This window comes from Pseudomonas cuatrocienegasensis (assembly GCF_900110925.1).
In the GTDB taxonomy this organism is placed as follows: Bacteria; Pseudomonadota; Gammaproteobacteria; order Pseudomonadales; family Pseudomonadaceae; genus Aquipseudomonas; species Aquipseudomonas cuatrocienegasensis.
In genome coordinates this window covers 1-57195 of the sequence record NZ_FOFP01000007.1, presented here as the reverse complement: position 1 = coordinate 57195, position 57195 = coordinate 1, and the positions used below count along the sequence as shown (strand labels likewise).

The 57195-nt window shown below is 63.4% G+C and carries 52 protein-coding genes, 3 tRNA genes and 1 pseudogene (1 of these 56 only partly in view); 23 read left to right on the top strand and 33 right to left on the bottom strand.

The features are described 5' to 3' along the window. The 4 genes in view from BMW49_RS11465 to BMW49_RS11450 are tightly spaced (at most 34 nt apart) and all read left to right on the top strand, a layout consistent with a single transcriptional unit that may run on beyond the window. Window positions 1-488, top strand: partial view of a DUF1365 domain-containing protein gene (locus tag BMW49_RS11465; protein ID WP_069520403.1) — the 3' portion only. 313 nt of this gene lie to the left of the window's left edge; only the last 488 of its 801 coding nucleotides appear in the window; its start codon lies off the left edge, out of view; it ends in the stop codon at window positions 486-488. Continuing rightward, a complete protein-coding gene (locus BMW49_RS11460; RefSeq protein ID WP_069520405.1) occupies window positions 475-1749 on the top strand; it encodes an SAM-dependent methyltransferase in 1275 nt (424 codons plus the stop codon). The genes BMW49_RS11465 and BMW49_RS11460 overlap by 14 nt, the downstream gene beginning before the upstream one ends. Further along, window positions 1742-2269 (top strand): DUF2878 domain-containing protein, encoded by a 528-nt coding sequence (locus BMW49_RS11455; RefSeq protein ID WP_069520407.1) that lies wholly within the window; start codon window positions 1742-1744, stop codon window positions 2267-2269. The genes BMW49_RS11460 and BMW49_RS11455 overlap by 8 nt, the downstream gene beginning before the upstream one ends. 34 nt (window positions 2270-2303) lie before the next feature. Then, the gene (locus BMW49_RS11450) at window positions 2304-2615 is read left to right on the top strand and encodes a YkgJ family cysteine cluster protein (protein ID WP_069520409.1); all 312 of its coding nucleotides are present in this window, start codon (window positions 2304-2306) and stop codon (window positions 2613-2615) included. A 192-nt stretch (window positions 2616-2807) separates the two neighbouring features. On the opposite strand, the gene BMW49_RS11445 is transcribed toward BMW49_RS11450, so the two are convergent. The 6 genes from BMW49_RS11445 to hemA all read right to left on the bottom strand — a co-directional run bounded on the left by BMW49_RS11445 (window position 2808) and on the right by hemA (window position 8271). Beyond that, entirely contained in the window at window positions 2808-3323 is a 516-nt protein-coding gene (locus BMW49_RS11445) for an acyloxyacyl hydrolase (protein ID WP_069520410.1), read from the bottom strand. A 100-nt stretch (window positions 3324-3423) separates the two neighbouring features. Then, window positions 3424-4215: a glutamate racemase gene (murI, locus tag BMW49_RS11440; RefSeq protein ID WP_069520506.1), complete on the bottom strand. Its 792-nt coding sequence runs from the start codon at window positions 4213-4215 to the stop codon at window positions 3424-3426. Continuing rightward, entirely contained in the window at window positions 4205-4957 is a 753-nt protein-coding gene (locus BMW49_RS11435; RefSeq protein ID WP_069520412.1) for a molybdopterin-synthase adenylyltransferase MoeB, read from the bottom strand. The genes murI and BMW49_RS11435 overlap by 11 nt, the downstream gene beginning before the upstream one ends. A gap of 4 nt (window positions 4958-4961) precedes the next feature. Next, a complete protein-coding gene (gene prmC / locus BMW49_RS11430; RefSeq protein ID WP_069520414.1) occupies window positions 4962-5795 on the bottom strand; it encodes a peptide chain release factor N(5)-glutamine methyltransferase in 834 nt (277 codons plus the stop codon). 116 nt (window positions 5796-5911) lie between these two features. Continuing rightward, window positions 5912-6994, bottom strand: a complete 1083-nt coding sequence (gene prfA / locus BMW49_RS11425; RefSeq protein WP_069520416.1) for a peptide chain release factor 1 — start codon at window positions 6992-6994, stop codon at window positions 5912-5914. Next, window positions 6991-8271 (bottom strand): glutamyl-tRNA reductase, encoded by a 1281-nt coding sequence (hemA, locus tag BMW49_RS11420; RefSeq protein WP_069520418.1) that lies wholly within the window; start codon window positions 8269-8271, stop codon window positions 6991-6993. The genes prfA and hemA overlap by 4 nt, the downstream gene beginning before the upstream one ends. Before the next feature lie 172 nt (window positions 8272-8443). Between hemA and BMW49_RS11415 the strand changes: the two genes are divergently transcribed. The 10 genes from BMW49_RS11415 (at window position 8444) to BMW49_RS11370 (ending at window position 15678) form a co-directional block, all read left to right on the top strand. Continuing rightward, complete coding sequence (locus tag BMW49_RS11415) at window positions 8444-10174, top strand: tetratricopeptide repeat protein (protein ID WP_069520420.1); 1731 nt, start codon at window positions 8444-8446, stop codon at window positions 10172-10174. Next, window positions 10174-10788, top strand: a complete 615-nt coding sequence (lolB, locus tag BMW49_RS11410) for a lipoprotein insertase outer membrane protein LolB (protein ID WP_371850888.1) — start codon at window positions 10174-10176, stop codon at window positions 10786-10788. Before BMW49_RS11415 ends, lolB begins: the two co-directional genes overlap by 1 nt. Before the next feature lie 136 nt (window positions 10789-10924). Continuing rightward, a complete protein-coding gene (gene ispE / locus BMW49_RS11405) occupies window positions 10925-11800 on the top strand; it encodes a 4-(cytidine 5'-diphospho)-2-C-methyl-D-erythritol kinase (protein WP_069520424.1) in 876 nt (291 codons plus the stop codon). Between the two features lie 18 nt (window positions 11801-11818). Continuing rightward, window positions 11819-11893 (top strand) — tRNA-Gln (locus BMW49_RS11400). A gap of 56 nt (window positions 11894-11949) precedes the next feature. Beyond that, window positions 11950-12024: transfer RNA gene (locus BMW49_RS11395), tRNA-Gln, on the top strand. A gap of 45 nt (window positions 12025-12069) precedes the next feature. Beyond that, window positions 12070-13011, top strand: a complete 942-nt coding sequence (locus tag BMW49_RS11390) for a ribose-phosphate pyrophosphokinase (protein ID WP_069520426.1) — start codon at window positions 12070-12072, stop codon at window positions 13009-13011. 112 nt (window positions 13012-13123) lie between these two features. Further along, window positions 13124-13738, top strand: coding sequence for a 50S ribosomal protein L25/general stress protein Ctc (locus tag BMW49_RS11385; RefSeq protein ID WP_069520428.1), 615 nt, complete (start codon window positions 13124-13126; stop codon window positions 13736-13738). A 62-nt stretch (window positions 13739-13800) separates the two neighbouring features. Continuing rightward, the gene (gene pth, locus BMW49_RS11380) at window positions 13801-14391 is read left to right on the top strand and encodes an aminoacyl-tRNA hydrolase (protein ID WP_069520430.1); all 591 of its coding nucleotides are present in this window, start codon (window positions 13801-13803) and stop codon (window positions 14389-14391) included. A 32-nt stretch (window positions 14392-14423) separates the two neighbouring features. After that, window positions 14424-15524 (top strand): redox-regulated ATPase YchF, encoded by a 1101-nt coding sequence (gene ychF / locus BMW49_RS11375; RefSeq protein ID WP_069520432.1) that lies wholly within the window; start codon window positions 14424-14426, stop codon window positions 15522-15524. 77 nt (window positions 15525-15601) lie between these two features. Continuing rightward, window positions 15602-15678: transfer RNA gene (locus tag BMW49_RS11370), tRNA-Met, on the top strand. 69 nt (window positions 15679-15747) lie between these two features. On the opposite strand, the gene BMW49_RS11365 is transcribed toward BMW49_RS11370, so the two are convergent. From BMW49_RS11365 to BMW49_RS25340, 4 genes are all read right to left on the bottom strand, one after another. Then, window positions 15748-16167: a type II toxin-antitoxin system VapC family toxin gene (locus BMW49_RS11365; RefSeq protein WP_069520434.1), complete on the bottom strand. Its 420-nt coding sequence runs from the start codon at window positions 16165-16167 to the stop codon at window positions 15748-15750. After that, window positions 16164-16409, bottom strand: a complete 246-nt coding sequence (locus BMW49_RS11360) for a FitA-like ribbon-helix-helix domain-containing protein (RefSeq protein ID WP_069520436.1) — start codon at window positions 16407-16409, stop codon at window positions 16164-16166. The genes BMW49_RS11365 and BMW49_RS11360 overlap by 4 nt, the downstream gene beginning before the upstream one ends. Window positions 16410-16562: 153 nt before the next feature. After that, window positions 16563-16817: a hypothetical protein gene (locus BMW49_RS11355; RefSeq protein WP_069520438.1), complete on the bottom strand. Its 255-nt coding sequence runs from the start codon at window positions 16815-16817 to the stop codon at window positions 16563-16565. Beyond that, window positions 16810-16932 carry a hypothetical protein gene (locus BMW49_RS25340; RefSeq protein ID WP_256541248.1) on the bottom strand — a complete coding sequence of 41 codons (123 nt, stop codon included), beginning with the start codon at window positions 16930-16932 and terminating at the stop codon, window positions 16810-16812. Before BMW49_RS25340 ends, BMW49_RS11355 begins: the two co-directional genes overlap by 8 nt. Window positions 16933-17078: 146 nt before the next feature. On the opposite strand from BMW49_RS25340, the gene BMW49_RS11350 reads away from it, so the two are divergent. The 3 genes from BMW49_RS11350 to BMW49_RS24795 all read left to right on the top strand — a co-directional run bounded on the left by BMW49_RS11350 (window position 17079) and on the right by BMW49_RS24795 (window position 19030). Continuing rightward, the gene (locus BMW49_RS11350; protein ID WP_069520439.1) at window positions 17079-17777 is read left to right on the top strand and encodes a hypothetical protein; all 699 of its coding nucleotides are present in this window, start codon (window positions 17079-17081) and stop codon (window positions 17775-17777) included. Between the two features lie 464 nt (window positions 17778-18241). Next, window positions 18242-18757 carry a DUF3087 family protein gene (locus BMW49_RS11345; RefSeq protein WP_069520508.1) on the top strand — a complete coding sequence of 172 codons (516 nt, stop codon included), beginning with the start codon at window positions 18242-18244 and terminating at the stop codon, window positions 18755-18757. Window positions 18758-18871: 114 nt separating this feature from the next. Next, complete coding sequence (locus tag BMW49_RS24795; protein ID WP_167362800.1) at window positions 18872-19030, top strand: hypothetical protein; 159 nt, start codon at window positions 18872-18874, stop codon at window positions 19028-19030. A 338-nt stretch (window positions 19031-19368) separates the two neighbouring features. Here BMW49_RS24795 and BMW49_RS11340 read toward each other — a convergent pair whose 3' ends face one another. The 18 genes from BMW49_RS11340 to urtA all read right to left on the bottom strand — a co-directional run bounded on the left by BMW49_RS11340 (window position 19369) and on the right by urtA (window position 39932). Next, complete coding sequence (locus tag BMW49_RS11340) at window positions 19369-20274, bottom strand: DMT family transporter (protein ID WP_069520441.1); 906 nt, start codon at window positions 20272-20274, stop codon at window positions 19369-19371. Window positions 20275-20278: 4 nt separating this feature from the next. Further along, window positions 20279-20404 (bottom strand): hypothetical protein, encoded by a 126-nt coding sequence (locus BMW49_RS25335; RefSeq protein WP_256541255.1) that lies wholly within the window; start codon window positions 20402-20404, stop codon window positions 20279-20281. A 188-nt stretch (window positions 20405-20592) separates the two neighbouring features. Next, complete coding sequence (otsA, locus tag BMW49_RS11335; protein ID WP_069520447.1) at window positions 20593-21993, bottom strand: alpha,alpha-trehalose-phosphate synthase (UDP-forming); 1401 nt, start codon at window positions 21991-21993, stop codon at window positions 20593-20595. After that, the gene (gene otsB / locus BMW49_RS11330; RefSeq protein WP_069520450.1) at window positions 21990-22772 is read right to left on the bottom strand and encodes a trehalose-phosphatase; all 783 of its coding nucleotides are present in this window, start codon (window positions 22770-22772) and stop codon (window positions 21990-21992) included. The genes otsA and otsB overlap by 4 nt, the downstream gene beginning before the upstream one ends. A gap of 191 nt (window positions 22773-22963) precedes the next feature. Next, window positions 22964-23416, bottom strand: coding sequence for a ribosomal protein S18-alanine N-acetyltransferase (gene rimI / locus BMW49_RS11325; protein ID WP_069520452.1), 453 nt, complete (start codon window positions 23414-23416; stop codon window positions 22964-22966). Between the two features lie 53 nt (window positions 23417-23469). Further along, window positions 23470-24282 (bottom strand): flagellar biosynthesis protein FlhF, encoded by an 813-nt coding sequence (locus BMW49_RS11320; RefSeq protein ID WP_090390934.1) that lies wholly within the window; start codon window positions 24280-24282, stop codon window positions 23470-23472. A gap of 373 nt (window positions 24283-24655) precedes the next feature. Then, window positions 24656-26398: a fructose-specific PTS transporter subunit EIIC gene (locus BMW49_RS11315; protein ID WP_069520453.1), complete on the bottom strand. Its 1743-nt coding sequence runs from the start codon at window positions 26396-26398 to the stop codon at window positions 24656-24658. 14 nt (window positions 26399-26412) lie between these two features. Next, window positions 26413-27357, bottom strand: coding sequence for a 1-phosphofructokinase (gene pfkB, locus BMW49_RS11310; protein WP_069520454.1), 945 nt, complete (start codon window positions 27355-27357; stop codon window positions 26413-26415). Then, complete coding sequence (gene ptsP, locus BMW49_RS11305; protein WP_069520456.1) at window positions 27357-30221, bottom strand: phosphoenolpyruvate--protein phosphotransferase; 2865 nt, start codon at window positions 30219-30221, stop codon at window positions 27357-27359. The genes pfkB and ptsP overlap by 1 nt, the downstream gene beginning before the upstream one ends. A 226-nt stretch (window positions 30222-30447) precedes the next feature. Then, entirely contained in the window at window positions 30448-31479 is a 1032-nt protein-coding gene (locus BMW49_RS11300) for an AAA family ATPase (RefSeq protein ID WP_069520461.1), read from the bottom strand. A 200-nt stretch (window positions 31480-31679) separates the two neighbouring features. Further along, entirely contained in the window at window positions 31680-32720 is a 1041-nt protein-coding gene (locus tag BMW49_RS11295) for an aliphatic amidase (RefSeq protein WP_069520463.1), read from the bottom strand. Between the two features lie 124 nt (window positions 32721-32844). Continuing rightward, on the bottom strand, window positions 32845-33192 hold the full coding sequence (locus BMW49_RS11290) for an FmdB family zinc ribbon protein (RefSeq protein WP_069520464.1): 348 nt from the start codon (window positions 33190-33192) through the stop codon (window positions 32845-32847). A 63-nt stretch (window positions 33193-33255) separates the two neighbouring features. Beyond that, complete coding sequence (gene fmdA / locus BMW49_RS11285; protein ID WP_069520465.1) at window positions 33256-34485, bottom strand: formamidase; 1230 nt, start codon at window positions 34483-34485, stop codon at window positions 33256-33258. Between the two features lie 220 nt (window positions 34486-34705). Next, complete coding sequence (gene urtE / locus BMW49_RS11280) at window positions 34706-35395, bottom strand: urea ABC transporter ATP-binding subunit UrtE (RefSeq protein ID WP_069520466.1); 690 nt, start codon at window positions 35393-35395, stop codon at window positions 34706-34708. A 129-nt stretch (window positions 35396-35524) separates the two neighbouring features. Further along, window positions 35525-36286 (bottom strand): urea ABC transporter ATP-binding protein UrtD, encoded by a 762-nt coding sequence (gene urtD, locus BMW49_RS11275; protein WP_069520468.1) that lies wholly within the window; start codon window positions 36284-36286, stop codon window positions 35525-35527. Beyond that, window positions 36283-37455, bottom strand: coding sequence for an urea ABC transporter permease subunit UrtC (gene urtC, locus BMW49_RS11270; protein ID WP_069520470.1), 1173 nt, complete (start codon window positions 37453-37455; stop codon window positions 36283-36285). Before urtC ends, urtD begins: the two co-directional genes overlap by 4 nt. Before the next feature lie 142 nt (window positions 37456-37597). Continuing rightward, entirely contained in the window at window positions 37598-38515 is a 918-nt protein-coding gene (gene urtB / locus BMW49_RS11265; RefSeq protein WP_069520472.1) for an urea ABC transporter permease subunit UrtB, read from the bottom strand. A gap of 181 nt (window positions 38516-38696) precedes the next feature. Continuing rightward, window positions 38697-39932 carry an urea ABC transporter substrate-binding protein gene (urtA, locus tag BMW49_RS11260; protein WP_069520474.1) on the bottom strand — a complete coding sequence of 412 codons (1236 nt, stop codon included), beginning with the start codon at window positions 39930-39932 and terminating at the stop codon, window positions 38697-38699. A gap of 304 nt (window positions 39933-40236) precedes the next feature. Between urtA and BMW49_RS11255 the strand changes: the two genes are divergently transcribed. From BMW49_RS11255 to cra, 3 genes are all read left to right on the top strand, one after another. Then, window positions 40237-43632: an ATP-binding protein gene (locus BMW49_RS11255; protein WP_069520483.1), complete on the top strand. Its 3396-nt coding sequence runs from the start codon at window positions 40237-40239 to the stop codon at window positions 43630-43632. Next, window positions 43607-44305, top strand: a complete 699-nt coding sequence (locus tag BMW49_RS11250) for a response regulator (RefSeq protein WP_069520485.1) — start codon at window positions 43607-43609, stop codon at window positions 44303-44305. Before BMW49_RS11255 ends, BMW49_RS11250 begins: the two co-directional genes overlap by 26 nt. A 300-nt stretch (window positions 44306-44605) precedes the next feature. Continuing rightward, window positions 44606-45592 (top strand): catabolite repressor/activator, encoded by a 987-nt coding sequence (cra, locus tag BMW49_RS11245; protein ID WP_069520487.1) that lies wholly within the window; start codon window positions 44606-44608, stop codon window positions 45590-45592. Window positions 45593-45808: 216 nt separating this feature from the next. Here cra and BMW49_RS11240 read toward each other — a convergent pair whose 3' ends face one another. Next, window positions 45809-47863, bottom strand: a complete 2055-nt coding sequence (locus BMW49_RS11240; RefSeq protein ID WP_069520491.1) for an AsmA family protein — start codon at window positions 47861-47863, stop codon at window positions 45809-45811. Window positions 47864-47983: 120 nt separating this feature from the next. Between BMW49_RS11240 and BMW49_RS11235 the strand changes: the two genes are divergently transcribed. After that, the gene (locus BMW49_RS11235) at window positions 47984-48769 is read left to right on the top strand and encodes a TatD family hydrolase (protein WP_069520493.1); all 786 of its coding nucleotides are present in this window, start codon (window positions 47984-47986) and stop codon (window positions 48767-48769) included. Between the two features lie 160 nt (window positions 48770-48929). On the opposite strand, the gene BMW49_RS25780 is transcribed toward BMW49_RS11235, so the two are convergent. The 4 genes from BMW49_RS25780 to BMW49_RS11215 all read right to left on the bottom strand — a co-directional run bounded on the left by BMW49_RS25780 (window position 48930) and on the right by BMW49_RS11215 (window position 55764). Then, complete coding sequence (locus BMW49_RS25780; protein ID WP_069520494.1) at window positions 48930-50960, bottom strand: methyl-accepting chemotaxis protein; 2031 nt, start codon at window positions 50958-50960, stop codon at window positions 48930-48932. Window positions 50961-51288: 328 nt separating this feature from the next. Next, a complete protein-coding gene (gene ampE, locus BMW49_RS11225) occupies window positions 51289-52125 on the bottom strand; it encodes a regulatory signaling modulator protein AmpE (protein ID WP_069520495.1) in 837 nt (278 codons plus the stop codon). Next, window positions 52122-52685, bottom strand: a complete 564-nt coding sequence (gene ampD, locus BMW49_RS11220; protein WP_069520500.1) for a 1,6-anhydro-N-acetylmuramyl-L-alanine amidase AmpD — start codon at window positions 52683-52685, stop codon at window positions 52122-52124. The genes ampE and ampD overlap by 4 nt, the downstream gene beginning before the upstream one ends. A 781-nt stretch (window positions 52686-53466) precedes the next feature. After that, window positions 53467-55764 (bottom strand): DUF1631 domain-containing protein, encoded by a 2298-nt coding sequence (locus BMW49_RS11215; RefSeq protein ID WP_069520502.1) that lies wholly within the window; start codon window positions 55762-55764, stop codon window positions 53467-53469. Window positions 55765-56137: 373 nt separating this feature from the next. On the opposite strand from BMW49_RS11215, the gene nadC reads away from it, so the two are divergent. Both nadC and BMW49_RS24525 read left to right on the top strand, forming a co-directional pair. Further along, on the top strand, window positions 56138-56986 hold the full coding sequence (nadC, locus tag BMW49_RS11210; RefSeq protein WP_069520504.1) for a carboxylating nicotinate-nucleotide diphosphorylase: 849 nt from the start codon (window positions 56138-56140) through the stop codon (window positions 56984-56986). 75 nt (window positions 56987-57061) lie between these two features. Then, window positions 57062-57195, top strand: a pseudogene (locus tag BMW49_RS24525) (IS5/IS1182 family transposase); the annotation flags it as partial.

Here is a 57195-nt window from a genome sequence, read left to right as displayed (position 1 = left end):
TCAACCCGGCAAGTTTCTTTTATTGCTTCGATAAGCAGGACCGCCTGCAGGCGATTCTTTGCGAGGTCAGCAATACGCCGTGGCGCGAACGCTACCACTACGTCCTGCCAGCCACGGGTGAGGGCCACCAGCACATGGGCGTGGCCAAGTCGTTCCATGTATCGCCGTTTCTGCCGCGGGAGCTGGAATACCGCATGGGTTTCAGCCAACCCGGTGAGCGTCTGGGTATCCACATGGCCGACTGGGCCGGCGAGACCAAGGTGTTCGACGCCAGCCTCAGCCTGACCCGCACTGCGCTCGACCGCGCCAGCCTGCACCGCTACCTGCTCAGCTTTCCCTGGATGACCGGCAAGACGGTCGTCGGCATCTACTGGCAGGCCCTGCGCCTGCTGCTCAAGCGTGTACCCGTGTTCAACCATGAGGCCGCGGACGGTGAGTTCCGCGCAGGCCGACCCGAATCAAAGGATGTGCACCATGAAAAGCTCTAGCCTGGCGTCTGCCAAGAATGCCGTACGCGCCGGCAGCGGCGTCGGCGCCAGCCTCCTGCGCCGTGCGGTGATGGCTCAGCTCAAGCAACTGCGCCACGGTCATCTGGTCATCATCGAAGGCGAGGAACGCCTGTCCTTTGGCGATCCGCATTCCAGCCTGTGCGCGGAAATCCAGGTGCATGACCCTGCGGTTTGGGGCCTGGTCGCCGGAAATGGCTCGATCGGCTCGGGCGAAGCCTACATTCATGGTTACTGGAGCACCCCGGAACTGACCGCGGTGATCCGCATTTTCGTCAGCAACCTCGAACTGCTGGATGCCATGGAAGGCGGCCTGGCCCGCGTCGGCCGCCCACTGATCAAGGGCCTGCACTGGCTCAACCGCAACACCCGCCAGGGTTCGCGCAAGAACATCGAGGCGCATTACGACCTGGGCAATGACCTGTTCGAGCAGTTCCTCGACCCGACCATGATGTACTCGGCGGCCATGTTCGTGGACCCCGACGACAGCCTGGAGCAGGCGCAACTGAACAAGCTGCAACGTATCTGCCAGAAACTCGAGCTCAAGCCCAGCGATCACCTGCTGGAGATCGGCACCGGCTGGGGCAGCATGGCGCTCTACGCCGCCCGCCACTATGGCTGCCGCGTGACCACCACCACCCTGTCGCGCGAGCAGTACGCCCACACCGCGCAGCGCATCGTCGCCGAAGGCCTGCAGGACCGCGTGACCCTGCTGCTGGAGGACTACCGCGACCTCAGCGGCCAGTACGACAAGCTGGTGTCCATCGAGATGATCGAAGCCGTTGGCCACCGCTACCTGCCGACCTACTTCGAGCAGTGCGCCAGCCTGCTCAAGCCGGACGGCCTGATGCTGCTGCAGGCCATCACCATTCGCGACCAACGTTACGAGCAGGCCAAGCGCAGCGTCGACTTCATCCAGCGTTACATCTTCCCCGGCGGCGCCCTGCCGTCGATGAGCGCGATGCTCGGTATCATCAGCACCCGCACCGACATGAACCTGCACCACATGGAAGACTTCGGCCTGCACTACGCACGCACCCTGCGCCTGTGGCACGAAAACCTGCACCAGGCCCGGCATACCCTCGAGCAACTGGGCTATGACGATTACTTCTACCGGCTGTGGGAGTTCTACCTGTGCTATTGCGAGGGCGGCTTTCTGGAGCGCACCATCGGCACCGCGCAACTGCTGCTGGCCAAACCGGCGGCCAAACCTGCACCTCTATTGGGAAACTTCAATGCCTAAACTGATCGCCAACGCCCTGCTCTTCCAGCTCGGCTGGTTCGCCTGCGTATTCGGCGGCGACGGCCCCTGGTTGCTGCTGGTGGCCGTGGCCCTCGGTGTGCATCTGTTCTGGGTCAGCAGTTGGCAGGCCGAAGGCAAGCTGCTGCTGACCGTGTTTTTTGCCGGCAGCGCGCTGGACAGCTTTCTGCTCAACCTCGGCGTGTTCGATTTCGGCGAGCCGCGCCTCTTGATCCCGCTGTGGCTGGCCTCGCTGTGGCTGCTGCTGGCCAGCACCCTCAACCACTGCCTGGCCTGGACCGCCCAGCCCTGGTGGCGCGCCAGCCTGCTGGGCGCCGTCAGTGCACCACTGTCCTACTACGGCGGCGCGCAGCTTGCCGGCGTAGGTTTGCCTTACGGCACCTGGCAAACCCTGCTGCTGCTCGCGGCGATCTGGGCCGTGGTCATGCCGCTGCTGCACGGTTTCGCGCGGCTCTATCGCAGCCAGTACGAACAACGTCTGCGCAGCCAACAGTCGCTGTAGCGCGGCAACGCGCGCACTCGCGTAAACTGCCGGTATGACGCAAACCATCGCCCACACCCAGCTCCCCGACGAGCCCGCCGTCAGTTGCAGCAACTGCGCGGCCTGCTGCTGCCAGCTGGAAGTCATGCTGATCACCGACACCGGCGTGCCGCAGCGCTTTATCGACACCGACGCCTGGGGCGGCGAGGTCATGCTGCGCCTCGACGACGGCTGGTGCGCCGCCCTGGACCGCGACAGCATGCGCTGCACCATCTACCCGGTGCGACCACTGATCTGCCGCGAATTCGAGACGGCTTCGCCCGAATGCCTGGACGAACGCCGCGGCATGGCCACCATTTACCGCTAAAAGCGCCTGCTTACACGTGGGCTGCGCCCTGTGCATCGGCGCCGTTTATAGATTCTTGGTGCGCGCGGCGCACCCTACTTGGCTAAGTCGTGCCGCGTGCACATAGGCAACATGCCAGTGGGACGCGGTCATAAAAAAACCGGGCAAAAGCCCGGTTTCTCGGACCAGGCCTACGCCTGGCAAACGCCTGAATCAGAAATTCATGCTGTAGTGCAGCGTGTACGCCTCGACACCATCGTTAGGCTTTTTCAGGCCAGCGTTGGAGTAGTGAATCGCACGAATGCCGATTTCCTGACCGGCGAAACGCAGACCTGCGCCAATACGGTCCTCGAACTGGAATGACGAGCCCAGATCGTTGCTTTCCAGCTCGGTGTTCTCGAATGCGGCAATGCCGATGCCGGCCTCCAGATACGGACGTACGTTTTCGCCGGCGAACTCATACACAAATACCGGCGCCAGCGACAGGCTGTGGTTGCTCGCCGTATCGTCGCCCTGCCAATAGGTGTAACCCGCGTCCCAATAACCGGTCAGGCGACCGATATCCGACTGAAACCAGCTCTTCTCGAAATCCGAGCGCAGGCCCAGGCGATACACCATGGTGGAGTCACCACTCTGACCAATGGCAAAGGTCACATCAGCGGCCTGTGCCGTGCTCAGTTGAGCCATGGAAACGGCCGCGCACGCAGCCAGGGTCATCAGTTTCTTCATCGGAATGTCCTTGTTAGACGAAACAACCGCATCGTTTTTTATTTATGCACCAAGGCGCCGGTAACGAGCTGATTTAGCTCAGCATTACCTAACCAGACTGTCAAAGTGACTCTACTACTGACTGCTGCCCGATTAAAAGTTTCAACACTTTTTCCATGCTCCCCGTCTCACCGCTGGTCCAGAAACGCGGGCACTCGGGCTCGGCCCTTATGGCCAGGGCATCGGCAGCGCGCAGCAGGTCTTGCAGGTGCCGGGCTACCGCCGGGCCGGTGTCGATCAGGCGCACCGAGGCCGGAATCAACGTGCGCAGCAAAGGCGCGACAAAGGGGTAATGGGTGCAACCCAGGATCAGGGTGTCGCAGCCCTGTTCCAGCAGCGGTGCGACATACCCCTGCAGCAGGGCATGGGTAACCGGGCCGTCCAGGTCGCCGGCCTCGATCTGCTCGACCAGCCCCGGGCAGGGTTGGGTGATCACCCGCACGTCGTGGGCGAAACGGTCGAGCAAGGCGGCGAACTTGGCGCTCTTGAGCGTACCGGTGGTGGCCAGCACGCCCACCACACCGCTGCGGGTAGCCGCCGCTGCCGGCTTGACCGCCGGCTCCATGCCGACGATGAGCAGGCTCGGGTAGCGCTCACGCAGCTCAGCGGCCGCCGCGGCTGTGGCGGTGTTGCAGGCCAACACCAGCGCCTTGGCGCCCTGGGTCAGCAGGTGTTCGGTAATCAGCGCGCAGCGCTGGCGAATGTACTCTGGGCTCTTTTCGCCATAGGGCACGTGACCGCTGTCGGCCACATAGAGCAGCGCCTCCTGGGGCAGAATCTGGCGAATCTCGCGCAGCACCGAAAGGCCGCCGACCCCGGAGTCGAACACACCAATGGGCGCGTTACTGGGCATGGCCGCAAACACCGCAGGCCGGGTCACGCTTGACCCGCAACTCCCTGAAGCGGCTGCCCAGCGCGTCGATCAGCAGCAGCCGCCCAACCAGCGGCTCACCGAAACCGGCCAGCAACTTGAGCGCTTCCAGGGCCTGCAGGCTGCCAACCAAACCCACCAGCGGGCCGACCACACCGGCCTCGCTGCAGGTCAGTTCGGCCTCGCTGCCGTGCCCATACAAGCAGTGGTAACACGGGCTGTCGGGGTTGCGCGGGTCGAACACCGAAAGCTGCCCTTCCAGGCGAATCGCCGCACCGGAGACCAGCGGTTTGCGCGCAGCCACACAGGCGGCATTGACCGCCTCGCGGGTGCTGAAGTTGTCCGAGCAATCGAGCACCAGGTCCACTGCCGCCACCGCAGCGGCCAGGCTATCGCTGTCCAGCGCCTGATGATGGGCAACCAGCTGCACCTGCGGGTTGAGCGCGGCGAGTCGGGTGATGGCCGAGTCGACTTTGCTCACACCGATGCTGGCGCTGTCGTGCATCACTTGTCGCTGCAGGTTGCTCAGGTCAACCGTGTCGAAGTCGGCCAGGTGCAGCTCACCCACGCCGGCAGCGGCCAGGTACAGCGCGACCGGCGAACCGAGTCCACCGAGGCCGACGATCAGCACACGGCTGCGGCTCAGGCGCAGTTGCCCTTCGATATCGATCTGTTTCAGCAGGATCTGCCGGCTGTAGCGCAGCAGGGCATCGTCGTCGAGCATGGGCTCACTCATTCGGCAGGCATCCAAGGCTGATCCGTTCGTGGCCGCCCAGGTCGCGCCGGCTATGGACCTCGGCAAAACCCTGGCCGGTCAACAGTTCGCGTACCACCGTGGCCTGGTCGAAACCGTGCTCCAGCAAGAGCCAGCCGCCGGCCAGCAAGTGCTGTGGGGCCTGAGCGATGATCAGGCGAATATCGTCCAGGCCGTCAGTGCCGGCGACCAGCGCACTGCTCGGCTCAAAGCGCACATCGCCTTGATCAAGGTGATGATCATCGGCGCGGATATAGGGCGGGTTACTCAGGATCAGCCCGTAGCGCTGCCCTGCCAGAGCGGAAAACCAGTGGCTATGGAGAAAGGTGGCGTTGCCCAGTTTCAAACGCTGGCGATTGCGTTCGGCCAGGGCCACGGCCTCTTCGACGCGGTCCACACCGGTCACCCGCCAACCGCCGCGCTCACTGGCCAGGGCCAGGGCGATGGCGCCGGTGCCGGTGCCCAGGTCCAGCGCAGTCACTAGCGTGGCGGGCAATAGATCGAGCGCCGTTTCCACCAGCAACTCGGTGTCCGGGCGCGGGATCAAGGTATGCGGGGCGACTTCGAGGTCGAGGCTCCAGAACCCCTGATGGCCGAGAATGTAGGCCACTGGCTCGCCCTGCCGCCGACGCGCCAAGCTGGCCTGGAACACAGCCAACTGATCGGCCTCCAGCTCGCGCTCCGGCCAGGTGCGCATGTAGCTGCGCGGCTTGCCCAGGGCGTGGGCGAGCAGCAACTCGGCGTCCAGCTGTGGGCTGGGCGAGTCGGGCAGATCGGCGGCGTTAAGCAGGGATTCAATGCTGGCCATGTTTCTCTCGTAGACGGGGCAGGGGCCTTTATCGATCCACCGTGCAGGCTTGTGGTGGATGAAAAAAGCGTCATCCACCCTACGCGGCGTAGGGTGCGCCGTGCGCACCGATAAACTCAATCGCCAAGCGCGGCCAACTGGTCGGCCTGGTACTCGGCCAGCAACGGCTCGATGATCGCATCGACACTACCGGCGATCACTTCGTTGAGCGAATACAAGGTCAGGTTGATGCGGTGATCGGTGACCCGGCCCTGGGGAAAGTTGTAGGTGCGGATACGTTCGGAGCGATCACCGGAGCCCACCAGCAGCTTGCGCGTATCGGAGATTTCCTTGTGCGCGGCCGCCTCCTGCTGGTCCTTGAGCTTGGCCGCCAGCCAGGCCATGGCCTTGGCGCGGTTCTTGTGCTGCGAGCGCTCTTCCTGACATTCGACCACGGTGCCAGTGGGAATGTGAGTGATGCGGATCGCCGAATCGGTGGTGTTGACGTGCTGACCACCTGCCCCAGAGCTGCGGTAGGTATCCACACGCAGGTCGGCTGGGTTGATGTCGATGGCCATCTGCTCATCCGGCTCGGGCAGTACGGCAACGGTGCAGGCCGAGGTGTGGATGCGGCCCTGGGATTCGGTTTCCGGCACGCGTTGCACGCGGTGTGCGCCCGACTCGAACTTCAGCTTGCCGTAGACGTTGTCGCCCTCGACCCGGGCGATAACTTCTTTGTAGCCGCCATGCTCGCCCTCACTGGCCGAGAGAATCTCGACCCGCCAGCCGCGCCGCTCGGCGTAGCGCGAGTACATGCGGAACAGGTCGCCGGAGAAGATCGCCGCCTCGTCGCCGCCGGTGCCGGCGCGCACTTCGAGGAACACGTTGCGCCCGTCATTGGGGTCGCGCGGCAGCAGCATGCGCTGCAGGTTGTCTTCCAGCTCGACCAGTTTTTCCTTGGCCTCGGCAGCTTCCTGCTCGGCCATTTCGCGCATGTCCGGGTCGCTGTCTTTGAGCAGCGCCTGGGCGCCCTCGAGGTCATCCTGCACCTTGCGGAAGGCGCGATAGGCCTGGATCACCGGCTCGACCTCGGCGTATTCCTTGGAATAGGCGCGGAACTGACTCTGGTTACTGATCACCTCAGCATCACCGAGCAGGGCCGTCAGTTCTTCAAAACGATCCTGCAGGCCATCGAGTTTATTAAGCAGTGACGCTTTCATTGCGAACCTTTAGTGAACGGTGCGCCCTCGTCGAGGGCAAACAGCTCCTGGGCCACGCCGAGTGCATCGACGCGGCCGTCAGCCGAGAGTTTTTTCAGTTGCACGCTGGGCGCGTGCAGCAGCTTGTTGGTCAGGCCGCGCGCCAAGAGGGCCATCACCTCTTCCGCCGCCGCGCCGTTATTCAGTAGGCGCAGGGCCTTGGCCAGCTCTTCGTCACGCAGGCGCTCGGCCTGCTGCCGGTAGGCCTTGAGCACATCCACCGCAGCCAGCTCGCGCAGGCGCTGCATAAAGTCATCGGCGCCGGCGCTGACCAATTCTTCGGCGGCCTGGGCAGCACCCTGGCGGCTCTTGAGGTTTTCGGCGATCACCTCGTGCAGGTCATCGACGGTGTACAGGTAAACGTCGTCGAGTTCGCCCACCTGCGGCTCTATGTCGCGCGGCACGGCGATGTCGACCATGAAAATCGGCTTGTGCTTGCGCTGTTTCAGCGCACTTTCCACCGCGCCCTTGCCGAGAATCGGCAACTGGCTGGCCGTGGAGCTAATGACGATGTCGCTGTGCACCAGCTCCTGGGGAATGTCGGAGAGCAGCACGGCGTGGGCACCGAATTGCTCGGCCAGGGAGCTGGCGCGCTCCAGGGTGCGGTTGGCCACAACGATGCGCTTGATGCCCTGGTCGTGCAGGTGCCGGGCGACCAGGCTGATGGTCTCGCCAGCGCCGATCAGCAGCGCCTGACTGCGGTGCAGGTCGCTGAAAATCTGCTTGGCCAGGCTGACGGCGGCGAAGGCCACCGACACCGGGTTCTCGCCAATTGCGGTGTCGGTGCGCACGGTCTTGGCAGTGCTGAATGTCGCCTGGAACAGCCGGCCCAGCAGCGGTCCCAGGGTGCCGGCCTCACGCGCCACGGCAAAGGCCGACTTCATCTGGCCGAGGATCTGCGGCTCGCCCAGCACCATCGAGTCCAGCCCGGAAGCCACGCGCATCATGTGCCGCACCGCCGCGTCATCTTCATAGACGTAGGCGCAGGCGCGCAGCTCATCGAGGTCAAGCTTGTGGTACTCGGCCAGCCAGGCCAGCACAGCCTCGGCGGTCAGGCTGTCCTGTTCCAGATAGAGTTCGCTGCGGTTGCAGGTCGACAGAATCGCTGCTTCCCGACTGGGCGTGCGCGTGCACAGCTGCTGCAATGCCTCGACCAGTTGCTCGGGGGTAAACGCCACGCGCTCGCGCACGTCCACCGAGGCGGTCTTGTGGTTAATGCCAAGAGCGAGAAAGGCCATGCGAATCGCTGAGCTGGACGGAAGACGCGAATTGTCCTACTTCAACCCGACGAGAACAACCACTGCTAACTATTGTCCCTATAGTCAGCACCCCAGCCAGCACCCCGGCCCATGGGCTTGCCCCACGGCTTGTGTCATGATGCCCCAACCGCAGGTTATCGCACGCTCCCCTATGACCAGAACCCTCGCATTGCTGACCGCCGCCGCTGTTTTGAGCGGCTGCCAGACCTTCAACAGCGCTGAGCCAGACGGCGTACCGCCGGTGGAAGACGCCTCGGTGGTCACCCAACCGCCTGCGCCGAAAACCTATGCGTCGTTCAGCCAGGAAACCCTGTTTGCCCTGCTCAGCGCGGAACTCGCCGGGCAGCGTAATCGCTTCGATATCGCCCTGGGCAACTACGTGCAACAGGCCGAAGCGACCCAGGACCCGGCCGTGGCCGAGCGCGGCTACCGCATCGCCGAGTACCTCGGTGCCGAACAGGCTGCGCTCGACACCGCGCTGATCTGGGCGCGCAACGCTCCGCAGAACCTCGACAGCCAACGCGCCGCCGCCATCCAGCTGGCCCGCGCCGGACGCTATAACGAGTCCATGGCTTATATGGAGAAGGTCCTGCAACGGCGCGGCAATACCCACTTCGACTTCCTCGCCCTGTCCGCCGCAGAAACCGACCCGGACACCCGCGCCGGCCTGCTGCAGAGTTTCGAGCGCCTGCAGGTCAAGTACCCGGACAACGGCCAACTGCTGTTCGGCAAGGCACTGCTGCTGCAACAGGACGGCCGCCCCCAGGAAGCCCTCGACCTGCTGCAGAAGCAGCCGGCGAAAACCCTTCCGATCTCCGCTACCCTGCTCCAGGCCCGCCTGTTGCAATCCCTGAGCCGTGGCGATGACGCCCTGCCGCTGCTCGAAAGCGCCATCGAACGCACACCCAAGAACAAACGTCTGCGCCTGACCTACGCGCGCGTTCTGGTCGAACAAGGCCGCATGGACGACGCCAAAGGTGAATTCACCACCCTGCTCCAGCAGAACCCCGAAGACGATGACCTGCGCCTGTCCCTGGCCCTGGTATGCCTGGAGGCCGAAGCCTGGCGCGAAGCCATCGTTTACCTGGAAGAACTGGTCGAGCGTGGCAGCCATGTCGACACCGCCCACTACAACCTGGCCCGTGCTTACGAGGCCCTTGAGCAGCCGGATGCCGCGCTCATCGAGTACGCCCTGGTCAGCCCCGGCAACGACTACCTGCCTGCCCAGGCACGGCAGACCACCCTGCTGTTCCAGGCCGGCCGTGGCGCCGAGGCAACGCGCCTGCTCGCCGCCGCCCGCGACGCTCAGCCGGACTACGCCATCCAGCTGTACCTGATCGAGTCCGAAGCGCTGTCCAATGCGCAGCAGACCGAGCAGGCCTGGCAGGTGATCCAGCAGGCCCTGACGCATTACCCCGACGACCTCAACCTGCTTTATACCCGCGCCATGCTCGCGGAAAAACGCAACGACCTCGGCCAGCTGGAACGTGACCTGCGCTTTATCCTTGAGCGCGACCCGGAAAACGCCATGGCCCTCAACGCCCTGGGCTACACCCTGGCCGACCGCACCACGCGCTATGAAGAAGCCCGCGCGCTGATCGAGCAGGCCCACCAGCTCAACCCCGAAGACCCCGCCACCCTCGACAGCCTCGGCTGGGTCAACTTCCGCCTGGGCAACCTGGATGAAGCCGAACGCCTGCTGCGCGAGGCCCTCGCCCGCTTCCCCGACGCCGAAGTCGCTGCCCACCTGGGTGAAGTGCTCTGGGCCCAGGGCAAGCAGCGCGAAGCCCGCGCAGTATGGTCCGATGCCCTGAAAACCGCCCCCGACAGCCCCATCCTGCGCAGCACCCTGCAGCGCCTGACCGGCAGCGAGCGTCCTTGATGATTCGTCACCTTATCGCCTTCGGCCTGATCCTCCTGCTCGCCGGCTGCGCCGGCTTTGGCGAACGTGAATCCCTGGAGGGCGAAGGCAGCCCCGCCCTCTGGCAAGCCCATAAAGCCCAGGTCAGCCAGCTCGACGGCTGGCAGATCAACGGCAAGGTTGGCATTCGTGCGCCCCGCGACTCCGGTAGCGGCACGCTGTTCTGGCTGCAACGCCAGGCCTACTCCGACATTCGCCTGTCCGGCCCCTTGGGCCGCGGCGCAGCACGCCTGACCGGCCGCCCTGGGGACATCACTCTGGAAGTGGCCAACCAAGGGCGCTACCAGGCCGAATCCCCCGAGGAATTGCTGCAACAACAGCTGGGCCTCAACCTGCCAGTCTCGCACCTGCTCTGGTGGATTCGCGGCCTGCCCGCCCCGGATAGCCGCAGCCGCCTATCCCTGGATGGCGACAGCCGCCTGGCGCGCCTGGCTCAGGATGGCTGGGATGTCGAATACCTGCGTTATGTCGAGCAGGACGGCTACTGGCTACCCGAGCGCCTACGCCTCACCGGCCATGACCTGCAAGTGACCCTGGTGATCAAGGACTGGCAACCGCGCCAGCTTGGTCAGTAACCCGCTAAGCGCCCAGGTAGCCTGGGTCGAGCGCAGCGACACCCGGGAAAGATGCCCCGGGTATCGCATGCTCAACCCAGGCTACGCTCCTACACAAGCCCCCGTCACGCCATCGCAATTTTTGCCAAAAATCCCAATGACAACCCACGCCATCCCTACTCACGCCGAACTTGTCCTGCCCGCCCCGGCCAAGCTCAATCTGATGCTGCACATCCTCGGTCGCCGCGCCGACGGTTACCACGAGCTGCAGACCCTGTTTCAGTTTCTTGACCACGGCGATGAACTGGGCTTCGCCCTGCGCGCCGATGGGCAGATTCGTCTGCATACAGAAATGCCAGGCGTGACCCATGACAGCAACCTGATCGTGCGTGCTGCGCGCCAACTGCAACAACTCAGCGGCACCGCACTGGGCGCCGACATCTGGCTGGACAAGCGCCTGCCCATGGGTGGCGGCATCGGCGGCGGCAGCTCGGATGCGGCCACCACCCTGCTCGGGCTCAACCACCTCTGGCAACTGGGCTGGGACGAAGATCGCCTGGCCAGCCTGGGTCTCGGCCTGGGCGCCGACGTGCCGGTGTTCGTACGCGGCCGCGCCGCCTTTGCCGAAGGTGTGGGCGAGCGCCTGACCCCGGTAACGCTCAACGAACCCTGGTTTCTCGTCGCCATTCCGCAAGTCCTTGTCAGCACAGCGGAAGTTTTCAACGACCCTGAGTTGACACGGGATACGCCGCCCATTAAAGTTCGCAGCCTTCTTGAGGGGGGTGGTCGTAATGACTGCCAGCCGGTCGTCGAGAAGCGTTACTCAGCTGTTCGTAACGCCCTGATCTTGTTGAACAATTTTGTTCCTGCAAGACTGACTGGCACTGGAGCTTGTGTGTTTGGGAGCTTCCCAAACCAGGACGATGCTGATAAAGTCGCCCGCCAACTTCCAGCCACTCTGCCGAGCTTTGTTGCTCAAGGTCGCAATGTTTCACTATTGCACCAACAGCTACAGGCACTGGCGAAGAAGTGAATGCATAGCATCGGTTACAGGGGCGTCGCCAAGCGGTAAGGCACCAGGTTTTGATCCTGGCATGCGTTGGTTCGAATCCAGCCGCCCCTGCCATTAACTGCCCTCGGGCAGCGACAGACCGATAAGCGGCATTGGGTTACACACGATACAGGGGCGTCGCCAAGCGGTAAGGCACCAGGTTTTGATCCTGGCATGCGTTGGTTCGAATCCAGCCGCCCCTGCCATTTTTATACTCATCCAGGTATACCCTCAGCCGGCAGGTACTGCGCGTGTCCAAGATGATGGTCTTTACGGGGAACGCTAACCCCGATCTGGCGCGACGTATCGTACGTCAGCTGCACATCCCCCTCGGCGATGCCTCTGTCGGTAAATTTTCCGACGGCGAAATCAGTATTGAAATCAACGAAAACGTTCGTGGTAAAGACGTCTTCCTGATTCAGCCGACGTGCGCGCCAACCAACGACAACCTGATGGAACTGGTAGTGATGGCTGACGCCTTCCGCCGCTCCTCGGCTACTCGTATCACTGCTGTGATCCCCTACTTCGGTTACGCCCGGCAAGACCGTCGCCCGCGCTCAGCGCGTGTTGCGATCAGTGCCAAGGTTGTCGCCGACATGCTGACCGTCGTTGGCATCGACCGTGTACTCACGGTCGATCTGCACGCGGACCAGATTCAGGGCTTCTTCGATATTCCCGTCGACAACATCTACGGCTCGCCCGTACTGGTCGACGACATCGAAGACCAGCGCTTCGAGAACCTGATGATTGTCTCCCCGGACATTGGCGGCGTTGTACGCGCCCGTGCCGTGGCGAAATCCCTGGGCGTGGACCTGGCCATCATCGACAAACGTCGTGAAAAGGCCAACCACTCCGAGGTGATGCACATCATCGGTGACGTCGAAGGCCGCACCTGTGTACTGGTTGACGATATGGTCGACACCGCCGGGACCCTGTGCCACGCCGCCAAGGCTCTGAAAGAGCATGGCGCCGCCAAGGTCTTCGCCTATTGCACCCACCCGGTTCTCTCGGGTCGGGCAATCGAGAACATTGAAAATTCGGTGCTGGACGAACTGGTAGTGACCAACACCATCCCGTTGTCCGCCGCCGCGCAATCCTGCTCGCGTATTCGCCAGCTGGACATTGCACCGGTTGTCGCTGAAGCGGTTCGCCGCATCAGCAATGAAGAATCGATCAGCGCGATGTTCCGCTAACGCGACCCATCTGCTGACGAACTGCGCCCCGCACTTGCGGGGCATTTTCACCGAACCGTCCCGTCGCTGGTCGCAAGCGTAACGGACGGTTTGGTTATTTTGGAGATGTGAAATGACTACTGAATTTGCTCTGAATGCCGAAGCGCGTTCCGACCTGGGGAAAGGTGCGAGCCGCCGCCTGCGTCGTAACGTTGCCATGGTTCCGGCCGTTATCTACGGTGGCGAAAAAGCCCCGCAGTCGATCAGCCTGATGGCCAAAGAACTGGCCAAACTGCTGGAAAACGAAGCAGCGTTCAGCCACGTGCTGACCCTGACCGTTGACGGCGCCAAAGAGTCCGTACTGATCAAAGCCCTGCAGCGCCACCCGGCCAAAGGCTTCGTTCTGCACGCTGACTTCGTCCGCGTTGTTGCCGGCCAGAAACTGACCGCGCACGTACCTCTGCACTTCATCAACGAAGCCACTGCAGTCGGCGTCAAGCAAGGCGGCGGCGAAGTGCTGCACGCCCTGAACGAAGTCGAAGTCTCCTGCCTGCCGAAAGACCTGCCGGAGTTCATCGAAGTCGACATGGCCAAGGTCGAAATCGACCAGACCGTTCACCTGTCGGACATCAAACTGGCTAAAGGCGTTGAGCTGGTTGCCCTGGCCCACGGTAGCGATCTGCCGGTTGCCAGCATCCACCTGCCGCGCGTCCGTGTTGAAGAAGAAGGCGAAGGCGCTGCCGAATAAGGCACGCTTCGCTGCTACGGCCTGACTGCAAAGCCAGGCCGGGTTCACGAAAGGGCTCCTGTATGACTGCCGTACAACTGATCGTTGGCCTGGGTAACCCCGGCCCCGAATACGACCAGACCCGGCACAATGCAGGGGCCCTTTTCGTTGAGCGTCTGGCCGAGCGCCAGCGCGTCAACCTTAGCGTTGATCGCAAATATTTTGGTCTGGTGGGCAAGTTCAACCATCAGGACCGCGAAGTTCGTCTGCTTATCCCCACCACCTTCATGAACCGCAGCGGCCAGTCCGTGGCGGCTCTGGCGAATTTCTTCAAAATCAAACCTGAAGAAATCCTGGTGGCCCACGACGAACTCGACATGCCCCCCGGCGTCGCCAAACTCAAACAGGGTGGCGGGCACGGCGGGCACAACGGGTTGCGCGACATCATCGCCCAACTCGGCAACCAGAATAACTTCCACCGCCTGCGCCTGGGCATCGGCCATCCCGGTCATGCCAGCCTGGTCTCCAACTTCGTGCTCGGCCGCGCCCCGCGCAGCGAGCAGGAACTGCTCGATACCAGCATCGACTTTGCCCTGGACGTGCTCCCGGAGATACTCGCCGGCGACTGGACCGTGGCCATGCGCAAACTGCACAGCCAGAAAGCCACCTTTTAACTCTTCATCGCCATTGGCGCGAGGGAACCACCATGGGATTCAACTGCGGCATCGTCGGCCTGCCCAACGTCGGCAAGTCCACCCTGTTCAACGCCCTCACTAAATCCGGTATTGCGGCGGAGAACTTCCCGTTCTGCACCATCGAGCCGAACAGCGGCATCGTGCCCATGCCCGACCCGCGCCTCGACGCCCTGGCGGAAATCGTCAAACCCGAGCGGGTAATCCCCACCACCATGGAGTTCGTCGACATCGCCGGCCTGGTGGAAGGTGCCTCCAAAGGTGAAGGCCTGGGCAACAAGTTCCTCGCCAACATCCGCGAGACCGACGCCATCGCCCACGTCGTGCGCTGCTTCCAGGACGACAACGTGATCCACGTCGCCAATAGCGTCGACCCCAAGCGCGACATCGAAATCATCGACCTCGAACTGATCTTCGCTGACCTCGACAGCTGCGAAAAGCAACTGCAGAAAACCACCCGCAACGCCAAAGGTGGCGACAAAGAAGCCGTCGCGCAGAAAGCCCTGCTCGAGAAGCTCATCCCGCACTTCAGTGAGGGCAAGCCGGCACGCACCCTGATGAAGACCCTGGGTGACGACGAAAAGGCCCTGGTGCGCGGTTTTCACCTGCTCACCAGCAAGCCGGTGATGTACATCGCCAACGTCGCCGAAGACGGCTTCGAGAACAACCCGCTGCTCGACGTGGTCCAGGCCATCGCCGACGCCGAAGGCGCCCCGGTAGTCCCGGTGTGCAACAAGATCGAAGCAGAAATCGCCGAGCTCGATGACGGCGAAGAAAAAGACATGTTCCTCGAAGCCCTGGGCCTGGAAGAGCCCGGCCTCAACCGCGTAATCCGCGCCGGCTACGAGCTGCTCAACCTGCAGACCTACTTCACCGCCGGGGTGAAAGAAGTCCGCGCCTGGACCGTCAAAGTCGGCGCCACCGCTCCGCAAGGCGCCGCCGTGATCCACACCGACTTCGAGAAAGGCTTTATCCGCGCCGAAGTCATCGCCTACAACGACTTCATCCAGTACAAAGGCGAAGCCGGCGCGAAAGAAGCCGGCAAATGGCGCCTGGAAGGCAAGGAATACATCGTCAAGGACGGCGACGTCATGCACTTCCGCTTCAACGTGTAAGCGCTTGATCGCGCGCATAAATTTTCGCAACACAGGGTTGACATAACCCCGCCGTCCGCGAATAATGCGCGCCACTCGGCTACGTAGCTCAGCTGGTTAGAGCATAGCATTCATAATGCTGGGGTCCGGGGTTCAAGTCCCTGCGTAGCCACCAAACAAAACAAGGGTTTACCGAAAGGTAAGCCCTTTTTTGTTTGCGCCGACAAAGTGACTACACAACGGCTCACGCTTCCCAAGGATTGGTAACGGGTACACCAAGGTAGTCAAAATGCCGAACGTTGCGTGTAGCCACTCGCGCTCCATGCAAAGCGGCAATAGCCGCGATCTGAGCATCAGCCATATCGACAACCCTCCCCTGCGCCTCGCTTTCTGCCGCCAAGCCGGCATAGTGAACGGCCGCCTCTGAATCGAAGGGCAAAATCCGGCCGGCAAAATCTTCATCGAACATCTGCGTGGCAAGATCCAGCAGGCCTTGCTTGCGTTTGCCGTCTGCCATGCGGGCGATACCGTAGAGAATCTCAGCCACAGTGATCGCACTGATAAACACCTGGCTGGCCGGCTGAGCATCGAGCCAGGCCACCACATCTGGAGATGGCTTAGCTCGCATCAGCTCAGAAAGCACATTGGTATCCAGCACGATCATTCGTCAAAGCTCGCTGCGCGGGCCTTATTCTGGCGCACAGGAACTTCAAGGTCGGCACCACCAATAGCAGCGAAACGAGCGTGGATACGACTCCCCAAGCCGCCGCTAGCGCCTGTCTTTAAAAGAGCCTGGCGAATGATCACCCTGGCTTCTTCTTCCATGGAACGGCCATGGCTGGCAGCGGCGACGCGCAGCTGAGCCTTAAGGTCATCATCCAGGTTGCGGATCGTAATACTGGCCATAACCACCTCAGAGCGAAATCAATGCAATCATTGATAGCACGACTGAAAACAGGTTTACAGCGCTACAAGGTGAATGCTTGCCGCAACGGCGAAAGCTTCAAGGCCGCCTCCAAATGTTTTGCCAGATAGCGTTTCGACTAGCAGACAGCGCAGTCACAACCCGATCGATGCGCTTGGCGCAGAGAGCTGTTTAGATTCATGGTTGCGGACCTGCACCTGGGCTTTGTCTGGATGAACCGGCGTTCGAGCGACGCTGATAGGTATCACGGGGCCAGCATTAACGGCGGGTGGGAATGCCTTAATGGCATAGCCGGTGGTAGAGCGGACGAACTGGAGGCGAATGATGGCGTCGAGCTTGTCCCATTCCTTACGGGCTTTGACGTGAAACTCAAGCGTGAAGTTAGGCACGGATGCCCGCCTCAGCTTCGGTAATCAGGTCATCGATATCTACGGCGACGGTTTCGCCACCCTGGCGGGCGCGAACGATTTCGGCCAGTCGAACGCCATCAAACATTTCAAGCATGGCCTGATAGCGCGATGTAACTGTGCCCGCCAAGCACCTGATCGATGCGGGTAATGGCAATTGAATATCAAGCCTGTTTTAGGCGAGTATTCCGCACGCAAACACCAAAGCTCCCCACGTGTAATCCATGACAACAGGATGTCGCTATGCGCGCTATAAAAAGCTTTCTCGTCATTGCTGCCGTTGCCCTTTCCGGTTGTGCTACCGGACCTACTACGCCGCCACCAACCTTCCCTGGTATTGAACAGTCGGACAAAATCACCATTGAAGATTTGCGCCCCAAGAGTGAATCCGAAAAAGAAATCTTCAGTTTGCTGATCACCAGCAGTGCCTACGCCATCTATCGCGTAGCCGACGAGGCAACAAAACCAACAGGACCACGCTTGCTGGCCCACCGCGCCTACGAGGCGTTCCCGGAGCTCGCAGCCCAACCGAGAATCAAGGTGCTGCACTTCGTGACCTACGCCAATCTGCAATCGCAGCTGCGTAAGAGCGTGACGCTGGGTGTATTGACGGGCCCAATTGGCGTTGCACTCATAGGCCCGCCGACCTATCCAGCCAGCGACGTGGTCACCACACCGATTGACAGCACTCAGCTTGAGAAAACCGCCGGTGATGAAGAACACACCCGCGCCTACTTCACTGAACAGGAAAACCCAACCAAATCGCCGGTGAACGTGATTTATATCGACACGGAAATTCTCGGTAAGCGCGTGGCCAGCCGCTGCCTAGTACCGCCCGTAGCAGGTAAGCCCAATCTGTTCCTCGTAGAGGCATTCGACATGTGCATAGCCAACCACCTGGCCATCCACCGCGACACACGTCCTGTTAACGCTGCCAAGTAGCTAAGCGTCTAAACAACAGACGTTTAGGCTACCTATAGCGAAAGGCTTACACGCACTGGTAGCAATCGCCTCTGTCAGCCCCTGCCCGTTGAACGTAATCTAACCCCATCAACTGAAGCGCAGGACGCGCTCAGGATCACGGATGATCGACCATTGCCTTGGAGGCTTCTGACAGGATGTCGGATTGGTCTTGAAAAAACCCGCTTCGGCGGGTTTTTTGTTGCCTGTGGAATTGGTAATGAATGGTGGACAACCAACGCCATGCTGCAAAGGTTTGCCGGAGGGTAAGTTTTTGCGCGCAGGTTAACTCCAGCCGACACCCCTGAGCAGGTCTCCCGCCCTTCCCCTGGTCATGCCCCGCAAAAATCAGTGCCAAACATTTGCCCGGCTTTACGCCGCCACTCGGGTGATAATGGCCGCTCCACCCGCCCAGGAGCACTGCCGTGATCTTTGCAATTACCCCGATGGACCCCGAGCGCTATCGCGCGAAGACACGCTTGAGCACCTTTGCGGTTGCCGGGTTGTTTTTGCTGTTGGGGCTGGGGATTTCCACGGTGTTGGTGCAGCTGTTCGGTGAACCTGGTGGGGACAATCTGCGTTGGAATATAGGCGGGGTTTTGGCTGGACTGGCCATTACCGTGGCGCTGGTGCGCTGGGTGTTCTGGCAGCAGCCGTGGATGGCCCCGGCGGTGTATGGCTGGCGGCTCAAGCGCACATTAATGCGGGTGACCAACGTGATGCATCACGTCAAGGCAGGGGTTAGCGCGCAGCAGCCGGTGGCCATGGCGGTGCTGCGGTTCTATCACCTGGGGCTGACGCAGATGCATCAGCTGGACGGCGACAGCAGTTCGCTGAGCCAGGCGGTGCCGGAAATCAACCGGCATCTGGAGGCCATGCAGGCTCTGGGGCTGGAGACCGAGGTGACACGCTTCGACCCGGCCTGGCTGCCTGAGGTCAAGGCGATACCGGCAAGCCGCTAAGCGCAACTTACACATGGACAGCACACGGTGAGACGAGTGGAGTGCAGACAGCCTGAACCCTGCTCACGGGCAGCGGCTCCAAGGTGTATACCCACCGACCGCGAGGCCTTCGCCATGAGCCTGCAACTGCAGCAACCGCCAGAACCTGACCCGCGCCCGCAGCCCGATCCGATCAATGACCCCGGCAATGAAGACCCGGGATCGGAGATCGATCCAGATATGCTCAAGGAGCCGCGCAAGTGCCCGCCCGACCCGGACGCGCGTCCGCGCTGAGGTCGCGTAGATAAAGAGGATCGCTGCGGCGATCCTTTTTTATGGCGATGTCCCATTGGCTGTTGCAGCTGCTAACGCAACGCCCGTGGGAGCGTCGCCCCGGCGCGAAGCTTTTGGGCTCCCTGATATACCGCTGAATGGCCGCAATTCGCCGCGAGGCGCGGCTACCATGAGAATTGCGTTAATACTGAGGCTTAACGGTGGTACCTGCATCGTAGGGTGCGCCGTGCGCACCGCGCTGCAGGCTGCAGACTCTTGGTGCGCACAGCGCACCCTACGTGGTTGGGCCTGCGACCTGTGAATGCATTATCACCTTTTATATGTGCACTCAAGCTGCGTTAGCGTGCCGTCGCGCGCTGGGTGCCGAGCAGCAAACCGGCGAAGATCAGTGCACCACCCACCCAGTGGAACAGCTGCAAGCCCTCGCCCAGCAGCAGCCAGCCGAGGATCGCGGTGAACACCGGCATCAGGTAGTTGCTCAACGCCGCCTTGGCCGCGCCGACCACGCGCACGCCGTGGTTCCAGCACAGGTAGGCCAGTATCGAGGCGAATACCGCGGTGTAGGCGACGGCGCCCAGGTTGCCGGGGCTGGTGACAAAGTGTGCGCCCTGGCTCAGCTCATACAGGTAGAACGGCAGGATTAACGGCACGCCCAGCAGCATCAGCACGCCTAACAGCGCCAGCGGCGGAATCGGTTGCAGGTAGCGGGCCCAGCGCCGCAGTAACAGGGAATACAACGCCCAGTCGGCCACGGCCAGCAGCATAATCAGGTCGCCGTGGTTGAACGACAGCGTCGCCAGGGTAGTCCAGCTCGCCTGGGTGATCAGCACCAGCAGGCCGATAGCCGCCACGCCCATGCCAGCCCAGGCGCGACGGTTGGGCCACTCGCCAAGCAACAGCCCGGCGCCAATAAAAGTCATCAGCGGCAAGCAGGTGTTGACCAGGGTGATATTGATCGCGGCGGTGCTTTGCGCAGCGCTGTAGAGCAGCGAGTTGTAGGCGCTGATGCCGCATGCGGCGAGCGCCACCAAACGCCAGCCGGCGCTGCGCAGGGCCTGGCGGTGACGCAACAGCGGCCCGATAACAAAGGGCAGCAGCAGGGCCAGGGCCAGGCACCAACGCCAGAATGCCAGGGTGAAAGGCGCGATATCGCCAGCCACGGCCCGCGCTACCAGGGCGTTACCCGACCAGCAGAGCACTGAAACCAGCAGGCCGAGGGTGGCGAGGCTACGGGAGGCAGGCATGGCGTCAGACTCGCGGCAGCGGACACAGGCGGTACTGCGGCGCGAGTTGATCCAGGCCACTGACGCCAAGGTCTCGCCACGAGGCAAGCCAGCGTTCGTTGTTCTCGAGCAGCGGCGTCAGATCACGCATGGGGTGTCCTTGCTAGGCGCCGCACGCCTGGACACGCGAGGCATGGCAGGTCATCGGCAGACGATAGAAAAAGGCGTGTCGCGATGGGCTAGCGGCAGGTTGCTGCGCCGCCAGCCGAGCGATGGCCAGGGGCAGCACCTTAGGCGGCGAGCACGGCTTTGACAAGCCGACTTGGCTGGTGAGCCTCCCTAGACCGCGATCTTGTCCGTGGGCTGGCGGCCGGCGCCGGCCGCATGCAGGTCGGCGAGGAAGCGGTCACGCCAGCGCCCCAGGTCGTTGTGGCGGATCGACAACATCATGCTGGCGTAGCGGTCTTTACGTTCGGCCAGCGGCATGCGCAGGGCGCGGTCGAGGGCTTCGGCCATGCCGACGGTGTCGTAAGGGTTAACGATCAGCGCGGTATTCAGCTCGCGGGCGGCGCCGGCGAAGCGCGACAGTACCAGCACGCCGGGGTTCTCCGGGTCCTGGGCGGCGACGTATTCCTTGGCGACCAGGTTCATACCGTCGCGCAACGGTGTGACCAGGCCGATGCCCGCACCACGGAACAGGCCCATCAGCACTCGCCGCTCATGGCTGCGATTGAGGTAGTGCAGCGGCATCCAGTCGAGTTCGGCGTAGCGACCGTTGATATGCCCGGCCTGGGTCTCCAGTTGCTGACGGATATGCTGGTAGGTCTTCACATCGGAGCGCGAGGTCGGCGCTATCTGCACAAACTGCACGTTGCGGTGGTGCTCAGGATAGCGCTGCAGCAGTTCCTCGTAAGCGCAGAAACGCTCCAGAAGCCCCTTGGAGTAGTCGAGGCGATCGACACTGATAATGGTCGGGCACGGCTCGCCTGCCGCCGTGCGGCCGATCAAGTTGCGCCGACCCTTGTAACTGGCAGCGGTGGCCTGGATCTCGTCGGGCACCACGCCAATCGGATAGACCTCGGCGCGAAAGCGGTGGCCGTAAGCGGTCAGGTAGCCGTCCGGGCCGGGCACGCCGCGCACTTCGCGGGTGATGTAATCCGAGAATGCCTGGCGGTCGACTTCGGTTTGAAAGCCGATCAGGTCATAGGCGCAGAGCGTGCGGAACAGGTCGTTATGCGGCGGGATGGCGGTGAGGATTTCCGGCGCGGGAAACGGGATATGCAGGAAGAACCCGATGCGGTTGCGGATGCCCAAGCGCCGGCATTCATCGGCAAACGGGATCAGGTGATAATCGTGTACCCAGATCACGTCATCCTTACGCAGCAGCGGCTTGAGCTGCTCGGCGAGCTTGCGGTTGACGCTGCGGTAGCCTTCGTACTCGTCGCGCCGATAGCGCGCCAGGTCGATGCGGTAATGGAAGATCGGCCACAGGGTGGCATTGGAGAAGCCACGGTAGTAGTGGTCATAGTCTCGCCGGGTCAGCCCCAGGGTGGCGTAGGTGATCCGCCCATGGGTCTCGCTGGCCAGCTCCGGGGATGCGCTGATCTCGCCATTCCAGCCGAACCAGATACCGCCGGAATCGCGCAGTGCTTCATAGACGCCCACCGCCAGACCACCGGCCACAGCCTTGCCATCCTTGATTGGCGCCACCCGGTTGGACACCACCACCAAGCGGCTCATGCCTCGCCTCCCGGCTGCAAGGTGCCCAGCTCGGACACCGGGCGCACCTCCAACAGCGCATGCAGCCAGGCATCCACCGCATTCACCGAGGGCAAACGAGCGCTGGCGATAGTTGCGCCCTCGCCCACCTTGATGCTCAGCCCGCCGAGAGCATTGACCACCTCGAAGCCGGCTTCGTCGGTCAGGTCATCACCCAAAAATACCGGTATGCGCCCAGCAAAGGGCGCTTCGGCCATAAACGCGCGAATCACCTCGCCCTTGCTTGCGCCTTTGGGCTTGAGCTCGAACACGCACTTGCCTGGCTGCAGGCTGAGGGTCTCTGGGTACAGGGAAACGAAATCGGTGGCCAACTGCAGAGCCACGCTTTCCAGCGCTGGCGCCTGACGGTAATGCAGGGCGAAAGCCACGCCTTTGCTCTCCAGCAACAGCTCCGGGTAGGGTTCGCAGGCCAGGCGCAGTTCGTGCTCGATATGTGCCAGCAAGTCTTCGTCCAGCTGCAACTGCTGGTATTCACCGGCGGCCGTGCGCCGTTCGCTGCCGTGCACGCCGGCGCTGGGCAATTGCAGGGGCTGGAGCAGTTCATCGAGTTGTACCAACGGCCGCCCGGAAATCACCGCCACTGGGGCGCGACCTACCAGCTGCGCCAACGCAGCGTGCAGAGTGCCGGCGATAAACACCAGCTCCGGTCGAGGCTGCAGGTCGGCCAGGGTGCCGTCAAAATCGAAAAAGAAGGCGTGACGGTCGAGGGTTACCAGGTGCTGCGCAATTTTATTGTCCATGCACTATGGACCGCCCACAGGGGCAGGGTGTTCAGCAAAAAGTTCGCGCCCACCTACGCAGGCGTGCCTCGCACTGCGCGTAACAGCGCGAACAGGTAGCCTGGGTTGAGCACCGCGATACCCAGGGAAACAGGCCCCGGGTATCGCTTCGCTCGACCCAGGCTACGGCTACGTGGGCCTGCGTAACGGCGCTAATCGAACAGCGGGCAGACCATCACCAGCGCATCTTCACGGCCGCCCACCGCCGGGTAATAGTCACGACGGCGTCCCACCTCGTTGAAGCCGTAGCGCTCGTACAGGCGATAAGCACTCTGATTGCTGGCGCGCACCTCCAGAAAGCAGTCGTTGGCACCGCGGCTGCGCGCGTGCTGCATCAGGTGTTCGAGCAGTTGCAGGCCAAGGCCACGGCCCTGGCTTTCGGCCTTGATGGTGATGTTGAGCAGGTGCGCCTCATCGAGGATCAACTGGATCACCCCATGGCCCACCTGCTGCGTGCCCTCGAACATCACCCAGCAATCGTAGGTTTTCAGGCTGTCGAGAAACAGGCCACGGGTCCAGGGATGGCTGAACGCCGCGTACTCGATCTTCAGCACCGCCTCGATATCCGCCTCGGTCATCGGGCGAAAACGGATCGCATCACTCATTGCCACTCACTCGACAGGTTGCGGGCGCCCAGCGGGAGCCGCTTGGAAAAGGATCAGACGCTGGTCAACCAGCGCTGCCGCACACGGCGCATGGCCTGCCACAACTCAGCCTTGCGTGCAGGCTCTTCCATCAGCAGTTCCAGGCCAGGCAAGGCCCAGGCCGCGCCGAGCCCTTCGATCTGCAGCTCGCGGTTGTAGCTGTGTGCATCGGCTTCGCCGGCAAAGCGAATCGCCGGCATGCCGACCAGCCACAGGCAGCTGCAGGGCTCCTGCTCTTCCAGCCGCGCGGCGATAAAACTCTGCACGAATTCCAGGGCCGCCTCGGGGCCTTGATCCATGCTGCCGCGCACCAGCAGGGGCCAGCGCACCGGCTCGCCAATCAACTGCGGGCTGTCCGGCAGACCGGCCGCGCGCAGGAGATCCTTGAGCAACAGATAGGCAGGGTCGCGACTCTGGAAAGGCTCGCCGGTGGGCAGCTCGACCAGCACGGCGCAGGCACCGGCGCGCAGCAACTGCAAGGAGAACCGCGGTGCCGGCTGGGCGCGTTCGCGCGGCGCAGGCTCACTGACAGGCGATGCAGCTTCAGCCTCGCGGGCGGCAGCGGAACTGCCGGGTTTGGGCACTTCGATCCGTGGCCGCTCGCGGACCTGCTCGGTGACCGCAGCCGGCACCTCGGCACGCGCCGGCACAGGCGAGGCGGATACTTGCGGGGTAGGAGCAGGCGTTGGTCGCGACTCGACCACAGGCTCAGGCTGCACCAGCAATTCGGGCCGCGAGGGCGCAGCGAACGGCAGTTCGACACGGGGCAGCCAACTGGCCACTTGCATGGCATTCAGGTAGGCGCGGCGGCGCAGCTCGGCATTCAAACGTCAGTCACTCGGCACATCGCTTCACAAGGGCGCTGATTGTCGCGTGAAATACGCTTTGCGGGTAGTTCTTTGCAGAGGCTATTGTCGCGACACAAATAATATGTCGCTCTCTGTAGGAGCGAATTTATTCGCGATTGATTGTGAAGGCACTGCAAACGTCGCGGCTAAAGCGGAGTGCCGCCCGGCCCCTCCCACGCAGCTGAGTTAGGTGTTGCATCTCTGTAGCAGCAAAGGGAGCGATCAGCCCTTTATTCGCGGAATTCGCAGCACAATCGCGAATAAACTCGCTCCTACAATCAGCGCTGCACCGGTCAATTTGGCATTTGCAAAATTCGCTAAAACCCGCCTAGCGAGACGGGCACAGCTGCGCCTACGCCGTTGCTGCACCCACCGTCAGCGGCTGGACATCCGGCCGCTTGATCACGGCATAGACCACGCCGGTGAGCAGGCTACCGGCGACGATGGCCAGCAAATACAGCAGCGCGTGGTTGATCGCGTTGGGGATCAGCAGCACGAACAGGCCGCCGTGGGGCGCCATCAGTTTGCAGCCGAAGTACATCGACAGCGCCCCGGTCAGCGCGCCGCCGGCGATGCTGGCCGGGATCACCCGCAACGGGTCCTTGGCGGCAAACGGGATTGCGCCTTCGGAGATAAAGCACAGCCCCAGTACCCCGGCGGCCTTGCCGGCCTCGCGCTCACTCTGGGCAAACTTGCGTCGCGCCAGCAGGGTGGCAATGGCCATGCCGATGGGCGGCACCATGCCGGCAGCCATGGTCGCGGCCATGGGTGCGTAGCTTTGCGAGGCCAGCAGGCCGACCGAGAAGGCATAGGCGGCCTTGTTGATCGGCCCGCCAAGGTCGACGCACATCATCGCGCCGAGCAGCAAGCCGAGCAGGATGGCGTTGGTGCTGCCCATGCTGTCGAGGAAGGTGGTCAGCCCGGCGAGCATGCCGGCCACCGGTTTGCCGACCACGTAGATCATCACCAGGCCGGTAAACAGGCTGGCCAGCAGCGGAATGATCAGAATCGGTTTGAGCGCTTCGACGCTTGCCGGCAGTTGCACCCAACGGGCAATCGCCTTGGCCGCATAGCCGGCGAGAAAGCCCGCGACTATGCCGCCGATAAAACCGGCCCCCAGGCTGCTGGCCAGTAGCCCGCCAATCATCCCCGGCGCCAGGCCGGGACGGTCGGCAATGGAGTAGGCGATATAACCGGCCAGCACCGGCACCATCAGTTTGAACGCAGCATCACCGCCGATCTGCATCAGCGCGGCGGCCAGGGTGCCCTCCTCCTTGAACGCTTCGATGCCGAAGACGAACGACAGGGCAATCAGCAGCCCGCCGGCGACCACCATCGGCAGCATAAAAGACACGCCGGTCAGCAGGTGTTTGTACGGCCCGGCTTGGCTGCTGCCAGCCGCCGACTGGCTTGCGTCGTTGCCCGCTCCGCCCTGCAGCGGCTGAGCCTCGGCCAGGGCGCGTTCGAGGGTCTCGCGCGGTTGCTTGAGGGCCACGCCGGTGCCGCAGCGATACACCTTCTTGCCGGCGAAGCGGCTGGTGTCGACCTCGATATCCGCCGCCAGCAGCACGGCGTCGGCCGCAGCGATGTCGGCGTCTTCCAACAGGTTGCGCGCGCCCACCGAGCCGCGGGTTTCCACGTGCAGCACATAGCCCATCTGAGCCGCGGCCTGTTGCAGCGCCTCAGCGGCCATAAAGGTGTGCGCCACCCCGGTCGGGCAGGCGGTGATCGCCACCAGACGCGGCGCCTGTTCAGCCGGCAACCCGGCCTGGATGGCCTGGGCATCAAGCACCTCGGCCTGCTCGGCGGCATCGCGCAAGAACTGCTGTGGGTCGATCAGCGCCTGGGACGGCGTGGACTGCACCACCCGCTTGCCGACGAAGCGCTGCAGGTCCAGGGCGCCGGTCTTGACCACCACCACCAGCTCGGCGGCGGCGATGTCGGCGGCACTCAGGGGCGAGCCGATGGCCTTGGGGTCGTGCACTTCGACCCGGGTGCTCCAACCCAGACGCTGGGCGGCGGCGTCCAGCAGGCGCGAGCACAATACGCTGGTGACCTGGCCGTTGGGGCAGGCGGTGACGATCAGCAAATTCATAGAAGGATGACCTCTTATTGTTCTAAAGCCAGGGGCGTGACGGTCACGCCGGCCTGCAAACGCGCCAGCTGCTCGCGGTCCTGAATACCAAAACCCAGTTGGGTGACGGCCTGGGCTGCCACCGCCGTCGCCAGGCTCAATGTCTGTTCGGCGGGCCAGCCGTTGAGCAGGCCATGCAGGGTCGCCGCCAGCAGCGAGTCCCCCGCACCGACGGTGCTGACCACCTGCACCTGCGGCGGCAGCGCCTGCAGCGCCACGTTCGGGCCGTACCAGTTGACCCCTGCCGCACCGCGCGAGAGCAGCACATGGGCCACGCCCTTGGCGCGCAGGCGCTTGGCCGCCTCACTCAGTGCCGCCAGCGAGGCATCGTGCAAATCACAGGCCTCGGCCAGCTCCTCGTCATTCGGTTTGACCAGCCAGGGCGTCGCGGCCAGCCCGGCACGCAACGCCTCGCCGCTGGTATCCAGCGCCACCGGCACGCCCAGCGCATTGAGCCGACGGAGCAGTTCGGCGAACCAACTGACCGAGACACCGCGCGGCAAGCTGCCAGCGACCACCACGGCGTCCTGCCCGGCCACCAGTTGTTCGAGCTGCTCGAGCAGTGCGGCTTGATGGGCCTCGCTCACCTCGACACCGGGGCCATTAAGGTCAGTGACCCGGCCATCGTGCTCGCTCAGCTTGATATTGCTGCGCGTCTCGCCGGGTACACGGATAAACGCATCGTGCAGGCCTCGGGCGGCGAACAGCGCCTCGAAGGGCTCGACGTTATCCGCACCGAGAAAGCCACTGACCGTCAGGCTGTGGCCCAGGTCCGTGAGTACCTGGGCGACGTTCAAGCCTTTACCGGCGGCGTGCCGGGTCAGCCCCAGGCTGCGGTTGACCGCGCCAAGGGTCAGGCTGTCGAGGCTGACGGTCAGGTCCAGCGCCGGGTTAAGGGTCAGGGTCAGGATACGCGCCATCAGCGTTGCTCCTCGACCAGGGCGCGCACGGCCGCGGCGCTGTCGAGCAGCAGGGCGTCGCGGGCCAGGGCCTGGCTGTGCTTGAGGTCGAGTTCGCGCACCCGCGCCTTGACCAGGGCAATGGAGCGCGCCGACACGCTCAGTTCGTCCACCCCCAGGCCGACCAGCAGCGGCACGGCGAGCATGTCACCGGCCAGTTCGCCGCACACCCCGACCCATTTGCCGTGGGCGTGGGCGGCGTCGACGGTCATGCCGATCAGCCGCAGCACCGAAGGGTGCAGACCATCGGCCTGGGCCGAGAGCGTCGGGTGGCCGCGGTCGATGGCCAGGGTGTACTGGGTCAGGTCGTTGGTGCCGACGCTGAAAAAGTCCACCTCGCGGGCCAGCACCGGCGCCAGCAGCGCGGCGGATGGCACCTCGATCATGATGCCCAGTTGCAGGTCGGCCACCGGGATTTCCTTGCGCAGGCGCAGGGCCATGTCGCGCGCGGCGCGCCATTCTTCCACCTGCCCGACCATCGGGAACATGATGCGCAGCGCGCGCCCATCGGCGCTGGCGAACAGCGCGCGCAGCTGGGTTTCCAGCAATTGCGGGGCCTGCAGGCTGAGGCGGATGCCGCGCACGCCGAGGAAGGGGTTCTCTTCGGCCGGCATCGGCCAATACGGCAACGGCTTGTCGCCGCCGACATCGAGGGTGCGCACCACCAGCGGCCGACCATCAAGGGCATCGAGCACACGGCGGTATTCAGCCTCTTGGGTGGCCTGGTCGGGGGCCTGCGGGTGGTCCATAAACACCAGTTCGGTGCGCAGCAGGCCGATGCCTTCGGCGCCCAGGTCGACCGCCTCGGCGGTCTCACCGCTGGCGCCGATATTGGCGACGACTTCGACCGCATGACCGTCGCGGGTCACTGCCGGCTGCAGGCGCTCGGCATGGGCACGCTCGCGGCGCAGCTGGTTGGCCTCGCGCTCACGCTGGGCTTGCTCAAGCACCTGCGCATCGGGGGCCACGCGCACCAGACCGCGCTCGCCATCGAGCAGCAACGGCGTGCCCTGGGCCAGGGCCAGCACGCCTTCGCCGGCGCCGACTACTGCCGGGATGCCCAGGGCGCGGGCAATGATCGCGCTGTGCGCAGTCGCCCCGCCACGGGCGGTGAGGATGCCGGCCACACGCTGACGGTTGAGGCTGGCGACGTCCGAGGGCGCCACTTCATCCATCACCAGGATGTAGGGTTCGTCCGGCTCGCGCGGCGCCTCGACGCCGCACAGGCGCGCCAGCACACGGCGGCCAATGTCGCGCAGATCCGCCGCACGCTCGGCCAGCAGGGCATCGTGCAGGGCCTCCTGCTGCTGGGCAGCGGCTTCGATTTCGGCGTTCCAGGCGGCTTCGGCGCTGAGGTCCTGGGCCAGGCGCGCGTCGACATCCTCACGCAGGGCCGGGTCGCGCAGCATGGCCTGATGGGTAACGAAAATATCGCGCACGCTGGCCTCGTCGCTGGCCTCGACCAGGCGCTGAATATCCGCCTCGATCTGCGCCAGAGCATCGTCCAGTCGCGCACGCTCGTGCTCGCGGCCCTGGCCTTGCTGGGCGTACTCCAGGTGCGGGACCAGGCGCAGCAGCGCCGGGCCGATGGCGATACCGGGGGCGGCGGCAACCGCCTGCAAACGGGCACCGGCCTCGGGCGCCGGCAGCGGCGTGGCCCGCGCAACAGGGGTGACGGCAGGCGCACTGCCGGCAGCCGGCAGCGGTTCGACCGTCTCCCCCAGGCCCTCGCGCACTGCCGCCTCGATGGCTGGCAAGGCGTCGGCGGCGATGCTTGGCTCGGCGCTGAAGATCAGCGTCTGCCCACGCCGCGCACCAAGGGCCAGCAACTTGCTCAGGCTCTTGGCAGAGACCCCGGCGGCTTGTTCATCCAGGCGCACGCGGATGTCGCCGTCGAAGGCCTGGGCGATTTCACTCAGCGCCTTGGCCGGGCGCGCGTGCAGGCCGTGGGCATTGGCCAGAACGATACGCAGCGCCGGCCAGTCCGGCGCCACCTCGCCACCCAGGGCTTCGAGCACACTGCGGCTGGACGTGGCATGGGTGAAGGTTGCGCCCTGGCCGTTGATCAGCAGGTCGCACAGGCGCTCCAGCAACTGGCGATGGGCCTCACCGACACTGGCCAGGCAGAACAGCCCGCTCACCGGTTGTTCGCCATGGCGCAGCGCCGTGGCCGGAGTGACGAACGCCAGGCCGGGGCGGCTGACCGTCTCATCACTGTTAAGCCACCACAGGCCATTGCCCAAGGGCAGCGGCGTGCCCTGGGCCAGGCTGTTGGCAAAGCCTGCGTCAGCACAGCCGGCCTTTTTCAGCAGGCGTGCGCCTTGCCAGATCAGTTCGTCGAAATCTTCCGCCTGCACGCCGAGGCCGATCAGTTGGCTGTCGAGCGCCAGCGCCTGGGGAGCACCCTGCAGCAGCTCAAGTATCTGTTCGGCAGCAGTGGCCTCGCGCAGGGCAGGGCTCAGGTCGTCCTCGCCAAGGGCGCGGGTCAGCAGTTGCAGCAAGCGCAGGTGCTCGTCAGAACGCGCGGCGATGGCGATGGCCAGGTACACGGTCTGGCCGTCGCCCCACTCCACACCCTCGGGAAACTGGATCAAACGCACGCCGGTGTGGAACACCTTATCGCGGGTTTGCGGCGTGCCATGGGGGATCGCAATGCCCTGACCGAGGTAGGTCGAGCCCTGCGCCTCGCGGGCCTGCAAGCCGGCCAGGTAACCTTCGGCGACCAACCCGTCGGCCACCAGGGCATCGGCCAACAGGGCGAGGGCCTGCTGCTTGTCCGTGGCCTGGCATCCCATCTGGATCTGCGTAGCGTTCAACTCGAGCATTGCGGTACTCCTCTGGCAGGCTTGGCCGACACCGGCAGCCCGTGGAACCAAGGCACATGGAAGGGCAGAAACTCGCCCACGCGCGAAGCAGGCCCCGAACTTCCACTAAGGATAGTCGACAGCACGGCCTGCTGAATCGTTTCATCTAGGAAAGGAACGTTACCTGATAATGGCCGATCCTTGAAGCCCAGTCGTCAGCCGCGCTCCGCCCGCTCAGCGCCCAGGGTCAGGCGCGGCCGACGCGCAACTGGTTACGCTCGAGGTATGCCCGTAGCTGGCTGCTCGCCGGATCGGCCAGCAGGCAATCAGCCAGCGCCGGCTCAAGCTCGCGGCGCAGCCGGCGGGCCAGGTCGCGGGCGCCGAAGCGCTCGTCATGGGTGCGACACAGCCAGGCCCGAGCGCTGTCTTCCAGCACCAGCGCCCTGCCCTGGCGGCTCAGGCGCTGGTTGAGTTTGCCCAGTTCGATATCGAGCAAAGCCTGCAGCCACTGCGCATCAATGCGTTCGAACAGCAGGATGCGGTCGATGCGGTTAAGCCATTCCGGCTCGAAGCGCGCGTGCAGCACCCGCTCCAGCAGCGCCGCCTCACCACGCGGCGCCAGGCCCAGCCAACGCCGCCAGCCACGCCGGAAGCGTGCGCGATAGTCACTGGCCTCGCGCGCGCCGAGGTTGCTGGTCATAAAGATCAGGCTGTTGCGGAAATCGAGGGTGCGGGTGCCGGCCGCCAGGGTCAGTTGGCCGTTCTCCAGGATGCCGAGCAGGCTGCGCAGCACCTCCTGGCTGGCCTTTTCCAGCTCGTCGAACAGGACGATGCCGGGCCGGCTGAAACTGCCGGCGATGGCCTCGGCGTCGAACAGCGTGGTGCCCTCCTTGCTGCCGACATAGCCCGGCGGCGCGCCAGTCAGCGCGGCGGCATAGTGCTCCTGGGCCAGGGTGTGCATATCGATGCGGCAAAAGGCATCGGCACGGCCGTGAATGGCCTGGGCCAGCAGGCGCACGATTTCGGTCTTGCCGACGCCGGTCGGGCCCATAAACAGGTTGACCGACAGTGGCCGCTCGCGCTCGCTGATATCCACCTTGAGCACCTTGAGCAGCGCCTCGACTTCGGCCAGCACGGCCTCCTGGCCAACGATGCGTGAACGCAACAAGGCCATGACCTGGGCCGGCTCGAAGACAAAGCGCGATTGCACTGTTGCCTCCGTGCGCTGTTCGGCCAGGCGCTCACGGTTGTGTTCGATCAGCTCGTTGGCAAAAGGCATGGACCTGTCTCGCATGGTTGACGGGCTGGTGACGATTGCTGTGTAGGGCTTTGACCGCGATGGGCCCGTCGCGGCTAAAGCCCCTCCCACGGAGCCTTGATCTGCCGCGCGTTCCTCACCGGTAGTTGCTCGAAACAGCCCCCTGTAGCGAAGGGAGGGTCCGGGCGACGTTCCGCTTTAGCCGCAACAAGGGGGCAATATCAGGCCGTGCGTTCCTTGCCCGGATGGGGCAGTTCGCCCACCGGGCAATCGGCCACGCCGATGGTCTTGCGGGTCAGTTTCTCCACATCTTCCTGGGCCTTTTGTGCGTCCAGCACCCAGGTGCGGTAGAACTCGAACGGGCAGTCGGCCACGCCCTTGTCGCCATCGCCGGAGTTGTACACACCGGTGTAGCCGCGGTGCAGCAGCTTGAACAGGTGGTTCTGCGACTGGTCATTGGCGCGGGCGTCGCGGATCTGCGAGATGGATAACTGGGCGTACTGGATGCCCATTTCCTCCTCACCACATTCACCCAGGGTGCGGCCATCGAAGCCGATCAGCGCCGAATGGCCGAAGTAGGAATACACGCCGTCGAAGCCCGCGGCATTGGCCACTGCCACGTAGCAGTTGTTGGCCCAGGCCATGGTCTTGGACATCAGCACCTGCTGCTCCTTGGCCGGGTACATATAGCCTTGGCAGCGCACGATCAGCTCGGCGCCCTTCATCGCGCAGTCGCGCCAGATCTCCGGGTAGTTGCCGTCGTCGCAGATGATCAGGCTGATCTTCATGCCCTTGGGACCGTCGCTGACGTAAGTGCGGTCGCCCGGATACCAGCCCTCGATGGGACACCAGGGAATGCACTTGCGGTACTTCTGCACGATCTCGCCCTGGTCGTTGATCAGGATGAGCGTGTTGTACGGCGCCTTGTGCGGGTGCTCTTCATGGCGCTCGCCGGTGAGCGAGAAGATGCCCCAGGTCTTGGCCTCGCGGCAGGCGGCGGAGAAGATCGCGGTTTCCTCGCCGGGGATGGTAGCCGCGGTGGCCATCATCTCGTCCTTGTCGTACAGGATGCCCATGGTGCTGTACTCGGGGAACACCACCAGGTCCATGCCCGGCAGGCCGAGTTTCATGCCCTTGATCATCTCGGCAATCTTGCGCGCGTTGTCGAGCACCTCGGCCTTGCTGTGCAGGCGCGGCATCTTGTAGTTAACGACCGCGACGCCGACGGTGTCCGGGCTGCTGGAAATATCGCCATGACGCATGGGGAATGCCTCGATTGGTAGGGTGGAAAACCGCGAAGCGTTTTCCACCAACGGGATGGCAACGGTGGACAAAAAGAGCGTTGTCCACCCTACAAAAGCCAACCGACGAAAAGCTAAAAACGCCTCAGTGGCTGATCATCCACGGCCGGCCGCTGGGTTTGCTTTTCAGCGCGTGGGGGTTGGCCTTGGTCGGTGCCAGGGGTTTGTTCGGCGCGCAGCAGCCGCAGCCTTTCGGGTGCTTACGGCCCTCTGTGTATTGCTCGACCGTCTGCGGCGCGTGGGCGCTGCGCTCGTTGGCGGCGATGGCGCGGCGTTGGCTGCCGGACATGGTGGCCAGGCTCGGCGCGCTGAGAATCACCCGTGCGCTGGGCGTGGCGCAGCAGGGGCAGCTGCAGGGCGCATCGCGTTCGGCCATCGGCCGCAGCTGGGTGAAGTCGCCACAGTCGGGGCAGTCGTATTCGTAGATGGGCATGCTGGCTCTCCTCGGAAAGACCGGTGCGCACGGCGCACCCTACGGTGGCCGTGCGCGCAGGCATCACTTGTCCGGTGCGATGGGCAGGTCGATGCTGCCGTCGAGGAACTTGGTCGGCCCGTTGGCGTTGGGGTTGATGTCGAAGTCGAATATCTCCGTGGGCAACCATAACGTGGCGCAGGCGTTGGGGATGTCGACGATGCCGCTGATATGTCCCTGCACCGGCGCCGAACCGAGTAGCGCATAGCCCTGGGCCGGCGAGTAGCCGAACTTGGTCAGGTAGTTGATGGCATTCAGGCAGGCCTGCTTGTAGGCGACGTTGACGTCCAGGTAGTGCTGCTGGCCGGCCTCGTCCACCGAGATGCCTTCGAAGATCAGGTAGTTCTTGTAGTTCGGGGTGATCGGGCTGGGCTTGAACACCGGGTTCTTGATCCCGTACTTGGCCATGCCGCCCTTGATCAGCTCGACCTTCATGTGCACCCAGCCGGCCATTTCGATGGCGCCGCAGAAGGTGATTTCACCGTCGCCCTGGCTGAAGTGCAGGTCGCCCACCGAGAGGCCGGCACCGTCCACATAGACCGGGAAGAAGATCTTCGAGCCGCGCGACAAATCCTTGATATCGCAGTTGCCGCCATGCTCGCGCGGCGGCACGGTGCGGGCGCCGGTCAGCGCGGCGAGATTGCGCGCCTCGCCCTTCATCTTGCCCATGTGTGCGGTGGGGGCGATCGGCGGGTTGGCCAGCGGCGGGACGCGGGTCGGGTTGGTGTCGATCAGCTCCTGCTCGCGGCGGTTCCACTCGGCAAGCATCTTGTGGTCAGGCAGGCAGCCGATCAGGCCGGGGTGGATCAGCCCGGCGAAGTTCACCCCCGGAATATGCCGGCTGCTGGTGAACATACCCTTGAAGTCCCAGATGGCTTTCTGCGCCATGGGGAAGTGATCGGTAAGAAAGCCACCGCCGTTCTGCCGCGAGAAAAAACCGTTGAAGCCCCACTGCGAATCGGCCATCGCGCCGATGTCGAGCAGGTCGACTACCAGCAGGTCGCCCGGCTCGGCGCCATGTACGCCGACCGGGCCGGAAAGGTAATGCACGGTGGACAGGTCGACATCGCGCACGTCGCTGGCGTCGTCGTCGTTCTTGATCGCACCGGCGGTCCAGTCATAGGTTTCAAGGATGAAATCGTCACCCGGCTTGACCCAGCAGGCCATCGGAATGTCCGGGTGCCAGCGGTTATGGATCTGCTCGTTTTCGGTGGCGGCCTGGTTGAGGTCGACCTTGATCAGCGTTTCGGTCATGACAAAGCTCCTGGGACCATTGGGGGGCGTGGCGCCACGGCGCCGGGGTACGGAGCTAGTCTTGAACGCCGCTGAGAAACCGCAAATACGTTGGATGACGTATGCGCCAAGCCAGCAATGACGAGGCTTTGCAGTATTTTCGCGGGCACGCGAAAGCGGCTGGCGCGAGCAGTACACGCCAGCCGCAACGCGGGAAGTTCGAGCTAAGCCAGGCCTGCCCTCACACCGACAGATAACGGCTGATGGTCGCCTCGTCGACCTTGTCGCGGCTCTCCTCGACCACGAACTTGCCCTTCTCGATCACCAGGAAGCGGTCGGCGATTTCCATGGTGAACGACAGCACCTGCTCGGAGACCACGATGGTCAGATCGCGCAGGTTGCGGATCTCCTTCAGGGTGCGGGCGATGTCCTTGATGATCGACGGTTGGATGCCCTCGGTCGGCTCATCGAGCAGCAGCACCTTGGGGTTGGTCGCCAGGGCGCGGGCGATGGCCAACTGCTGTTGCTGGCCGCCGGAGAGGTTGCCGCCCTTGCGCGCGCGCATATCAAACAGCACCGGAAACAGCGCGTACAAGTCATCCGGCACCTTGCCCTTGGCGGATGCCGGCAGGCCGGTCTGGATGTTCTCCAGCACCGTCATGCTGGGGAAGATCATCCGCCCCTGGGGCACGTAGGCGATGCCACTCTCGACTCGCTGATGAGTCTCCAGTTTGGAGATGTCGCAGCCGTCCACACTGATCTGCCCGCCCCACTGCGGCAACACGCCCATCAGGCTTTTGAACAGGGTGGTCTTGCCCATACCGTTGCGGCCCATCACCGCGACGATCTCGCGCTTGGCCACATTCAGGTTGAGGTCATGGAGGATCTGGCTCTGGCCATAGCCGGAGGCGAGGTTGCTGATCTGGAACATAAACGTCACTCCAACGAGGGGTACGTCATCCGTACTCCGCCTATCTACAGGTGCGCACGGCGCACCCTACGAATGCTTTAGCCGTAGGGTGCGCCACGATGCATAGCCATGGCGCACCCTGCGGGCGGGTCAATGCCCCAGGTACACCTCGATCACCTTCGGGTTGCTCTGCACCGCCTCCATGCTGCCCTCGGCCAGCACCTTGCCCTGGTGCAGCACCGTGACCTTGTGCGCGATGCTTTTGACGAACTCCATGTCGTGCTCGATGACCAGCACCGAGCGCCCCTGGCTGATGCGTTTGAGCAGCTCGGCGGTCTGCGCCCGCTCGTTGACGCTCATGCCGGCCACCGGCTCGTCGAGCATCAGCAGGGCTGGGTCCTGCATCAGCAGCATGCCGATCTCCAGCCACTGCTTCTGCCCGTGGGACAGCAGGTCGGCCTGCAGGTAGAGGTTGTCGGTAAGCATGATCTCCGCGGCGATCTGCTCGACCCGCTCAATCACCTCAGCGCTGCGCTTGAAGAACAGCGCGCCGAACACCGTGCGGCCTTTGGGGTAGGACATTTCCAGGTTCTCGAACACCGTGAGGTTTTCGTAGATCGAAGGGTTCTGGAACTTGCGCCCGACGCCGGCACGGACGATGTCGAACTCGCGCATCTTGGTCAGCTCGCGATTCTCGAACTGGATGCTGCCGGCGGTGGCCTTGGTCTTGCCGCAGATCAGGTCGAGCACCGTGGTCTTGCCGGCGCCGTTAGGGCCGATCACCACCCGCACTTCGTTGCGGTCGATATACAGGTTGAGGTCATCCACCGCCTTGAAGCCGTCGAAGGACACGGTCAGGCCTTCGATAGCCAGCACCGGCTTGGGCATTTTGAAGCCGCTGGGCTGGCTCATGGCGTGCTCTCCAGTTCACGGGGTTGGCTGTTGGGCGCAGGCACTGTGGCCACCGGCACAGGCTTGGCAGGTGTCGCGGATTGGCGCTTGAGTTTGCCCAGCCATTTACGCCCGTGGCTCTCCCACAGGCCGGCGATGCCGTTGGGGAAGTACATGACCACGGCGATAAATAGCCCGCCCATCAGGTACAGCCACAGCTCGGGGAAGGTTTCGGAAAAGTAGGTCTTGCCATAGTTGACCAGCAGCGCGCCGTACACCGCGCCGAGCAGCGACATACGCCCGCCGACGGCAGCGAAGATCACCATCTCGATCGACGGCACGATGCCGACGAAGCTCGGCGACATAAAGCCCACCTGCAGCGCAAACATCGCCCCGCCGATGGCGGAAAACGCCGCCGCCACGCAGAACACGAAGATCTTGAAACTGGCCACGTCGTAGCCGGAGAAACGCACCCGCTCTTCCTTGTCACGCATGGCCATCAGCAGGCGGCCGAGTTTGGAGGCGAGGATAAAGCGGCCAATCAGGATGCAGCCGAACAGCAGGAAGGCGTTGATAAAGTAGAGGATCAGCTTCGAGCTGTCGTCGCGGATATCCCAGCCCATCAGGGTTTTCAGGTCAGTGATGCCGTTGACCCCACCGGTCAGGCCTTGCTGTCCGATGATCAGCACGGTGAGGATCAGCGCAATCGCCTGGGTGACGATGGAGAAGTACACGTCACCGACGCGGCGTTTGAACATCGCCACACCAATCACCAACGCCAGGATCACCGGCACCGCAATCACCGCCAGCAGGGTGAAACCGAAGCTGTGGAACGGCTGCCAGAGCAGCGGCAGTTCGGTGATCTGGTTCCAGTCCATAAAGTCCGGAATGCCGGGGGTGGACTGGATCTTGGTGCTTTCCGGGTCGCTGGCTTCGAGCTTGAGAAACATCGCCATGCAGTAGCCGCCAAGGCCGAAGAACACGCCCTGGCCGAGGCTGAGAATGCCGCCGTAGCCCCAGCAGAGCACCAGGCCCACCGCGACGAAGGCGTAGGTCAGGTACTTGCCGACCATATTCAGGCGAAAGGCATCCAGCGCCAGGGGGAACACCACCAGGATCAATGTGGCCAGCACCGCCAGGCCGATGGCGCCCTGCTTGCCGCCGAGAAACTTATCGAGTGTCGGGTTCATGGTTTAGTGCCCTCGATGGCGGATTGGGGTTGATGGGTCGCGGCTAAAGCCCCTCCTACAGGGATTGCCATGCGCCTTGTGGGAGGGGCTTCAGCCGCGACTCCACACCCAGCGACAGCGCTGTGCATCACTGCCCAGCCACTCATTTGCGCACCTTGATCGAGAACAGCCCTTGCGGACGCAGCATCAGAATCAGGATCACCGCCGAGAGGGTGAAGACCTTGGCCATCGAACCGCTCATAAAGAACTCCATCAGCGACTGCGCCTGGGCAATGCTGAAGGCCGAGGCGATGGTGCCGAGCAGGCTTGAGGCGCCGCCGAAGACCACCACCAGGAAGGTGTCGACGATATACAGCGAGCCAGCCGTTGGCCCGGTGGAACCGATGGTGGTAAACGCGGCGCCCGCCACCCCGGCCACCCCGCAGCCAAGGGCGAAGGTCATGCGATCGACCCGCTTGGTGTTGATCCCCACGGCGCGGCTCATCACCCGATTCTGCACCGTAGCGCGCACCTGCAAGCCCCAGCGCGAGCGGTAGAGCATAAGGAAGATCATCCCAGTCATCAGTACGGTCAGGCCCATAACGAACAGGCCGTTACGCGGAATATCGATGGCCTCGGTGGGGTTCCACGAGCCCATCAGCCACTCCGGCAGCGTGGCGCTGACCTCCCGCGCGCCGAAGATCGAACGGAACGCCTGCTGCATCACCAGCGACAGGCCCCAGGTGGCCAGCAGGGTGTCCAGCGGGCGCTGGTAGAGCTTGCTGATCATCGCCCACTCGACCAGCCAGCCAATCGCGCCGGCGATAAAAAACGACAGCACGATGGCGAGAAAAAAATAGTACGGGCCGAAAAACGCCGCGTATTGCTCGGTCAATACCGAGACCACGTAGGTGGTGTAGGCGCCGATGGTGAGAAACTCACCGTGGGCCATATTGATCACGCCCATCTGCCCGAAGATGATCGCCAGCCCAAGGGCCATCAGCAGCAGGACGCAGAACACGGACAAACCGTTAAAGCCCTGCATGGCCGCGATGGCACCAAATTCCGATAGCCATTCCATGTTGAGGGTCTCCAGAAGGAAAGAGAAAGCGATGCCCGAGTTAGCCGTTGCACCCGTGTAGGAGCGAATTCATTCGCGAATAAAGCGCAACGCGCCCATCCGCTCCTACACAAGCAAAACCCGCGGCTACATCAGCCCCGTAGGCGTCGGCTTACCGGCCCCTACAGGGTGTCGTTCGCGCTTATTGGTAGCCCTTCGGAAACGGATTCGGCTCGATCAGGTCGGACTCGAACACCACCTTGAACTGACCATCCTTCTGCACTTCACCGATGCGCGTCTTGCTCCACAGGTGATGGTTGTCGTGCACTTTCACGTAGCCTTCTGGCGCGGTGGTCAGCTCGATGCCTGGGGAAGCAGCCGCTACTTTGTCGACGTCGAAGCTGCCGGCTTTTTCCACAGCGGCTTTCCACAACCAGGGGCCGAGGTAGGCGGCCTGGGTCACGTCGCCGATCACCGAATCCTTGCCGAACTTGGCCTTGAAGGCTTCGACGAAGGCGGCGTTGTTCGGGTTATCCAGGCTCTGGAAGTACTTCATGGAGGCGTAGAAACCTTCCATGTTCTCGCCGCCAATGCCCAGCAGCTCGTCCTCGGTTACCGACAGGGTCAGCAGGGTCTGCTTGGCGCTGGTGACGCCGGCGGCTTTCATCTGCTTGTAGAAGGCCACGTTGGAGCCGCCAACCACGGCGGTGAAGACCACATCAGGCTTCTTCAGCTTGACCTTGTTGATCAGCGAGCCGAACTGGGTGTTGCCCAGCGGGTAGTACTCTTCACCCACCACTTCGCCGCCGAGCACGTTTTCGATGTGCTTGCGGGCGATCTTCATCGAGGTGCGCGGCCAGATGTAGTCCGAGCCGATCAGGTAGAAGGTCTTGGCGCCCTTCTCCTTGGCGATCCAGTCGAGGCCGGCAAGGATCTGCTGGGTGGCTTCCTGGCCGGTGTAGATGACGTTCTTCGACTGCTCCAGGCCCTCGTAGAAGGTCGGGTAGTAGAGCAAGCCGTTTTCCTTCTCGAACACCGGCAGTACGGCCTTGCGTGAGGCCGAGGTCCAGCAGCCGAACACCGCGGCGACCTTGTCGCCGACCAGCAGCTTCTTGGCTTTTTCCGCGAAGGTCGGCCAGTCGGAGGCGCCGTCTTCCTGAATGATCTTGATCTGCCGGCCGAGGATGCCGCCGCTGGCGTTGATCTGCTCGATGGCCAGGCGCTCGGCCTGGATCGAACCGGTTTCGGAAATGGCCATGGTGCCGGTGGCCGAGTGCAACTGGCCGACGGTCACTTCGGTATCGGTCACGGCCAGGCCGGTGGTATTGGCCTCATCGGCCAGAGCCATCTGGCTGAACACACTCGCCGCCAGCAGCGAGAGGGCCGCCGCGCCCAAGGCGAGTCGGCGGGGGAGAAAACGACTCGGTCGTGAATCCATGATCATGCTCCTCTGGGTGGTTTTCCTCCCTGGCTCGCCTTGCGGGTACCAGTTCGGTTCGCCACCAGCATGCGTTTGCCTGCGCCGTCGGCGGTATACGCAGCATGACGTAACGGCATACGTCATCTGACGTAGAGCCGCGCGCGCGGCGCTGGTGCAAGCTGGGCACCGCGCAGGAGGCCAGATAGAAGTCCACGCGCGCGTTAGAGCCGCTGCGCTGCGGGGCATGGAAGTTGCAATCGCAGAGCCCACCAGGAACGCCGGGACGCGTCCACAGGCCAGCCTTTCAGCCAGGAACCCGACCGTGCAACCGACCGGCACCCAGCGCATCGTCAAGATCCGCCGCGACTACAACTCCTGGGTCGCCGACGAGACCATGGAAGACTACGCCCTGCGCTTCACCCCGCGCGCGTTTCGCAAATGGTCGGAGCTGCGCATCGCCAACACCGCCCTGGGCGCGGTGTCGTTCCTCGCCCTGGAGGCCATCGGTGGCGCCCTGGCCCTGAGTTACGGCTTCACCAACACGCTCTGGGCCGTACTCGCGGTGGCCCTGGTGATTTTCCTCACCGGTTTGCCGATCAGCTACTACGCCGCGCGCTACGGCGTGGACATGGACCTGCTGACCCGCGGCGCCGGCTTCGGCTATATCGGCTCGACCATCACCTCGCTGATCTACGCCAGCTTCACCTTTCTGTTCTTCGCCCTGGAAGCGGCGATCATGGCCCTGGCCCTGGAGCTGTACTTCAATATCCCGCTGGCGCTGGCCTATGTGATCTGCTCGGTGATCGTCATCCCCCTGGTGGCCTACGGCATCACCCTGATCAACCGCCTGCAGATGTGGAGCCAGCCGCTGTGGCTGTTTCTGCTATTTCTGCCCTACATCTTCATCATCAGCAAAAACCCGGAATCCTTCAGCGACTGGACCAGCTTTGCCGGGCGCGAGGGCGAAGGCGGCACCTTCAACCTGCTGTATTTCGGTGCGGCCTGCACCGTGGGCCTGGCGCTGGTCACGCAGATTGGCGAGCAGGTCGATTACCTGCGTTTTCTGCCGGAAAAGACCCGCCACAACCGCACCCGCTGGTGGGCCGCGCTGCTGATGGCCGGGCCGGGCTGGATCATCCCCGGCGCGCTGAAAATGCTCGCCGGCGCCTTTCTGGCCTTTCTCGCCCTGCAGCATGAAATCCCCATGGAGCGCGCCGCCGAGCCCACGCAGATGTACCTGGTGGCGTTCAACTACGTGTTCAGCTCGCCGGAGTGGGCGCTGGCGGCCATGGTGCTGTTCGTCATCGTCTCGCAGATCAAGATCAACCTGACTAACGCCTACGCCGGCTCCCTGGCCTGGTCGAACTTCTTCGCCCGCGTCACCCACAGCCACCCCGGCCGTGTGGTCTGGCTGGTGTTCAACGTGGCCATCGCGCTGATGCTGATGGAGCTGGGGGTGTTCCAGGCCATCGAGGAAGTGCTCGGCCTGTACGCCAATATCGCCATCGCCTGGATCGGTGCGGTGGTCGCCGACCTGGTGATCAACAAGCCCCTGGGCCTGTCGCCCAAGCACATCGAGTTCAAGCGCGCGCACCTCTACGACATCAACCCGGTCGGCGTCGGCGCCATGCTGATCGCCTCCCTGCTGTCGATCCTCGCCCACGGCGGCCTGTTCGGCGCCCTGGCCCAGGCCGCCTCGCCGGTCGTCGCCCTCGGCTCGGCCCTGCTGTGCGCCCCACTGATCGCCTGGTTGACTGGCGGGCGCTACTACCTCGCGCGCAGCAGCGACCCCTTGTTGCTCTACCCGCTCGGGGTCACCAGCACCGTTCAGTGCGGCCTGTGCAGCAACGCGTTCGAGAGCGAAGACATGGCCTTCTGCCCGGCCTACAGCACACCGATCTGCTCGCTGTGCTGCTCCCTCGACGCGCGCTGCGGCGATGCCTGCAAACCCCGCGCGCGCATCTCCGAGCAGCTCGACGACTTTATTCGCTGGCTGTTTCCCAAGGTTTCCATCCCCCGCCTGCACAGCCGCCTGGCGCAATACCTGGGCCTGCTGACGGTCCTGGTGCTACTGCTGCTGGGCGCCCTGGCGCTGATCTACAGCCAGGTCTCCCAGGGCCTGGTGGCGCAGTCGGCAGAGGCACAAGAGACGCTCTACCTGGCGTTTCTCAAGGCCTTTCTGACGCTCTCGCTGTTCGCCGCGATCCTTGCCTGGTGGGTGGTGCTGACCCGCGAAAGCCGACGCGTGGCCCAGGAGGAATCCGACCGCCAGACGCAGTTGCTGATGCAGGAAATCGAAGCCCACCGCAAAACCGACGAGGCCCTGCAAAAAGCCAAGGAAGCCAGCGAAGCCGCCAACGCGGCCAAGAGCCGCTACGTCACAGGGCTGTCCCACGAGCTGCGCACACCGCTCAATAGCATCCTCGGCTACACCCAGATTCTGCAACGCGATGCCGGCATGCCGGGGCAGCACCAGGACGCCCTGGCGACCATCTTTCGCAGCGGCTCGCATTTGCTGTCGCTGATCGACGGCCTGCTCGACGTGGCCAAGATCGAAGCCGGCAAGCTGCACCTGGAGTTCAGCGAAATCCCCTTCCCCGACTTCATCCACCAGCTCGACCGCATGTTCACCCCGCAGGCCGAAGAAAAGGGCCTGCGCTTTCGCCTGGAAACCAGCGGGCGCATGCCGGCCGTGGTCCGTGGCGACGAGAAGCGCGTGCGGCAAATCCTCATCAACCTGCTGAGCAACGCGGTGCGCTTCACCGACAGCGGCGAGGTCTGCCTGCGCGTCAGCTACCTGCGCGAAACCGCAAGCTTCGAGATCGTCGACACCGGCATCGGCATCGACCCCGAGCAGATCGAGCGGATCTTCCAGCCGTTCGAGCGCGGCGACCTGATGCGCCAGGACAACGGCGTCGGCCTGGGCCTGACCATCACCCGCATGCTCACCTCACTGATGGGCGGCGAACTCTCGGTAAACAGCGTGCAGGGCCAAGGCACGCGCTTTCAGGTGCGCCTGTTCCTCTCCGAGGTGCGTGTGCCCCAGGCGGTGGTGCACGTGGAGCACGACATCATCGGCTACCAGGGACCGCGCCGGCTGATTCTGGTGGTCGACGACCATCTCGAACACCGCCGAGTGCTCGCCGGCATGCTCGAGCCGCTGGGTTTTCAGGTGACGCAGGCGGCCAGCGGCCAGGAAGCGATTCGTCAGGTGGCGCTGCTGCACCCCGACCTGATCCTGATGGACCTGTCGATGCCGCAGATGGATGGCTGGGAAACCAGTCGGCTGATCCGCCGCAACGCCCTGTCCCAGGCGCCGATCATCGTGATATCCGCCAACGCTTTCGCCGATGACCGCGAGCGCAGCGTAGCCGCCGCCTGCAACGACTACCTGGCCAAGCCGGTACACACCCCCGAACTGCTCGAACGGATACAGAAGCAACTCAACCTGCGCTGGCTGCGCCGCCCTGCTCGCCCAGCCATCGCGCCAGCAGCCGTGGTGTTGCCGGGCGCCCAGGACCTGGACGCCCTGCGCGAACTGGCGGCCATCGGCCATGTGCGCGGCCTGCAGGACAAACTCGACGCCATTGACCGCAGCAACCCCGCCAGCGCCAGCTTTACCGGGCCGCTTCGCAGCCTGCTGAAAAGCTTCCGCCTGGATGAACTCAACCGCCAACTTGAGGAGGCCGAGCATGAACGCGCAGACCCACCCCGCTGACTACAGCCCAGGCCCCGCCGAGCGCGGGGTGATCCTGATTGTCGACGACACCCCGGACAACCTGGCGCTGTTGTCCGACGCCCTTGATGAAGTTGGCTACATGGTCCTGGTGGCGCTCGACGGCCTCAGCGCCCTGACTCGCATTCAGCGGCGGCGCCCCGACCTGATCCTGCTCGACGCCATGATGCCGGGCCTGGATGGTTTCGAGACCTGCCGGCGGATCAAGGCCGATGCCAGCACCGCCGACATCCCGGTGTTATTCATGACCGCCCTGACCGACAGCGAGCATGTGGTCGAAGGCTTCAGCGCAGGCGGCATCGACTACGTGACCAAGCCGATCAATACCGAAGAAGTGCTCGCCCGCGTCGCCTCGCACCTGCGCACCGCACGCATCCTGCAATCGGCCCGCGCCGCCAGTCAGCCAGTGGCCCTGACGCTCAACGACGAGCCGGCCTATGCCAGGCTGTCGGCACGCTTCCAGCTCACCGAGCGCGAGGTCGAAGTGCTGCGCTGGGTCGCCTGCGGCAAGACCAACCGCGACATCGGCGACATTCTCGGCCTCAGCCCGCGCACGGTAAACAAGCACCTGGAGCATGTCTTTATCAAACTCGGCGTGGAAACCCGCACCGCCGCCACCTCGGTTGCCCTCTCGGCGATGAGCGAACGCGCCTGAGCAGCGCCGGGGTTATTTCTTGGCCATGCCCAATTGGCCGTTACGACCCAGCACGCAGGCTGAAAATGCCATACACACCCCGTAGGAGCGCCGCCCCGGCGCGAGCTTTGGGACCTATCTGTGATAGCGCTGGATGGCCACTATTCGCCGCGAGGCGCGACTCCTACGAAAAACAGCGGCGCCAGCCTTTGCTTCCGGCGCGCCTCTGCCCCTGGCTGAATCGTTTCATTCACAACTGGAACCTGACCTGATAATGGGCGATCCTTGCCATCCGGTCGTCAGCCACGCTCAGGACACTCAGTGAAACTCACCGATATCGCCCGCCTGGCAAAGGTCTCCGTCACCACGGCCAGTTACGTGATCAACGGCCAGGCCGCGAAGCGACGGATCAGCGCGGCGACCGTGGCGCGGGTGATCGAAGTGGTCGAACAACACGGCTACCGCCCGGACCCACAAGCCGCCGGCCTGCGCCGCGGGCAAAGCCGCTGCCTCGGTTTTATCCTTCCGGACCTGGAAAACCCCAGCTACGCACGCCTGGCCAAACTCCTCGAACAGCGCGCCCGTGGCGCCGGTTACCAATTGCTGATCGCCAGTTCCGACGACGACCCGAACAGCGAACGGCAGTTGCTCGAGCTGTTCCGCTCGCGCCGCTGCGATGCCTTGATCGTCGCCAGTTGCCTGCCCCAGGATGACCCGGTGTACGCCGACCTGGTACGCGCCGGGGTGCCGGTGATCGCGGTCGACCGGGCCCTGGACCCGGCGCATATCCGCTCGGTGGTCAGCGATGACCGCCAGGCCGGCAGCCTACTCACCGCCAGTCTGCTCGACCCTGCCCCGCAACATATTGCGCTGCTCGGCGGACGCGCCGAACTACCGATCAGCCAGGCCCGTGAACTGGGCTTTCGTGCCGCCCTGTGCGGCTTCACCGGCCAGGTCAGCATCAGCCATGCCGAGCAGTTCAGCCGCGCCGGTGGCCGCGAACTGATGCTGCGCCTGCTCGAACAGCCCGCCGGCTTGCCCGATGCGCTGGTAACCACGGCCTACGTGCTGCTCGAAGGCGTATTCGAGGCCCTGCGCGAACGCGGTATTCCCTTGGACAACCTGCGCCTGGCGACTTTTGGCGATACCCAGTTGCTCGATTTTCTGCCGCTGCGGGTTAACGCCATCTCCCAGCAGCACAGCGAAATTGCCGACCGCGTCTTCCACTGGACCCTGCGCGCCGTGGAGCACGACGACTACCAGGCCGGCCTGGATGCCATTCCGCGTGTGCTCAAGCGTCGCCGCTAAAGCGAGCGACACGGATGAGCGGAAGATGGATTGGGGCGAGGCCCCGGTTTAGCCGCAATGTTTGCAGCGCGCTCAAAACGCATCGCGAATAAATTCGCTCCTACAAAGGGCGGCGTAGCTTTTTGTAGGAGCGAATTTATTCGCGATTGATCGTGGAGGCGTCGCAAACGTCGCGGCTAAAACGAAATACCGCCCCCCTTCCACACAGCGGCCCCGCTAACGCCCACCTCGCATCTGCTTTAACAACGGCTCGCACTGGCTGGGCTGTTTATCACTGGGCGCGACCAGGGCCAGCAAGCCGGCGGCAGGCGCCACCAAAGCCCCCAACGCCAGCATACCCGCACCACGCAAGGCCAAGGGCACAGCTTGCACACCGGCGCGCGGCTCGGCGAAAGTGCCGCGTACATACAGCGGCGAGCGCAACGAGAAGATGCGCATGCCCTTGGCATCGGGGGTCACACTGAGGTCCAGCTGCTCGCGGGCGAAATCGACCTGGCCGCCGACGCCGATCAGCGCGTTTTCGGTATCGATCGCCAGCACCCTTGGAGTCATCACGCCCTCGCGCAGCACCAAGTCCGCCGCCGCGCAGTTGATGGCTACTTCCTCATCGCCGAACAGCCGGCCAACCAGGTAGTTACCGACATTCAGGCCGGCAATCTCCATCAGGTTGCGGCTGACCCGGCCGTCATTGATCAACACCTTGACCTCGCCATCGGCACTGCCCAGCAAGGCCGCCACCGAGTTGCCACGGCCATTGAGGTGCGCATCGCCATTCAGCTCGCCGAGGGTGCTCTGCATCACCTCGACACTGGGGAACAACTGCTTGAGCTTGAAGCCACGCGCACTCATGCGCGCCTCACCGACCAGCGGTGCCTGCCGCCCATCCAGGCGAATGCGCGAGCGTAGCTGACCACCGGCCATGCCAAAACGCAGGGGTTCCAGGCTGAGCTGGCCATCGTCGAGCAGCACACGGGTGAACAGATCGGTAAACGGCAGTTTCTCGCTGTGCACGATGCGCGTACCGGTAAAGCTGACATCGGCATCCATACTGCGCCAGCGCTCGGTGGCAAAGGCTTCGACAGGCAGCACCTTGCCAGCCGGCTGACGGCTGGTCTCGCCCCGCGCCTGTTTGTCGGCATTGGAGTCGGCGCCGATCAGCGGGCCCAGGTCGGCCATGCGCAACTGCTGAGACACCAGGGTGCCGGACAGTTTCGGCCGCGGTGTACTGGCCAGGTATTCGAGGTCGCCCTGAATATCGCTCTCGCCAATCCGTCCACGGAAGTCCTGATAGCGAAAGCGCGCCCCACCCGGCTCACGCAAGTCGGCCTGCAAGCGGCCGGTGGTGGCATAGGCAGGGCTGTCGGGCAGTGCCACGCCAGTCAGGGGGTAGAGATTGCCAAGGCTGTCACCGGAGAGGCGCAGTTGCAGGTCCAGGGCGCCGAGGTTTTTCGGATCGGTCAGGGTGCCCACCACGCGCACCCGGGTCGCCCCGGCGCGCAGATCGGCCTGTAACGGGAACGGCTGCTGCGCATCTTGCAAGGCCAGCAGCCCGCCAACCTTGCCACTGCCGCTGAGGGCCTGGCCTTGGTAGCGCCCCTTGGCCTGCCAGGCAAAAGCGTAGTCCTGGGGCTGCGCGCTGGCTGTCTCTGCCACGGCCTTGGCATCTGTTGTGCCCATCAGCTCGCTAAAGGCAATAGGCGCACCCAGCGGCGTGACCTCGACCTGCACCTGGGTCTTGAGTTGCTGATCGTCATAACGCACCTGCCCGGCATCGAAGCCGATGGTGCCAATGTCGAGGGTCCAGGGGGATTCCGGCGCGTCTTCATCCTCGGCGCTGCCCAGGTCGAAGGTCCAGTTGTTGCGACCATCGGCCAGGCGCTGCAGGTCGGCGCGCGGTGCGGTCAGGTCAATCCGTGGAATCTGTACGGTCTTCCACAGCAGCGGCAACAGCGCCAGGCGCACCTCGACGCGCTCAAGGGCGACGAAGGTGTCGCCCTCAGCCCATTCGGGATTGCCCAACACCAGTTGCTCGGCACGCAGATGGGGCCACGGCAGCCAGCGCTGCCAGCCGGGCTCGTCCGGGTCGCGATGCCAGCGCACATCCAGATCGCCCTCAATCGCAAACGGCCGTGCCAGGGCCTCGGAGACTCGCGCATTGAGCGTGGGCTTGATCAGGTTCCAGTCGAACAAAACCAGAAACAGGCTCAAGGCCGCCACCGGCACCAGGATCACCGCCAGCACAGCCCCGAGCCAACGTCGTGTTCGCGTCATATCACCCTTATCCTTTCCCTAGCGCTCAAGGTGTTCGACTGCCTCAGATGGCAAAAGACTCCCCTGGCGCATTCGCAGTAAATCGTCGATGCTTTTTGCTTAGCCTTCTGCGAACCCGTCATGCACCTGATCGACACCCATACCCACCTGGATTTTCCCGACTTCGATGCCGATCGCGCCGCCGTGCTGGCGCGCAGCCGCGCCCTGGGCGTGCGCGAAATGGTGGTGCTGGGCGTGTATCGCGGCAACTGGCAGCGCCTGTGGGACCTGGTCGCAACCGACCCACAGCTCTACGCCGCGTTCGGCTTGCACCCGGTCTACCTGGCGCAGCACAGTGACGACGACCTGAATGCCCTGCGCAGCTGGCTGGAGCGCCTGCACGGGCACCCGCAACTCTGCGCGGTGGGCGAAATCGGTCTGGATTATTACCTCGAGCACCTCGACCGCGACGCGCAGCAGGCGCTGTTTGTCAGCCAGCTGCAACTGGCCCAGGCGATGGCGCTGCCGGTACTGGTCCACGTACGCCGCGCCCATGCCGCCACCATCGCCCTGCTCAAACAGCATCGCCCAGCGCGCGGCGGGATTATCCACGCCTTTGCCGGCAGCTACGAGGAAGCCCGCGAATACCTCAAGCTGGGCTTCAAACTGGGCCTGGGCGGCGCCCCTACCTGGCCCCAGGCCAATCGCTTGCGCAGCGTGGTGGCGCGCCTGCCGCTGGAGGCCATCGTGCTGGAAACCGACGCCCCGGACATGGCGCCCGCCATGCACCCCAACCAACGCAACAGCCCAGAGCATCTACCGGAGATCTGCTGCGCCCTAGCCGAGCTCTTCAACGTCCCACCCGAAACCCTGGCCGAGGCCAGCAGCCGCAACGCCTGCGAACTATTCGGTTGGAACAGCCAATAGCCATATACCTGTAGGAGCGAATTTATTCGCGATGCTTTTGGACTCGTCGACATACCGCTGAATGGCCTCTATTCGCCGCGGGGCGAGGCTCCTACTCTAAACCGCAATCAACTAGTACGAGTGTCGCGGCGCTCAACCCAGGCTACCGAGCCAAGCGCGCTCACACCCGAAACGCGCCAATCAACTGCTTGAGGCGCGAGACCAGCGCCGACAACTCGCGACTGGCCTGCTCGGTCTGGCTCGCGCCCTCGGCAGTGCGTTCACCAGCCTGGTTGATCTGCACGATGTTCTGATCGATGTCCTGAGCCACCGCGGTCTGCTGTTCAGCTGCGGCGGCGATCTGCTGGTTCTGGTCGACGATCATGCCGACCGCACCGAGGATGTTCTCCAGCGCCTGCTGCACCTTGCCGGACTCGTTGACCGTGCTGTCGGCCATCTGGTGGCTGGTGTTCATGGCTTTGACGGCAGCCCCTACGCCACCTTGCAGCCGCGCGATCATCGCCTCGATCTCGGCGGTGGACTGCTGGGTACGCTTGGCCAGGTTGCGCACCTCGTCCGCCACCACGGCAAAACCGCGACCCTGCTCGCCGGCACGCGCCGCCTCGATGGCGGCATTGAGGGCCAACAGATTGGTCTGCTCGGCGATACCCTTGATCACATCCAGCACCTGGCTGATCGAGGCACTGTCGCTGGCCAGTTGATTGATCACCACAACCGATGCGTCGATCTCACCAGCCAGGCGCTGGATGCTACCGACCTGGGTTTCCACCAGGGCGCGGCCCGCAACGGTTTCATGATTCACGCTCTGCGCACTGTTCACTGCAGCGGCAGCACTGCGCGCCACTTCCTGGGCCGTGGCGGACATCTGGTTCATGGCCGTGGCGACCTGCTCGATCTGGCTACGCTGACCGTTGACCGCCTGGTTGCTTTCCCCCGACACCATCTCGACCCGCTCAGCCTGGCGCTCGACCTCAGCCACAGTTTGGCCGACCCGCTCGATCAGGTCGTGAATCTTCTTCACCGTGGTGCTGAACACCTCCCCCAACTCGCCCAGCTCATCCTGGCTCTGTGCATGGAAGCTCAAGGTCATATCACCCGCCGCAACCTTGTCCATGACCTGGCCCAGGTGCTTGAGTGTGGTACGTGTCGATACGTAGAAACCGCCGTACAGGTAAACGATCAGCAGAAAGACCAGCACCAGCGCGCTAACCAGCAGGATCATCTGCGCACGGTTCTCCTGCAGCCGTGCCTGCAAGCGCTCATCGAGAAACGCCAGCACCGCGTCGTTGAAAGCGTAGGTCTTGGCCATGGCATCGCTGACCTCGCTGTAGAACTGGTTCCACGGCATGTCCAGGGTGTCGGCCACCACCACTTTGTCCTCGAAGAACACGGCGCTGTCCTTGAGGGTCGCCTGGCTGGCACTCGCCAACGTCTCAAGCGCCGTGCGCGCTTGCGGGCTGCTGCCAAGGGCATCCTGCAGGCTCAGGCCGTATTCGCCATGGAGTTTTTCCAGGTCCAGCAGCAGCTCATCGAACTGGGTGCTGGCCGAGGAGTTGAGAAAGCCTTGGGCCAGGGAATAGGCGCCGATCGCGCGACCTTCGCTCAATGGCGCAGTGACGCCTGGAGTAGTCACCGTCACCAGTTCGCTCATTTGCCGCACTGACCGCTCACGGTCCTGGCTCAGCCCGGCCTGACTGGCGATCAAGCGAATAAATACCTGGGAACTGCCCAGCAGCTTGTCGGCCAGGGCGATCTTGCCTTGCAGTGAGGCCTCGGCCTGCACCGCTTGCAGGCCGGCGATCATGTCGTCGCGACGGGTGATGAACTCCTCGACATGCTCGGTTTCCAGGGCTACAGGCTCGAACGCAGACAGGCGCTCGCCCAGCTCCGCGTGCAATTGGTCGATCCGGCTTTCAAGGTCACCGGCCTGCCCCGACTGGCCAATCATCGCGTTGATTTCAGTCAGGTCGGCATAGTTCTCCAGGCCACGGCGCAGCAACAAACTGCTGCCGAGCAGGTCGAGGCTGTCCAGCGCCGCCTGGGTACTGACGAATTGACGATAGGAGTCGCGCACCAGATAGAAATTGGTGACCAGCATGGGCACGAAGAAGAGCACGCTAATCAGGCTGAACTTCATCCCAAAACTGAGACGGTTCATCAGCGCGATAGCCGGATACAACACAGTCTTCACAGAGACTCTCCAGTTCTAATTATTGTTATGCGTGTGCCTGGGCGCCAAGCAAACAGCCGGAGACACGTCCACTCTGTATAGCAAGTATCGACGTGAATCTCTGTAACTTAAGGTTAAGAAGGCTCGAGGCCAGCATAGAGGGGACGGTCAGCAGACGCGTGCTGCACCAGAGATCACAGGTATCTGCAGAAACAGCGACCTTGGCGGAAAACGCTGCGCGGTTTTCCACCCTACCAAGCGGTAGCCTGGGTTGAGCGAAGCGATACCCGGGAAGCGATACCCAAGGTATTGCCGCCCTTGAATCAGGACGGCATTGCAGGAGTCCTAGCTAGAGCAGCAAGGTCCAGAGCGCAAACACGGCGTACCAGAGCACTGCCGCGCGAACCAGCAACTGCCAAAACTGGTCGAGGGTGCCGACACCTGCCTCGCCAATCACCGGTTCAGGAATCTCACTGGCCGCCCGGCCGACGCTGTAGACCAACTGAGCGGCGCCAATGTCCCAACTCAGCAACTCGTGCAACAACGCGCGGCTGACGCCGACAAAGTTGCCAACCAGGGCGAAGCTCGCCCCCAGCACTCGCGCCGGTAACCAGTCGAAGGCATGCCGCCATTGCCCGGCCTGCTCACGCAGGAGGGGATGTTGGGCGTGCTCCACGGTCAGCGCCAACAGCCGGTACGCCAGCGCAGCCAACGGCCCCAGCAGCGCGTACCAGAAGATCACCGCAAAGAAGCTCTGGTAGGCCTGCCACACCAGATGCTTCTGCACGCTCTGCAACAGCGCGGGCTCGCTCTCGGCCTCCAGGGCCAGGTCGCGTTGCGCCACCAGATAAGCAGCTTCGCTGTCGCCGCGCCGCCAGCTGTCACGGAACGGCCCCAGCGCCGCCTGCAGGTCGCCGCGCCCCAGGCTGTAGACCACCACCAGCAGATGCACCGGCAAGGCCAGCCAGCCATAAGCCAGCGGTGACAGCACCATCAACAGCAACGCCAGAACCAGCAAAGGCGCCGCCACGACCGTTAACAACGCCAACCAGGGCTGACCCTCGCCTTGGATGCGCGCCTCGGCTCGCGCCAGCAGGCGCAACCAAGGCCCGTCCTGCTGGATCACGGCACGCCAGGCAGAAAACTTCTCCACCCAGAGCACCAGCAGCAACACCAGAAAACTCATAACAGTTCACTCCTGTCGGTCAATCCGCGGCGCAATCGCAACCAGTCGAAGGCCGGCCCCGGATCGGTCTTGCGCTCGGGGGCAATATCGCAGTGCCCGCATATTCGCTCCAGCGTGATGGCCGGATGCACCCTTTGCAACTCGCCAGTCAGCGCAATCAATGCGGCATATTGCGCGTCTGTATAGGGCAACTCGTCCGTGCCTTCCAGCTCGATACCAACGGAAAAGTCATTGCAGTTATCCCGCCCGGCAAAGCAGGACACCCCAGCATGCCAGGCACGCTCCAGGGTGGAGACAAACTGGGTGACCGCGCCGTCACGCTCGATCAGAAAATGCGCCGACACTTGCAAGTGCACGATCCCGGCAAAATACGGATGCGCCTCGCCACACAACTGATTCTGGAAAAACGCCTGCACCTGCCCCGTGCCGAACTGACCGGGTGGCAGGCTGACATTGTGGATCACCAGCAGCGACACCTCAGCGTCCGGTCGCGCATTGCAATTGGGCGACGGGCAACGCTGCACACCCTGGCACCAGCCACTGTGGGAATCGAGCTGCATAAAGGCTCCTTGGACAGGCCCACACTCTAGCAGGCTGTTGAAAAACTACCTACGTGGCCATCGCGGCGTTAAAAACAGGCTCACAGCCGTAGGCTGAACGTGCTTTAGCACGGCCCCGAAGGGGTGAGCGAAGCGAATCAAATGCTCATTTACAGCTCGTAAACTCCGCTTTTTCGCCTATTTTTGCCTTGCGCTGGCTGCCTCGCCTACGTTTTTCAACGGCCTGCTAGCAGCCCGCCAGCAAGACGGGCACCCATGCGTGGGCCGACACAACCCGTAGCCTGGCTTAGCCACAGGCGTAATCCGGGGGGATGCCTTGCGGTCGAGACGTCGGATTACGCTTCGCTAATCCAACCTCCGCCCGTTATCGCGAATAAATTCGCTCCTACAATTAACAGCAGAATTGCGACGCCCGCATTTACACGCCCCCTGTAGGAGCGAATTTATTCGCGATAATCACGGCGCCAACACCATCACGAATACAACCCACCAGCTTCGCGCCCACGCATGCCCCAAACAAAAAGCCATGTCCCAAAATCGTGTTGCTACCCGTACAAGCCATCACGCAGCCCCTAGGTGAACCGCCGAACACGCGTAGGAGCCACGCCTCGGGGCGAAGCGATTGCAGCCATCCAGGGACTTCGGCGTTACCTATGGCATTCGCCGCGGGGCGCGACTCCCACAAAAGCAGCGTCGCCGTGCAACACGATTTTTGGACAAAGCCAAACAAAAACGCCGCCCCAAAGGGCGGCGTCATTGCAATATCGACGAGCGAGTAACGCTAAGCGCCCTTGATCCGGCGCAAGTTGCCGATTACCGACTCCAGCGCCCGATCGAACAACAGCGCATCGTCAAGCAGGCGAATGGCATTGCGGCGGAACTCCACAGCCAGGCCCATGCGGGTCTTTTCCAGCACCTTCATGCCAGTGCGGTTGACGAAAATGTACTTGCCAGTGGGCTTGATGATCGCCGCCAGCTTGCAACGCAGCTTGTGCTCTTCGTCTTCCTGAAACTCGACCCAGCTCCCGACACGCAGGTTATCCACCTGCAACACCGCTTCATCGTCATCGGGCAAGACGGTTTCGGGCTCTGGCGAACGGCTCTCACCCGGCGCGACCAAAACGATCTCCTCGACCACCTCAACCATGGCCGGCATATCCAGCTCTTCCTCAACCGGCGGCAGCTCGAGCAACGGCAGGCTCAGCTCGTCTGCATCGGTCGCAATCTGCTCGTCATTTGCCGGTGCCTTCTCGGCCTCTGGCACAACCCGTTTGAAGCGCTGGAAGGCCTGCACATGCAGCACCTCCAGTTGGTTGAAGAATTCACCGGTGGAGAATGGATCAAACGCAGCGCTGGCCATGCCCTCGCGCAACGACTTGAGCAAGCCTGGCACCAACTCCAGCAAACGCATGCGCGACTGCGGGTCTTCATGGGGCTCGACGCTCCACACCAAGTCATCCATGGTCGCCAATGCCGCTTCCCACTCTGGGGAATTCACACCGTGCTTGAGGCAGCAAAGCATCAGCACCTTGCTCCAGGCATCCTGCAACAGGCGCACCACCACCTCCGGCAGCGTGCGACCCAGCAGGCGCTCGTTCAGCGCATGTTCCACCTCGCGGCGGGCCAACTCGGCGCGGGCACTGCCTTCCTCGGCGTCACGGGTGCGCTGCTCAAGCAGCTCGCTACGGCGACGCTCATCGCCGGTAAATGCCAGAAAGTCGGCCAGCAGCTCGGAAAAAATCGTTGGATCATCGACAAAGTCATTGAGCAGACGCTGCACGACCTGCTCGATCTTCAGGTACAGACTGTCGCGCTGCGCCTCATCCTGGTCACCCCAACCCAATGCGGCGGAGGCGATCTCATTGAGCAGGCGACGCGCCGGATGGCTGCCACGGCTGAAAAAGGTCTTGTCGAGCACTGCGACCTTGAGCATGGGAATCTGCAGCCGACCGATCAAGGCTTTCAGCGAATCCGGCAAGGTGCGGTCATCAAGAATGAACTCGAACAGCATCGACACCAGATTGATCACATCTTCATCGACTTCCCCGACCACCCGCGCCTTACCGCTCTTGGCACTGGCGCGGCTGAGGAGCTGTTCAAGCTGCTCACGCAGGTCGAAGTCATCGCTGACCTGCACCGGCGCACGCTGCTGCATGTGCGACAGCAGGCGCATCAGGTCGTTGCTGGTAATCGGCATGGCATCGGCAGGTACATCGCGCTGCGGCACGACACTGCCGCGCGCCTGGGACAGCAACGCCTGTAGCGCACCGAACACCTCGCGCACGCCCTCATCGCCCAGTTCGCCGCCAAAGGCCTCCTGCGCGCTGGCCGTCTCGCCCGGCGAACGACCAGCCGGTGCACGAACGTTGGCGCGGCGTGGTGGAGTCGATTTCAGCTCAGGCAATACGCCGGCCTGGACCAGCGCCTGGTTGGCATCGGCATACAGTTGCCCGACGTCACCCAGTACGTATTTTTCGAATAGCTTGAGAATGATCAACTTGACGCGGATCTCCACCCCCAGGCTGCTGCAGGCCTGGAGAAAGAACCCCACCAGCGCCGCCGGACCGAGCGGGTTGCTCTTGTCATCCAGCTTCTTGCTGACCATGGCATTCAAGCGGGTGGTCAGGTGCCCAAGCGACAGGCTGTCGCGGCTCATGACCTTGGCGACCATGGCGTCCTGGGCGACCGACTCTTCCAGCTCGTCGTTCTGCACCAGCGACAGGCTGTCGTAGCTCACCGCATCGAGCGGCGCTGGCCGGCCAATTTCATATTGGTTAAGGGTGGCAAATGCCTCGAAGACATTCTGCAAGAAGCCGCGTTCGATGCTCTTGCGCTTGAGGCGCAGGTCGCGCATGGCCTCGAAGAAGGCATTCTGCTCGGCATTGCTGGTGGCCCGATCCGCCATCTCGAAGAGCGTGTCATCGGCGTTGTCGAACAACGCCTGCAGCGCTTGCTTGAGCTGCACGGCAGCCTTGTCACGCACTTGAATGAGCGCCACGGGCAGTCTTCCTACCGGCGAAGTGGGCGGGTGCTCAGAGGCCACCTTGGTTAGGTGGACCACGTTCGCATCAGTCTTCATTACGAGTCTCCTGCAGACTGCCCCTCTTGGGCGACCCGACCTGCGCAGTGATCACACCGAACGTCGTCCATAACGTCAAAGGCCTGGCGTCAACATTCATAGATTTGGGGTCATTATAGGGATGTCCAGCGGCATACCAAGCAGGCATTTCTCGCAGACATGACCCACGTCACAGATGCGCATCACTTGCTCGCTTGGCCCAATTTCTATGGACTCAGCGAGACGCTGCCGGTTCAGCCCCAACCCTTCAACCCCATAACAAGCCGACGAACGACACCTGCCTGCACAACACTCGTTTGTGCAGCATAGACGGCAACCGTACCGGCGCCCGGCCACAGCCCCTATAATCGCCGCTCTGCCCGTGGAGCCTTATATGCCCAACCTGACCCTTGCCGACCTGACCGCCGAAATCACCAGCAACGTGCGCCACGCCCTGGCCGAAGACGTCGGCAGCGGCGACCTGACCGCCCAACTGATTCCCGCCGAGCGCCTGGCCCAGGCACGCGTGATCACCCGCGACGCCGCCGTTATCTGCGGCACCGCCTGGGTCGATGGAGTATTTCGTCAGCTCGACCCGCGCGTGGCCGTGCACTGGCAGGTCGGCGATGGCGAGCGGGTGCAACCCGACCAAGTACTGTTCACCCTCGAAGGCCCGGCCCGCGCTCTGCTCACCGGCGAGCGCAGCGCCCTGAACTTCCTGCAGACCCTCTCCGGCGTGGCCACCCGCAGCCAGTTCTACGCCGACCTGGTCGCCGGCACCGCCGTGAAACTGCTCGACACCCGTAAAACCATGCCCGGCCTGCGCCTGGCACAGAAATACGCCGTCACCTGCGGTGGCTGCCACAACCACCGCATCGGCCTCTACGACGCCTTCCTGATCAAGGAAAACCACATCGCCGCCTGTGGCGGCATCGCCCAGGCCGTCACCGCCGCACGGCGCATCGCACCCGGCAAACCGGTAGAAGTAGAAGTGGAGAACCTCGAAGAACTGCACCTGGCCCTGGAGGCCGGCGCCGACATCATCATGCTCGATGAGCTGTCCCTGGACGACATGCGCCGCGCCGTCACCCTCACCGCCGGCCGCGCCAAACTCGAAGCCTCGGGCGGGGTCAACGAACACACCCTGCGCGCCATCGCCGAAACTGGTGTGGACTATGTGTCGTTAGGGACGCTGACTAAAGATGTCAAAGCGGTTGATCTGTCGATGCGGTTGGCGTTGTAACCACACTTAGGGAAACTCTGAAGAAGACTTCCTGATTTTGGCAAAATACCCGGATTCCACCCGCCGAGTTTTCCGATGAAGCAGATGACCTTTGCCGACGCCGAGTACGCAGGCAAGCGCAAGCAGACCCGCAAGGAATTGTTCCTGATCGAGATGGATCAGGTTGTGCCGTGGAAGGGTTTGATTGCCTTGATCGACCCGCATTACCC

Coding starts and splice junctions, on each gene's coding strand:
- urtC (WP_069520470.1), bottom strand. CDS start 37,455: ATGAACCCGACACTCGATAAGTTTCTCGGCGGCAAGCAGGGCGCCATC.
- BMW49_RS11460 (WP_069520405.1), top strand. CDS start 475: ATGAAAAGCTCTAGCCTGGCGTCTGCCAAGAATGCCGTACGCGCCGGC.
- murI (WP_069520506.1), bottom strand. CDS start 4,215: ATGCCCAGTAACGCGCCCATTGGTGTGTTCGACTCCGGGGTCGGCGGC.
- BMW49_RS11340 (WP_069520441.1), bottom strand. CDS start 20,274: ATGCCTGCCTCCCGTAGCCTCGCCACCCTCGGCCTGCTGGTTTCAGTG.
- hemA (WP_069520418.1), bottom strand. CDS start 8,271: ATGGCCTTTCTCGCTCTTGGCATTAACCACAAGACCGCCTCGGTGGAC.
- lolB (WP_371850888.1), top strand. CDS start 10,174: ATGATTCGTCACCTTATCGCCTTCGGCCTGATCCTCCTGCTCGCCGGC.
- BMW49_RS11360 (WP_069520436.1), bottom strand. CDS start 16,409: ATGGCCAGTATTACGATCCGCAACCTGGATGATGACCTTAAGGCTCAG.
- urtB (WP_069520472.1), bottom strand. CDS start 38,515: ATGGAATGGCTATCGGAATTTGGTGCCATCGCGGCCATGCAGGGCTTT.
- urtA (WP_069520474.1), bottom strand. CDS start 39,932: ATGGATTCACGACCGAGTCGTTTTCTCCCCCGCCGACTCGCCTTGGGC.
- BMW49_RS11450 (WP_069520409.1), top strand. CDS start 2,304: ATGACGCAAACCATCGCCCACACCCAGCTCCCCGACGAGCCCGCCGTC.
- BMW49_RS11445 (WP_069520410.1), bottom strand. CDS start 3,323: ATGAAGAAACTGATGACCCTGGCTGCGTGCGCGGCCGTTTCCATGGCT.
- BMW49_RS11295 (WP_069520463.1), bottom strand. CDS start 32,720: ATGCGTCATGGCGATATTTCCAGCAGCCCGGACACCGTCGGCGTCGCG.
- ychF (WP_069520432.1), top strand. CDS start 14,424: ATGGGATTCAACTGCGGCATCGTCGGCCTGCCCAACGTCGGCAAGTCC.
- BMW49_RS11350 (WP_069520439.1), top strand. CDS start 17,079: ATGCGCGCTATAAAAAGCTTTCTCGTCATTGCTGCCGTTGCCCTTTCC.
- BMW49_RS11415 (WP_069520420.1), top strand. CDS start 8,444: ATGACCAGAACCCTCGCATTGCTGACCGCCGCCGCTGTTTTGAGCGGC.
- BMW49_RS11215 (WP_069520502.1), bottom strand. CDS start 55,764: ATGAAGACTGATGCGAACGTGGTCCACCTAACCAAGGTGGCCTCTGAG.
- urtD (WP_069520468.1), bottom strand. CDS start 36,286: ATGAGCCAGCCCAGCGGCTTCAAAATGCCCAAGCCGGTGCTGGCTATC.
- BMW49_RS11345 (WP_069520508.1), top strand. CDS start 18,242: ATGGACCCCGAGCGCTATCGCGCGAAGACACGCTTGAGCACCTTTGCG.
- BMW49_RS11455 (WP_069520407.1), top strand. CDS start 1,742: ATGCCTAAACTGATCGCCAACGCCCTGCTCTTCCAGCTCGGCTGGTTC.
- BMW49_RS11385 (WP_069520428.1), top strand. CDS start 13,124: ATGACTACTGAATTTGCTCTGAATGCCGAAGCGCGTTCCGACCTGGGG.
- otsB (WP_069520450.1), bottom strand. CDS start 22,772: ATGGACAATAAAATTGCGCAGCACCTGGTAACCCTCGACCGTCACGCC.
- BMW49_RS11435 (WP_069520412.1), bottom strand. CDS start 4,957: ATGCTCGACGACGATGCCCTGCTGCGCTACAGCCGGCAGATCCTGCTG.
- pfkB (WP_069520454.1), bottom strand. CDS start 27,357: ATGGCGCGTATCCTGACCCTGACCCTTAACCCGGCGCTGGACCTGACC.
- pth (WP_069520430.1), top strand. CDS start 13,801: ATGACTGCCGTACAACTGATCGTTGGCCTGGGTAACCCCGGCCCCGAA.
- ispE (WP_069520424.1), top strand. CDS start 10,925: ATGACAACCCACGCCATCCCTACTCACGCCGAACTTGTCCTGCCCGCC.
- ampE (WP_069520495.1), bottom strand. CDS start 52,125: ATGAGTTTTCTGGTGTTGCTGCTGGTGCTCTGGGTGGAGAAGTTTTCT.
- ptsP (WP_069520456.1), bottom strand. CDS start 30,221: ATGCTCGAGTTGAACGCTACGCAGATCCAGATGGGATGCCAGGCCACG.
- rimI (WP_069520452.1), bottom strand. CDS start 23,416: ATGAGTGATGCGATCCGTTTTCGCCCGATGACCGAGGCGGATATCGAG.
- urtE (WP_069520466.1), bottom strand. CDS start 35,395: ATGTTCCAGATCAGCAACCTCGCCTCCGGCTATGGCCAGAGCCAGATC.
- BMW49_RS11235 (WP_069520493.1), top strand. CDS start 47,984: ATGCACCTGATCGACACCCATACCCACCTGGATTTTCCCGACTTCGAT.
- BMW49_RS11290 (WP_069520464.1), bottom strand. CDS start 33,192: ATGCCCATCTACGAATACGACTGCCCCGACTGTGGCGACTTCACCCAG.
- nadC (WP_069520504.1), top strand. CDS start 56,138: ATGCCCAACCTGACCCTTGCCGACCTGACCGCCGAAATCACCAGCAAC.
- prfA (WP_069520416.1), bottom strand. CDS start 6,994: ATGAAAGCGTCACTGCTTAATAAACTCGATGGCCTGCAGGATCGTTTT.
- ampD (WP_069520500.1), bottom strand. CDS start 52,685: ATGCAGCTCGATTCCCACAGTGGCTGGTGCCAGGGTGTGCAGCGTTGC.
- BMW49_RS11250 (WP_069520485.1), top strand. CDS start 43,607: ATGAACGCGCAGACCCACCCCGCTGACTACAGCCCAGGCCCCGCCGAG.
- BMW49_RS11240 (WP_069520491.1), bottom strand. CDS start 47,863: ATGACGCGAACACGACGTTGGCTCGGGGCTGTGCTGGCGGTGATCCTG.
- BMW49_RS11300 (WP_069520461.1), bottom strand. CDS start 31,479: ATGCCTTTTGCCAACGAGCTGATCGAACACAACCGTGAGCGCCTGGCC.
- BMW49_RS25335 (WP_256541255.1), bottom strand. CDS start 20,404: ATGCGTGATCTGACGCCGCTGCTCGAGAACAACGAACGCTGGCTTGCC.
- BMW49_RS11315 (WP_069520453.1), bottom strand. CDS start 26,398: ATGAATTTGCTGATCGTCACCGCCTGCCCCAACGGCCAGGTCACCAGC.
- otsA (WP_069520447.1), bottom strand. CDS start 21,993: ATGAGCCGCTTGGTGGTGGTGTCCAACCGGGTGGCGCCAATCAAGGAT.
- BMW49_RS24795 (WP_167362800.1), top strand. CDS start 18,872: ATGAGCCTGCAACTGCAGCAACCGCCAGAACCTGACCCGCGCCCGCAG.
- fmdA (WP_069520465.1), bottom strand. CDS start 34,485: ATGACCGAAACGCTGATCAAGGTCGACCTCAACCAGGCCGCCACCGAA.
- BMW49_RS11365 (WP_069520434.1), bottom strand. CDS start 16,167: ATGATCGTGCTGGATACCAATGTGCTTTCTGAGCTGATGCGAGCTAAG.
- prmC (WP_069520414.1), bottom strand. CDS start 5,795: ATGGCCAGCATTGAATCCCTGCTTAACGCCGCCGATCTGCCCGACTCG.
- BMW49_RS25340 (WP_256541248.1), bottom strand. CDS start 16,932: ATGCTTGAAATGTTTGATGGCGTTCGACTGGCCGAAATCGTTCGCGCC.